Origin of the sequence: Candidatus Contendobacter odensis Run_B_J11, from assembly GCF_000531125.1 — a bacterium.
GTDB lineage: Bacteria > Pseudomonadota > Gammaproteobacteria > Competibacterales > Competibacteraceae > Contendibacter > Contendibacter odensensis.
The window spans coordinates 1-41626 of the sequence record NZ_CBTK010000246.1 but is presented as its reverse complement, the minus strand read 5'-3'; the positions used below and the strand labels follow the sequence as shown (position 1 = coordinate 41626).

Genomic DNA, 41626 nt, shown 5'->3' with positions numbered 1-41626 from the left:
ACGTGTGCTCTTCCGATCTCGCACGTTGCGACGACGGTTTCGCCGGGCGGCGGCGCCGCGCACCTCGGTGATCATCTACGGCGCTGGCGAAGCGGGCGCGCAACTGGTTAACGCACTGCGCTTCAGCACCGAGTTCGAACCGGTCGTGTTCGTGGATGACAACCCTCAACTGTGGGGCAGCGTGGTGCGGGGTCTCAAGGTTCGGGCGTCGTCCAAACTGCCGCGCCTGATCGCCAAACACCAAGCCAAAATGATTCTGCTGGCGCTGCCCTCGGCGCCGCACCGTCAGCGCCGGGATATCCTGGAAGCGCTGGCCGGATTGCCGGTGCGGGTGATGGATCTGCCCACCTTGGCGGAACTGACCAGCGGCGCCCGGCGCATTGACGAATTCCGCGAAATCGAGGTCGCGGACATTCTGGGCCGCGATTCGGTACAGCCTAACGAAACGCTGTTGCGGGCGCGGGTCAGCGCTAAAGTGGTGATGGTCACCGGCGCCGGCGGCTCGATTGGCGCAGAGCTATGCCGGCAAATTCTGGCGCTGCGGCCGCGCCGGCTGGTGCTGTTCGAGCGCTCCGAATATGCCTTGTACCTGATCGAGCAGGAACTGAGTGCGATGTTGGCGAATATGGGTCCGCCGCCAGTGGAGTTGATTCCGCTGCTGGGATCAGTGATGCATCAGCGGCGGTTGCAACGAGTGATGGAGTGCTTTGAGGTTCAGACTGTCTATCACGCCGCCGCTTACAAACATGTACCTATGGTCGAATGCAACCCCATCGAGGGGGTACAAAACAACGTATTTGGCACTTGGCGCACCGCTGAAGCCGCGATGGCAGCTCAGGTTGAGACCTTCGTGCTGATCTCCACCGACAAGGCGGTGCGGCCGACCAACGTCATGGGTGCTACCAAGCGGCTGGCGGAACTGATTCTGCAAGGATTGGCCGAGGCCGGTGGCGCGACCCGGCTGTGCATGGTGCGCTTTGGCAATGTGCTGGATTCATCGGGTTCGGTGGTGCCGCTGTTCCGCGAGCAAATTCGCCAGGGCGGGCCGGTAACGGTGACGCATCCCGAAGTGGAGCGTTATTTCATGACGATCCCGGAAGCAGCGCAGTTGGTGATTCAGGCCAGCGCCTTGGCGCAGGGCGGCGATGTGTTCCTGCTCGATATGGGCGAACCGGTGCGGATTCTCGACCTGGCGCGGCGGATGATCCGGCTGTCGGGCCTGGAGGTGCGGGATGCGGATCATCCCGATGGCGATATCGAAATCCAGTTTGCCGGTCTGCGCAGCGGCGAGAAATTGCGCGAGGAACTGCTGATCGGCGCCGACGCTGCCCCCACCGAGCACCCGATGATTCGCCGCGCCCGCGAACAATCTCTGGCATGGTCGCTGATCCACGACGGCTTGAAACGGCTCACCGCCGCCTCGCACGCCTTCGATTACCCGGCGGTGCGCGCGATTTTGCAGGAGACGGTAGTGGAATATCAGCCGGAAAACGGGATCGAGGACTGGGTGTGGCGGGCCGGCGGGCCGGCGGAATCTAAGGCGCTGCCGGATTAGTCTGCCGATGTCGCTGCTCCTGATCCGGCAGTCGGCCAGATGACTGCGGTTTTAACGCAGTTGCCGACGATTTCGACGATCTCGGTCGGATGCCCCGCCAGTGATAAGCGGGCGCCTGGCTCCGGGATGGCTTCCAACTGCTCCATCACCAGGCCGTTGAGAGTGCGTGGGCCATCGGTGGGCAGGGTCCAACCCAGCACCCGGTTCAGAGTGCGAATCGAAGCGCGGCCATCCACCACATAGCCGCCATCAGCGCGTGCGACCAGTGTGCAGTTGTCGCTGGCAGCCGGATCGGTGGTAAATTCGCCGACAATCTCTTCCAAAATATCCTCCAGCGTCACCATTCCCAGCACGTCGCCATATTCGTCCACCACCAGCCCGACTCGCCGCCGTTGTTGCTGAAAATTAAGCAGTTGCCGAGTTAGCGAGGTGCCTTCGGGGATGAAATATGGCTCACGCAACAGCCCTTCCAGATCGGCGCGGGTGAAATCCGGCTTGTGAATCATCAGGTGGAGTGCCTTGCGCAGGTGCAGCAGACCGACCACCTGATCGATGCTGTCGCGGTAGACCAACAGGCGGGTGTAGGGGCTGCGGGTCAGTTGAGCGACGATCTCCTCCCACGCATCCTCCAGATCAATTCCTTCCACTTCATTGCGCGGCACCATGATGTCGTTGACGGTGATTTCCTCCAGTTCGAGGATGCCCAGCAGCATGGCTTGGTGGCGTTTGGGAATCATCACCCCCGCTTCCAGTACCACTGTGCGCAGTTCCTCGGCGCTGAGCGATTGCTGGCTGGAGGTCTGGACCGTGACCCGGAACAGCCGCAACAGGCTATTGACCACCAGATTAGTCAACCACACCAGCGGATACAGCGCCTTGAGCATGGGCGCCAGCACGGCGGCGGCGGGATAAGCGATGCGTTCGGGATGCAATGCCGCCAGGGTCTTAGGGGCGACTTCGGCGAATACCAGCACGATTAGAGTGAGAACAACGGTGGATATCGCAATGCCGGCCTCGCCCAGAAAGCGGATGGCGATAACCGTCGCCAGCGAGGAGGCCAGAATGTTGAAGAAGGTATTACCGAGCAGGATTAAACCGATCAACCGGTCGGGTCGTGCCAACAACTGAGCGACCCGCTGTGCTGCTTTGTCGCCGGTCTTGGCGCGGTGGCGCAACCGGTAGCGGTTCATGGTCATCAGCCCGGTTTCGGAACCGGAAAAAAAAGCGGAACCGCCGATCAGCAGAACCAGGGCGATGCATAACACCCCTATGTGAATATCATCCAATTCGTGAAAACCTCGGTGGGGTCAATCAGTTGTTTTTACGGGGTGACGGCGCGCGCTGTCAAGATCAGGCGTGGATCGGGCTGCGCTGGCTGAGTGATCAATAGCGCCGCAGAATTAATTCCAGCACCAGCTTGCTGCCGAAATAGGCCAGTGCCAGAAAGGCAAAGCCGCTCAAGGTCCAGCGGATGGCGGTACGACCGCGCCAGCCGAAGCGCCAGCGCCCCCACAGCAGTACCCCGAACACGCTCCAGGCGATGAACGACAGTATCGCCTTGTGGGCCAGATGTTGGGCGAACAGGTCTTCCAGAAAAAACAGACCGCTGATCAGGGTAATGCTCAGCAGGATGAAACCGGCGCTGATCATCTGGAACAGCAGGCTCTCCATTGTGGTCAGCGGCGGGATGCCACGCAAAAAACCACCGGGCAAACGACGCCGCAAGCGGTGATCCTGAATGGCCAGCAGCACGGCCTGCGCTGCCGCCAGCGTCAGCAGCGAATAGGCCAGAATGGCGATGAAGATATGGAGTTCCAACGGCCAGCGCCCGGCATCAGCGACGATGCGTTCCGCAGGAAACCGCAGACCAAGAACCAGGGTCAGTGCAGCAACCGGCATGGCGATGATGCCGAGATTTTCGACCGGGCGAACTATCGCCGCCACCAGCAGCACCACCCCAATCAGCCAGCCGGTAAACGAGAGCGCGTTGAAGAAACCCAGATTCAGGCCGGCGGATTGAAACACGGTCTGAGCCAGAATCAGGGTGTGTAGCAGCGCTGCGCCCCAGCCCGGCAGCAGTGAGCCACTCTTGGATGGGGTCATATTGCGACCGGCGCGAGCCAATCGCAGCGCCAGCAGCCCGCCAGAGAGCAGGTAGAGCAGGGCAGCCAGACTGCCGATGATCGGGTTCATGGTGGATTCCGCACGGTAATTTTCTCTTGCAGCAATCATGGCATGGAATGCAAACGGCTTGAAGCGCACCGATTCCCCTATAATCCCGCCCATTCTGGCTGAATTGAGAGTGGAACCCGCATGTTTGAAAATCTCAGCGAGCGCTTGTTGCGCACCGTCAAAAATCTGCGCGGCCAGGGTCGCCTGACCGAAGACAACATCAAGGATGCCCTGCGTGAAGTGCGTATGGCGCTGCTGGAAGCGGATGTCGCGCTGCCGGTGACGCGAGATTTGATCGCCCGGGTGCGCGAGCGGGCGGTCGGTCAGGAGGTGCTGCTCAGCCTGACGCCCGGCCAGGTGCTGATCAAGATCGTTCACGAAGAACTGATCCGGGTAATGGGCGAGGCGAATGCGGAATTGAACCTGCGGGTTCAGCCGCCGGCGGTGGTACTCATGGCCGGTCTGCAAGGCTCTGGCAAGACTACCAGCGTCGCCAAACTGGCCCGCTGGTTGAAGGAGCGCCAGCACAAAAAAACGCTGGTGGTGAGCTGCGACGTGTACCGGCCCGCCGCGATTGAGCAGTTGCGCAAACTGGCCGACGAGGTGGGTGCCGAGTTTTTCCCCAGTACCCTCGATCAGGAACCGGAAACGATTGCTCGTCAGGCGCTGGACTATGCCCGTCGCCACGGAATAGATGTGCTGATCGTGGATACCGCCGGTCGTCTGCATGTGGACCAGGAGATGATGGCGGAAATCCAGCGCTTGCATAGCGTACTCGATCCGATTGAAACCTTGTTTGTGGTGGACAGCATGACCGGCCAGGACGCCGCCAACACCGCGCAGGCGTTCAACGCCGCCTTGCCGTTGACCGGCGTGGTGCTAACCAAAACCGACGGTGATGCCCGTGGCGGTGCGGCGCTGTCCATTCGCCAGATCACCGGCAAGCCGATCAAATTCCTCGGCGTCGGCGAGAAAACCGCCGCGCTGGAGCCATTCTTTCCCGACCGGGTAGCGTCCCGCATCCTCGGGATGGGTGATGTACTGGGACTGGTCGAGGAGATGGAGCATAAGGTTGACAAGGAAAAGGCGCTCAAACTGGCCCAAAAGGTTCAGAAGGGCAAGGGCTTCACCCTGGAGGATTTCCGCGAGCAGATGGAACAGATGATGAACATGGGCGGGATCGCCAGCCTGCTGGACAAGATGCCGGGTTTTAACGCGGCGGCGGGGGCACTCAAGGACCAGGCAGCGGACAAGGAGGTCAAGCGCCTGGTCGCTATCATCAATTCGATGACGCCGCAGGAGCGCCGGGTTCCCGACCTGATCAAAGGTTCGCGCAAACGGCGGATTGCCGCCGGTTCCGGCACCCAGATTCAGGATGTAAACCGCCTGCTCAAACAATTCGATCAGGCTCAGAAAATGATGAAGAAGATGAAAGGCGGCGGGATGATGAAGATGTTGCGCGGCTTGCAAGGCAAACTGCCGATGGGCGCGATGCCGTCGTTCAAACCAAAATCGTAGCCGGAAAACCACTGCCCATGAACCTTATGCAAAGTCTTGCCCGCGAACTCGCTGTTCAGGAACGCCAGATTGAAGCCGCCGTCGCCCTGCTGGATAGTGGCGCGACGGTGCCCTTCATCGCCCGCTACCGCAAGGAAGTCACTGACGGGCTGGATGACACCCAGTTGCGCCTGTTGGAAGAACGGCTGAGTTATCTGCGCGAACTGGAAGATCGGCGCGGCGTGATTCTCGCCAGCATCCGCGAACAAAATCAGCTCAGCGCCGAACTGGAAACCGCCCTGCTTGCCGCCGACACCAAGACCCGGCTGGAAGATTTGTACCTGCCCTACAAACCCAAGCGTCGCACCAAAGCGCAGATTGCCCGCGAAGCCGGCCTGGCTCCGCTCGCCCACGGTCTGCTGAACGATCCCGCGCAGACGCCCGAACAGGCCGCTACCGCTTTTGTGAATGCGGAGCGCGGTGTACCCGACGCGAAAGCGGCGCTGGACGGCGCACGGCAAATCCTGATGGAGGAATTCGCCGAAAACGCCGAACTGCTGGCGCAGTTGCGCGAATACCTCTGGGACAACGCGGTGTTGCACGCGCAAGGGGTGGAGGGCAAAGCCGAGGAGGGCGCCAAGTTCCGCGATTATTTCGATTACCGGGAAGCCTTTCGTCAAATCCCTTCTCATCGCGCTTTGGCGCTGTTTCGGGGTCGCAATGAGGGCGTGTTGCAACTGACGCTGGAACTCGGCGATCCGGCTGCACCCGGTCCCGACCCCGGCGAACGGCGGGTCGCCGCCCATTTCCAGATCCGCGACGAGGGCCGGCCCGCCGCCGCCTGGCTGCGAGAAACCGCCCGCTGGACCTGGAAGGTCAAGCTGTTGCCGCATCTGGATACCGAAATCAAACAGCGGTTGCGCGAAGCCGCCGAGGAAGAAGCGATCCGGGTGTTCGCCCACAATCTGCGCGATCTGCTGCTGGCTGCGCCGGCTGGCGCTCGTCCAACGCTGGGACTGGATCCCGGCCTGCGCACCGGGGTCAAGGTGGCGGTAGTGGACGCCACCGGCAAACTGGTCGAAACCGCGACCATTTATCCGCATGTCCCGCGTAATCAATGGGATGCAAGTTTACACACCTTGGCCGAATTGTGTCGGCGCCACAAAGTCGAGTTGATCAGCATCGGTAACGGCACCGCTTCGCGGGAAACCGACCGGCTGGCGACGGAATTGATGCAGCGTCATCCTGAACTGCGCTTGCACAAGCTGGTGGTGTCGGAAGCGGGCGCTTCGGTCTATTCCGCCTCCGAACTGGCAGCGCGGGAATTTCCCGAAGTGGATGTTTCGCTGCGCGGGGCGGTGTCCATCGCCCGCCGCCTGCAAGACCCGCTGGCGGAACTGGTCAAGATCGAACCCAAGGCGATTGGCGTCGGCCAGTATCAGCACGATGTCAGCCAGACCCGGCTGGCGCGGATGCTGGATGCGGTGGTCGAGGATTGCGTGAATGCGGTCGGAGTGGATGTGAATACCGCCTCGGTGCCGTTGCTGGCGCGGGTGGCCGGACTGAACGCGACCCTGGCCCGCAATATCGTTGAGTTTCGCGATGCCAATGGTTCCTTCCGGCGGCGTGAGCAATTATTGAAAGTGGCGCGGTTGGGCGACAAAACCTTCGAGCAGGCGGCGGGGTTTCTGCGGATCGCCAATGGTGACCATCCACTGGATCGTTCCGCCGTTCACCCGGAAGCCTATCCGCTGATCGAACGTATTCTGGCTGCCAGCGGACGCGGCCTGCATGAGGTGCTGGGCAACGCCGCGTTTCTGAAGACGCTCGAACCGGCCCGGTTTACTGATGACCGGTTCGGGTTGCCGACGGTGCGCGACATTCTGGCGGAACTGGAGAAGCCGGGCCGCGATCCCCGCCCGGAATTCAAGACCGCCGCGTTCAAGGACGGCGTGGAGAAGCTGGCGGATTTACAGACCGGGATGGTGCTGGAAGGGGTGATCACCAACGTCGCTAATTTTGGCGCGTTCGTGGACATCGGGGTGCATCAGGACGGTCTGGTACATATCTCAGCGCTGGCGGATCGCTTCGTGAAAGACCCGCGTGAAGTGGTGAAAGTCGGCCAGGTGGTGAAAGTCAAGGTGCTGGAAGTAGACCTGAAGCGGCAGCGGGTGGCGTTGACCATGAAGCTGAACGAAGCGGTGACCGGCGCGCCAACCCGGCCCGCCGACCCTGCGCAGCGTCCGGCCACTCGCCCGGAACAGCGGAATCGACCTAAAGAACCTCCCTTCCGCCGGGAGAATCAGGAAAAGTCAGCGCCTCAGCCCAGCGCCCTGGCTGAGGCTTTTGCCCGGGCGCAGCGGAAACCCTGACGACGCGGACGTAGCCGGCGCGAGGGGTCAAAACATCCGCCCCCGGTCTTCCTTCTCTTCGTCGTGGATGGTCAGCTCGGAATGGCTGGAAGAGGGGCGTCCGCTATTGGCCTCTGAGCTTTCCGACAGCCGGATTTGCAGGCCGACATTATTTTTGGAGTCAGCATTCTTGATCGCTTCATCTCGGGAAATCTTGCCTTCTTTGTACAGCTTGAACAGCGACTGATCGAAGGTCTGGGTGCCCGATTCGGTGGACTGTTCCATGGCATCCTTGACGTAATCAATTTTACCCTTCTGGATCAGATCAGCGATGTAAGGCGTATTCAGCAGCACTTCCACTGCCGGCACCAGCCCGCCGTTCAGCGCCCGGATCAGCCGTTGCGAGATGACGGCGCGCAGATTCATCGCCAAATCCATCAGCAATTGGGGCCGGGCGTCTTCCGGGAAAAAGTTGACGATGCGCTCCAGCGCACCGTTGGCGTTGTTGGCGTGCAGGGTGGATAGCACCAGATGGCCGGTTTCGGCAAAGGTCAGCACATATTTCATCACGTCGCGGGCGCGAACCTCGCCCACCAGGATGACATCCGGCGCCTCACGCATGGCGCTGCGCAGGGCGTTTTCGTAGTTGTGGGTGTCGATGCCGATCTCGCGCTGGGCGACCACCGATTTCTTGTGCTGATGGGTAAACTCAATCGGGTCTTCAACGGTGATGATGTGGCCGGGCGAACTGGAGTTGCGATGGTCAATCATCGCCGCCAGGGTGGTGGATTTACCGGAACCGGTGGCTCCTACCAGCATGATCAGGCCACGTTTTTCCATGACCACTTGCCGGAGCAAGGGTGGCAGGCCCAGTTCCTCCACCTGTGGAATGTCGCCCTTGATGTAGCGGATCACCATGGACACTTCGCCGCGCTGCTTGAACACATTGGAGCGGAACCGGCCCACGCCTTGCAGCGGGATGGCAAAGTTGAGTTCCCATTCGTGCTCGAATTCCTTGATTTGATCGTCTTTCATCACCGAGTAGGCAATCTCGCGCACCTGCCCCGGCCCAAGCACCTTGTTGCCAATCGGGCGCACCACGCCGCCGATTTTGATGTTCACCGGCGCACCAACGTGAAAAAACAGGTCGGAAGCGTTCTTGTCAACCATCAGTTTCAGATATGGGGTGATGTCCATGAAATCTTCTCTCTTAGGCCAGACGATTCAAACCGTTCAACGCTGCTACCCGGTAAGCCTCAGCCATGGTCGGATAATTGAATGTGGTGTTGACGAAATACTGGATGGTGTTGGCTTCGCCCTGCTGGGCCATGATCGCCTGGCCGATGTGAACGATCTCGGCGGCTTGGTCGCCGAAGCAGTGGATGCCAAGAATTTCCAGCGTATCGCGGTGAAACAGCAGTTTGAGGATGCCGACGGTGCGACCGGTAATCTGGGCGCGCGCCAAACTCTTGAAATAGGCGTGGCCGACTTCATACGGCACCCGCGCTTCAGTCAGTTCGCGTTCGCTGCGACCCACCGAACTGATCTCCGGTGAAGTGTAGATGCCGGTCGGGATGTAATCCACCAGATGATGATCGCAACTGCCGTGAATCAGATGGGTAGCGGCGAAGCGGCCCTGGTCGTAAGCGGCGCTGGCCAGGCTGGGATAACCGATGACATCGCCCACTGCGTAGATGTGGGGTAGCGCGGTGCGGTAGTTGCTGTCCACCTTGATCTGACCGCGACGGTCGGGGGTGATGCCCAGTGCCTCCAACCCCATGTTCGCGGTGTTGCCGGTGCGGCCATTGGCCCAAAGCAGCGCATCCGCCTTGATTTTCTTGCCGGACTTGAAATCCATCACCGCGCCGTCCGGCAACCCTTCCACCTGCTGGTATTCCTCGTTGTGGCGGATCATGACGCCTTGATCGCGCAGGTGATAGCTGAGGGCGTGGGCGATCTCGTCGTCGAGGAAGGAAAGCAGTTGCGAGCGGGTGTCCACCAGGTCCACTTTGCAGCCCATGTTGCGGAAGATGCTGGCGTATTCGCAGCCGATGACGCCCGCGCCGTAAATCAGGATGGATCGGGGCGTGGTGGACAGACTGAGAATGGTGTCGCTGTCAAAGATGCAGGGGTGGTTGAAGTCAATGTCCTGGGGCCGGAATGGATGCGAGCCGGAGGCGATGACGAAGGCGTCGGCGGTCAGCAACGTCGGTTCGGTCTGCTGACGGGAATGCACTTCGAGGGTGTTCGCATCGAGAAAGCGGGCTTGACCGTGATGCAGCGTGATCCGGTTGCGCTCGTAGAAATCCCGGCGCATGGCGGTCTGGCGGGCGATAACCGATTCGGCGGATCGCAGCAGTTCGGGATAGGACAGTTTCAGCGCGTGGCCGAGGGCGTTGCGAAAGATCGGGCTGGTGTTGAATTCCAGCACCCGGTTGATCGAGTGCCGCAGCGCCTTGGATGGAATGGTGCCCCAGTGGGTGCAGCCGCCGCCGACCAGGTGATATTTCTCGATCACCGCGACCGATTTTCCGTCTTTGGCGGCTTTCATCGCGGCCCCTTCTCCTCCAGGGCCGGTGCCGATCACGATCACATCGTATTTTTGGTCGTTCATTATGGGCGCGCTCGTCGGTGATGGTGGCGGAGGATGGTCGGGGGCGATCCGCTGATTTTTTAGATGATGCGCGGGTAGTTTAGCCCCTTTATGGCCGGGGCAAAATCGGGGTATGGCGCAGCGAAGTCGCACGGGATTTTCGGGAGGGTCAGCGGCGGGATGCTGCGGAGTTGGCGGTTCAGCCGGACGATTTCGCTGAACCGGTTTGCAGCGAATGGCGGTGTCAGGAAATTTTACAGTCCAATTTTTATTTGAAATAACAATAAGCTGCATTAATATAGAGCAGCATAGGGGATAATCAACGCTTTGGTACTTTCAAGAGTGTAAAATTTCCTGACAACTTGCTTGTGGCTTTAATAAACAGAGAAATCGAATTTTACATTAAAATTCAGTGTGTTGAATTTTTTTGATCAGCTCAACTTTTTATACTACTTCGATAAAGTTGCTTTTGCCTGTCTTGTGATGTCAGGAAATTTTACAACGCTTTGAGGGCAAACGGCTTAAGCCTCAATAATTAACTTAATAAATTATTTTATAAATCAATCAGATAAATTAAATATTAACAATAAGGCATGAAAATTGCTTTCTTTTAATCATCCGAAATTTTTGAGATTCTAACGATTGATCCTCATGGAGAACCGAGATAATGATGAAATCACAAACCCTGCGTACCCTGCTTGCGGGTGCGCTATTCGCGCTCTCACCACTGGCTTCGGCTACGTTGATCGCAAGCGACGATTTCAACTACACCGGAGCGCTAAATAATCAAAACGGTGGTACTGGCTGGGGGAGCAGCGTATGGAAGACTACCGGATCGGGTGGTGCTACCGTCGTAGACCCCGACCTCAGCGGCAACCGTGCGGCACAATTCACAGCAAACAGCGACAATGCTGCTTATCGCAAGCTCGGCGAGACTTTCAAAGGCGATAACCTTTACGTTGGGTTCTTTGTGCAAATCGCCGCTGGGAATTTAACGAGCAATGATTTTCTTGGTCTGTGGCTAGATAATGTTACAGCAGGTGCCCATACGACGGATCGGCCCAACATTGGAATTAAGGCTGATGGGAATGGAACGAATGACGTCTTCGTGCGGGCTAACGGAACGGGGGGTAGTTTTGTACCTAGCAGTAATCTCACTAATAGCACCACCTACCATATCGTGGGTCGCCTGTCCCGGACGGTCCCTGGCCTTGACAACAGCTATACGAAATTCGACGTTTGGCTAGATCCATCAGTCGGACAAGCTTCTGCGCCGGATGCATCATCAACAAGCACAACAGGAAATCCGGGGTTTAAGTCGATCAGCTATGTTGGGTTCCGCACTGCCAATTTTGATGCAGGCGATAGAGTACTGGTGGATCAGCTCAGAATTGCGGACTCATGGAATAGCGTGATGGGGATACCCGAACCAGCAGGGTTAGCGTTGATGGGCCTTGGCTTAGTGGCGCTTGGCCTGTCCCGTCGCCGTTGCATGTAGTTGCTGGAAAAATTAGATATGGGGCCGGCAATAGCCGGCCTTTTTTGTTTGCGTCTATTCTGCTGGCCGGCATATCTGAGGAACCATCAGCCGCATCGCACGGCCTCATGAAAGGCGAGATACCCGCTTTCACGGGCATCGAGTAAGCCGCTGAAAAAACTGGATTCCCGCTTTCGCGGGTATGACGAATTTGCGGGTTTAGCGAAAGTCCTGCAGGGATGTTCCTGTTGGGCGCGAAGCAGCGCCGCCCGCAGCGCGTCATCATCGAGATCACCATTGCCTTCGGCGATCACCGCAAAGTTCATCGGGGAAACGTGGTCCAGAAACCAGAAAAATGCCTCAGCGGAATCGAGCCGGCGGGGCAACACAGCGGGATTCAGATTCGGAGAGTGGGGTTCGCTCATGACGGTACGTCCAAAAAAGATGCAAGGTCAGGACTTTCGCTTTCCGTCATTCCCTCCTCGCGAACGCGGGGAACGCGGGAATCCAGTTTTTTCAGTGGCTTACTGGATACCCGCTTTCGCGGGTAAGACGAATTCACGAGTTAGGCGCAAGTCCTGAAGGTATAAGGTGCAATGCCTTATCGCTTGTGTCCTTTTGTCATCTTTCCTCACCGCCACCGCCACAACGAGGCCGCCAAGGCAATGCCGCCGCCGCTGGCGCAGAACAGCGCCAGCGATCCCGGTTGCGGACCTTTGCCCTGAGCCAGGGCGTCGTCCAGCGCCATCGGAATGCAGGCCGATCCGGTGTAGCCCCACTTGTCCATAATCCAGTGAGTCTTACTCAGCGGCTGTCCTATCGCCGCCATCGTCGCCTCGATGACCCGCAGGTTGACCTGGGTGAAGTAGTAATGATTGACATCGTCCGGTTGCAGGCGGACGCCAGTCGCGGCGCTGGCTTTGGCCAACAGTCGCTCGATCAGCGGCGGCCATTGCTCGGTATTGAACGTCGCCGGAAACTTGCGCACGAACTGCACCTGGGGTGGACCGTATTGCGTCAGATTGGCGGCGGTCGCCGGGCGATAAGTCCCGCCGGAATAGATGCCGAGCGCATCGTGATACTCGCCGGCGGCGGCGGTGACGGTCGCCAGCCAGCCCGGTTGTGAACCGGCCCCGACGATCACCGCCCCGGCGCCGTCGGCAAACAGAGTGACGGTTTTCTTGTCGTTCCAGTCCAGAAACCGGCTCATGCCATAGGCGCCGATCACCAGCATGAAGCGTTCCTCACGTTCGATGATGATCGTCTTGGCCGCCACGTCCAGAGCGGTCACCCAGCCGGCGCAGGCGCTGTTCAGGTCGAACACTCCAGCCCGGCGCGCGCCCAGCTTGGCCTGCACCACCGCCGCTGTCGCTGGACTGAGGTAATCCGGCGTATCGGTGGCGACGATGATTCGGTCGAGATCATTCGGCTCCAGACCGGCCCGCTCCAGCGCGATCCGCCCAGCGGCGACCGCCAAATCCGAGGTGACCTGCTCCTCGGCCATGAAATGGCGCTCGCGGATGCCGACGTTCTCAACCAACCAGTCGCCGACCGGCTCGCCCAGCAATTGATCGAAGTCGGCGTTGGTCATCACTCGCTCCGGGACATAACCGCCGGTACTGATGATCTGAGCATGGCGCATCGTAATTTTCCTTAGAATCGTCTTCCCGATTAGGTTAAACGAAATTATCCACCCAGTGCCGGTCAAGAAGTGGCCGACCCACCCCAATCAGGCGATCCCTACTGATGACCCCTGAACAATTCATCGCCACCTGGCGCAAGGTTACGCTGAAAGAACGCAGCGGTTCGCAATCACACTTCCTCGATCTGTGCGCCCTGCTGAAGGTGGAACCGCCGGCGGTCGCCGATCCGCGCGGTGAATGGTTCACCTTCGAGAAGGGGGCGAAGAAAACCGGCGGCGGCGATGGCTGGGCCGATGTGTGGAGACGCGGTTGCTTTGCCTGGGAGTACAAAGGCAAGCATAAGGACTTGGGCGCAGCGTTGCGCCAGTTGCAGCAGTATGCGCTGGCGCTGGATAACCCGCCGCTGCTGATCGTCTCCGATATGGAAACGATTGAAATTCACACCCACTTTACCAACACCGTCCATCAGGTCCACCGATTGACGCTGGATGATCTGGCGGACCGGCAGCGGCTGCAACTGTTGGAGTGGGCGTTTACCGATCCTGAACGGCTGAAGCCCGCCGTGACCCGGCAGAAGGTCACGGAAGACGCCGCGACGATCCTGGGCAGTTTGGCGCAGCGCCTGCGGCAACACGGCCACGACCCGCAAGCGGTGGCGCACTTTATGACCCGGCTGCTGTTTTGCCTGTTCGCCGAGGACATCGGGCTGTTGCCGCACCGGCTGTTTAGCGATCTGCTGGCGACCGCCCGCCCGGTTCCGTCCGAATTCCCCAGCCTGGCCGGCGACCTGTTCCGCGCCATGCATCAGGGCGGACGGTTCGGCCTGCAACGGATCGCCTGGTTCAATGGCGGACTGTTCGACGATGCCGCCTGTCTGCCGCTGGACCGCGCCGACCTCGACACGCTGCATTCAGCGGCAGCTCTGGATTGGTCGGAGATTGAACCGGCGATCTTCGGCACCCTGTTTGAACGCGGTCTGGACCCGAACAAGCGTAGCCAGTTGGGCGCGCATTACACCGACGCCGGTTCCATTAGCCGCTTGATCGAACCGGTGATCCGCGAACCGTTGCTGGCCGAATGGGCCACGGTGAAGGCGGAGATCGCCGCCCGACTGACCAAGACCCGCGCCAAAGCCCGCCAGCAGGCCGCCGATCAGTTGCATGGCTTTCTGGAACGACTCCACGCCTTCCGCGTCCTGGACCCCGCCTGCGGCTCCGGCAATTTCCTCTACGTCGCCCTGCGCACCCTCAAGGACATCGAACATCAAGTCATGCTGGAAGCAGAGGCGCTGGGCTTGCAACGCGGGTTTCCAGCGGTCGGCCCCGATGCGGTCTGGGGCATCGAGATCAACGATTACGCCGCCGAACTGGCCCGGCTGACGGTCTGGATTGGCGAGATTCAATGGATGCTGGGCCACGGCTACAGCCTGAACGACCAGCCGATTTTGAAACCGCTGGATCAGATTCTGTGCCGGGATGCCTTGCTGAACGAAGACGGCACGGAAGCCGACTGGCCGACGACGACGGTCATCGTCGGCAATCCGCCGTTTCTGGGCGACAAGAAACAGCTTATTGCTTTGGGTGACGAGTACACAGCGACCCTGCGCAAAATCTACGCCGGGCGGGTTCCGGGCGGCGCTGATCTGGTCTGCTACTGGTTCGAGAAAGCGCGGGCGCAGCTTGAAGCGGGACACGTCCAGCGAGCGGGACTGGTGGCGACCAATTCCATACGCGGCGGCGCGAATCGCAAGGTGCTGGAGCGGATTCTAAACACTCCCTCCCCCTTGACGGGGGAGGGTGGGGGTGGGGGTGAAAAGCTGGCGATCTTCAATGCCTGGAGCGATGAGGAATGGATTAACGAAGGCGCGGCGGTGCGGATGTCGTTGGTGTGCTTTGGCAAGCAGGATCATGGACAGCCGGTGATGCTGGATGGGCAATCAATGACAGCGATTCACACGGATTTGAAGGGACGGAAGGAAGGCAATAATGGCAGCTTGGATTTAACGCAAGCCAAGCTGTTGCTGGAAAACGCGGGCGTCTCCTTCATCGGCACCCAAAAAAATGGTCCCTTCGCCATCCCCGGCCACTTGGCGCGACAGTGGTTAAAGTTACCGAACCCTAACGGGCGACCCAATAGCGACGTGTTGCGCCCTTGGGCAAACGGAATGGACATTACCCGCCGCCATTCCGATATGTGGATCATTGACTTCGGTGTGGATATGCCAGAAGCACCAGCCGCGTTGTATGAAACGCCGTTTGGGTATGTCGTAAAGCATGTGAAGCCCATACGGAAAACCGTTCGGCGGGATGGGCACCGAAGATACTGGTGGCGCTATGGAGAAACCCGACCCGGATTACGACGCACGGTTGCACCACTTGACCGCTTCATTGCTACTTCGATGGTTTCAAAATACCGTTTCTTTGTCTGGCTACCCAAAATTCAGCTTCCTGAAAATCTGGTCGTGGTCATCGCCCGTTCCGACGACACCACCTTCGGCATTCTGCATTCCCGCTTCCATGAACTGTGGGCATTGCGTACTTGCACATGGCTTGGCAAAGGCAACGATCCCCGCTACACGCCCACCACCTGCTTTGAAACCTTCCCGTTTCCCGATAGTTTGCAGCCCAACATCCCGGCCAGCGCCTACGCCGATGATTCCCGCGCTCAAACGATTGCCGCCGCCGCCCAAAAACTCAATGAACTGCGCGAACACTGGCTGAATCCGCCGCAGTGGGTGGATCGCGTCCCCGAAGTCGTCCCCGGTTATCCCGACCGGCTGATTCCCAAACCGGAATATGCCGCTGAACTGAAGAAGCGTACCCTGACCAATCTGTACAACCAGCGTCCGGCGTGGCTGGCGAACGCTCACCGCGATCTTGATAACGCGGTCGCAGTGGCTTATGGCTGGCCGGTGGATTTGAGCGACAATGAAGTCTTGCGGCGGTTACTGGCTTTGAATCAAGCGCGGGCAACCTCGCAGAGTGTTGCTGATAGCCGTTTGGCTACAAGCCATAATGTGGATTAGTAGCGATAGTAGTGGCGGTAATAGTGACGGTGGCAGTGGTGGTAATAGCAGTACCCGTGGTGGCGATGGTAATGATGCCGGTAATAGGCATGGCGATGGTAATGATGCCGGTAGTTGTGGCGATAATAGCTATTACGATCCATGTATTGGGCTTGGGCCGGAATTATTACACTTAAACACAGCAGGAAACCTGCGCACAAAATTAACCACTTAGCTTTCATTGACCTATTCTCCTCGCTAAAATTGTTGACCTGTTTTGGTGAGAATCCTGTGAATACACCAGGTCAGATGAATGTCAGGTGAATACTACCCCAGAGAAGCGCGGCGGATGACTTTCTTGGTTAAGTACAGACCCAAGGCCATAGCATCTTGCGCTACCGTCGCTTGTATTACGGAATGCAGAAACTACCATTCGCCAGTGTAGATGTATGTGCGGTAGCATACACAATCAAAACTTTTGCTTTCCGTCATTCCCGTTCGCGGGTATGACGGAATTTACGGGTTTAGCGAAAGTCCAGGATAGGTTTTGAACCACAGGCGTAGCACGGGCTTCCAGCCCATGTTCAGTTCACGGGCTGGAAGCCCGTGCTACATCATTAAAATTATGGGGAATTGGTATAACACCTTAAAATCAAGAAACTGAAACAAAGTAGCAAAAGATTACCACCTTGCCTAATGCCCACGCCACCGTTGTTCCAGATAAAACGCCAATCCCAATGCGCCGCCACCGGTAATCAGCAGGCTCAGTAACAGCCCAAAATCCTCAGCCAGATGAGCGAAAAACAGCGTGTAAATCTGAATGATCAGGAAAGTCACGCCATAGCCCGTCAACATCCGCATGGAAAGCCGTGCCCCTAATCCGATCAAGGCCACGTTTAATCCCGCCCATAAGCCATTGAACAACACTAACTCAACCGCTCCAGCGCGATACCAGCCGTCACTGGCCTGATCAAAATTGCCGAACAGCGACAGTAACCACAGCGCCATTTCCGCGAAGAATAACCCGCTGGACAACCAGACCTTAAAGAAGCCGCGAAACGGCGCCAGCCATCCCTTCTCGCTCTGTTGATGAATGACCGCGATGGCAATCATCACTATCGCTGCTATCAGAAACCGCAACGGATAATTCATTCCGAACCAGTATGCCCCCCAGCCGGAGGCATAACCGGTAAAACCGCCAAACCAACTGAAAAATATCACAGCGCTCAATACCAGCAGCAAGACATTATGCAACATATAACTCAGGCCGATGAACAGCACCAGGTCAATGAGCAGCAACGCCGGCCAGTTACCCGATCCAGTAGAATAGATCATCCCCAAGGTGAAGGTCAGGCCAATCAGCAACAGTCCACCCAAGAGTTCCAGACTACGCTTGCTCCAAACCAGACCGGGATGGCTGCGGTTTAATCCTTGCGCACCGCCAAAGCTGGCAAGGATCGCCACACCCAGAAAAACCGCCAGTTTATTCAGGGTAAACTCAAACCAAGTCCGGCTCAGAATCACTAATCCTGCCATGACGCTGATTGCACCGAAAATCAGAAACCAGCGACCCAATGAACGCCAGTCCCAACCCTCGGTTGGATAACGCGGGGTCAATTGTCGATAAGTCACTTCATCCAGCACACCTTCGCGTAATAACTCATCCAGTTCGCGGCGAATGCGCCGGTTTCTACTCGGTGGATTCATCATAACTTCTCCGAGGTGAGGAACAGACTCCAGCGTTCACAGGCATAACCGAAAGCCATAGCCAGCGCTCCACCCATCAGGAAAAACGCTCCCAGTGAGATTTGATCCCAAAAATACTCAAAATAACGGGTGTAAAGATTGATCGAGAAAAATACGATACCAAAACCGGTAAAGCGGGCATCGTGCAAGCGGGCGCCCGCGATCATTTGACCCAGACCAGCGGCAGTGAAGACCAGCACCCAACCCAAGGACCTACCCGGTAGCGTCAGAAACCACAGCGACAGATTCAGGTACAGTAACCCAAAAATCAGAATCAGTGCCCCAAAACCGGCGCAGCGCCACAAGGATCCCTGTTCCAGAAACTGCTCGTGCCAGATACCCAGCATAATTGCCGCCAGTGCCACGACTGCCATGATGCGTGGTTCCTGAATATCAGCGAAATAAGCGCCATGACCACCATAAGCGTGCCACGCACCCAGACCGTGAAAGAAGAAAAGCAATGCCAGCAACAGCGGCCAGCGCAGGTAATAGCGATAAGCGGTGAGGGCTGCGAGTACGCTGGTCAACAACAGGATCATGGGAAGGGTAGGGCCTTCCATCCCACTACCGAGTGCCATATTCAGTAGTATAAATGCGCCAAATACGGCGGCTAGACTAGCGGTAATCAATACCGCGCCGGTAAAGGGATGAAGCTGATAGGGATGGGTTGCCAGCCGTACTCCGCAAATCCACAGCCCCACGCTGATACTGCTCAGTAGTATTGCCGCAATCAAAGCGGAGTCAGAAGCGATAGCAATGAAGGCGAGTACCGCTAACCCCAGTTGGAAGATAGCGAACAGCCCCAGCCATTTCAGCAGCGCGGCCAGAAATCGGCCACGATTTTCATAACGCACCAATAACAGATTGAGCAGCGTATGGTTAATCAAGCCCTGTTGATGCCAGTCGGTAGCTTCACGAGTTAGCAAATCGCGAGTGATGGCGCGCATGATAGGGGCACCTTGAAAGATGAGTGGAGAGTGCGGTATCCAGATTTTGGTATCAGTATGACGCTTATACCAATTCTGTATGGTTGCAGGATGGGTAAAGCGAGGCGTGCCCATCCTACCAAAAACTCAATATCTATTAAGAAATGGTATTAGGCTATCGTATCGAGAGGATAGCTTTACAATCAGGACGTTCGCTAAACCCGTAAATTCGTCATACCCGCGAAAGCGGGTATCCAGACTTTTCAGCGGCTTACTGGATTCCCGCCTACGCGGGAATGACGGAAAGCGAAAGTCCTGACAATAATAGATCGAGAATGTCTTTCCCGATCAGGAGACCCCCATGGAAATACAGCAACAACAGCAAGGCCACGTCATCGTTCTGGGACCGGTAGGCCGACTGGACAGCTTGAGCTGTCGCGAATTTGAAACCCGGCTGCTGGCGGCGCTGGACCAAAGCGAATCAGTGGTGGTGGATTGCACCGCACTGGATTACATCAGCAGTGCGGGCTTGCGTGCATTGCTGGTAGCGGCCAAGCGCAATCGGACCAGCGGTGGCCGGCTGGCGCTGGCGGTGCTGCGCGACTCGATCCGCGAAGTGTTCGACATCAGCGGATTTACCGCCATCTTCGCCATTCATCCCACGGTTGCGGCGGCGGTCGCATCCCTCGGCTAACGGGATGCTCCCATGTTACACAACGGTCAGATTTTCGGTTCCTATCGCATTGAGAGTCTGCTGGGACGTGGTGCGATGGGGGTGGTCTATCGCGGCGTTGGCCTCTGCGACGACCAGCCGGTTGCGATCAAAACCGTGCGCAGCGAGCTGCTGACCGGCTCGGAGCGCGATGCGATGCTGACCCGCTTCCGGCGCGAAGCCAACATTGGGATGCGTCTGCACCATCCTCGCATCGTCCGGGTGCGCGATTACGGCGAGTACGAGGATATCCTGTACCTGGTGATGGAATTTGTCACTGGACAGGAACTCGGCAAGCTGCTGGAAAATCAGCCGAAACTACCGTTGGCGATGAGTCTGGCGCTGATCCTGCAACTGCTGAATGCGTTAGCCTACGCCCACGATCAGGGAGTGATCCACCGGGACATCAAGCCGGCCAATATCCTGGTTCGCCCGGACTACACCCTCATTCTGACCGATTTTGGCATTGCCCATGTGGGTGGCTCGGAACTGACGCAGACCGGCGATCTACTGGGATCGCCGCTGTATATGGCCCCAGAGCAACTGCGGGGCGAACCGGTGGATGGTCGCGCCGACCTGTTTGCGGCGGGCGTCGTGCTGTATTACCTGCTCACCCAACGCAAGCCGTTTACCGCCGACACCCTGGCGGCACTGATGCACCGGGTTCTGTGCGAGGAACCGCCGCCGCCCTCAACCATCAACCGGGCATTACCGGCCACATTCGATGCGGTATTGCGCCGGGCGCTGGACAAAGACCGCAAAGCAAGATTCAGCAGTGCCCTCGACTTTGCGACAGCGCTGCGCCAGGCAAGAATTGATGCGGTCGAAAGCACCATCGTCATGCCGGCGGATCGGTTACCAAAACCCGCTTGGCCTATTGCCAAAGCGAGTCTGGAACGGGATGAATGGCGGCGGTTACAACAGGCGTGGGGGGGGGCAGCACTGACCCCACTGGCAGAAACGATCCTCCACGATGCGCCACTGCCGGGGCGCGTACTCCAGAATGCGCGGGGTGACTGGCTGGATCGGGTACGCCTGTTCGCGCAGTTATGGGAAGCTGGCCGCCGGTTGGGCCACGAACACGCGGCGGATATGACCCGCGCCGATCTGCTCCAGCAACTCACCGGCGCTTTTCTGGATTACGCCGGGACCTTGAATCAACTGCTGTTCAGCGAGGATAACCCGCAACTGTTGCGGATTTCCGCTGATTTCGCCCGGCTGGATCTGCTGCGGCTGGCGCTGGAAGAACTGGGAGCCGATACCGAGGCGCAGCGGGTTCAGCAGGCTCAAATTCTGTTCGCCAGTCAGGTAATGGGCAAGGTGAACAGCCTGATTCGGCAATTTATCGACCGCCGGGGGCCGCTGGCGCGGTTCGGGGTCGCCAGTCTGCTGGTTGAGGTCGAGGAACTGATCGTACTGGCGGATCGCCTGCTCGAAGGCAGTGAAACCGCCGTGGCGGAAGCGGCCACTCCGGGTGGCGCGGTGCTGGCCGAGTTCATGGACAATGCCCACCGCTTGAGCCGGATTCTGGGCCAGGAACTGTTGCAGCAGGTGCAGGCGGAGTTGCAGCGGGACGGTGCCGCAATGACCGGCAACGATCTTGAGCAGGCGTTGTTCGTGGGCCGATTGCGGCAATTGGGATTGCTGTACCGGTTCGCTACCCGGATGGAAGACCGTGAGCGCACCGAAGCGCTGCGAGTACTGGCGACCGAAATGCACCGATTTTTGAATCGCTTGACCGATCGGTTGCTAACCGGTGCGGCGAATACGGAGCCACCCGTGATCAACGATCAGCGCTGGGTGCGGTTGTCGGTCATCGCCGAATTGGCCGAACAGTTTGTTTGGCCGGAATTGCATCAGCGTATCCTGCTGGCGATTCGTAACCAGGTTCTGGCCGTTGGATCGCTCGATCCGATAGACAAATCGCCGGGGCTGGGGAATGATTCGCGGGTGCCGCTGCCCGATTCAAAGGGGTGAATCCGGCGCATCCCACTATGATCAACAATGTTAAGGATTAACCATGCGCATGCGATTTGTTATTCCGTTACTGTTGGCTTCGGGTTTGGTTTGGGCACAGGAAGCTGCGAAACCCGCCGGTCTGGAACCGATCCCCGATGGTTCCCCGGACGCAACGCGGGAACAGAACGTCCCGGCACCGGAAGTAACCATCCGCCGTCGTGGCGCTCAGGGCGTGATCGAGGAATATCGGGCCGGAGGAGTGCTGTACATGATCAAGGTCAATCCGGCCAAGGGTGTGTCCTATTATCTGGTGGATACCGACGGCGACGGTAATCTGGAGACGCGCTATAACGATTTGCAGAGTGGGATGTTGATACCGGCTTGGGTGCTGTTGCGCTGGTGATCGGGCTGGGGTGTCGTCTGAACGTGGTCGCCCTGCAAGCAACTGCCATCAAAAGTCGGGCTACAACAGTTGCGTGGCGCGGATTTTTTGAGCGGTGGTCAATTCTGCTGCGACCTGCTTCTGTGCTTGTCGGGCGTCTTCATCTCCCTGAATGGCCGCGCGGGAGAACCAGACATAAGCCATCACAGAGTCCCTTGAGATTCCCCCTTGGCCGGTAATGCACATCACTCCCAGGTTGAACTGGGCCAGCGCATAGCCTTGGTTAGCAGCTTTTTGATACCACGCCAGCGCCTCCTGGAAATCCTGCGACACGCCATGACCTTCAGCATAGAGCGCGCCCAAATTGACCTGAGCCGGGGCATAGCCTTGGTCGGCAGCCTTACGATACCACTGCAATGCTTCCTGATAATGACCGCTCTCCTCACTGGCTGCTCCCTTCTCAAAATCCTGTTCTGGATTCGGCCTGACTTGACTGACGGGATCGGCGGTGTTTCTACGGCTGACTTGACTGACGGGATCGGCGGTGTTTCTACGGCTGACTTCGTTCTGAGGACGGGAACCGCTGTGGGCTTTTGCACTTGCCATGTCCGCAGTACGGTGGCGGTAACGCCTTCTCGCCGAATAGACAACGATGCCCACGATGATGAGCAGTGCCCCACAAATTTTCCCAAAGAGGGTGTCGAGACCAGCGACTGCCAGTATTCCTGCAAGCACATAGAGATACGGAAGCAGTTCATAGATGGGCGTTGGGATCACGTTAATCTCCGAAAGTTACTAAACCAGGACTTTCGCTTGCCGTCATTCCCGCGTCAGCGGGAATCCAGCAACCTGCTGAAAAGATTGGATACCCGCTTTCGCGGGTATGACGAATTTGAGGGTTTAGCGAAAGTTACTAAACTATTACCCTAGTATAGGGATACGGAATAGGTCAATAAAATTAAGGTTTTTTTGCTTCAGCCCTTGACGCACACCACTTGCTTGAGGGTATGCACCACTTCAACCAGATCGGACTGGTTAGCCATCACCTCGTCAATCGGCTTGTACGCGCCCGGAATTTCGTCCAGCACACCGCTGTCCTTACGGCATTCCACGCCAACGGTTTGATCGATTAAATCCTGCTGATCAAACTTCTTCTTGGCCTGACCCCGGCTCATCCGTCGTCCCGCGCCATGCGAACAGGAGCAGAACGATTCTGGTTCGCCCTTGCCCCGCACGATGTAGGACTTGGCGCCCATGCTGCCGGGAATGATTCCCAGATCACCCACACCAGCGCGAATAGCGCCTTTGCGGGTGATGAATAAATCTTCTCCGAAATGCCGTTCCACTGTGACGTAATTATGATGGCAGTTAATAGCCTCCCGAGTCAGAGTAAACGGCGGCAATTGCCGCATCAGCGCATCCAGAATCAGCCGCATCATCTCGCGGCGATTAGTCATCGCGTAATCCTGCGCCCATTGCACCGCCGTCACATAGTCGTCGAAATGTGCTGCGCCTTCTTGCAAATAGGCCAAATCACGGTCAGGCAAATTGGCAAGATGCTGACCCATATCCTTACGCGCCAGTTCGATGAAATAGCGGCCAATAACGTTGCCGATGCCGCGACTGCCGGAATGCAGCATCACCCACACGTCCTGGTTCTCGTCCAGACACAGTTCGATGAAGTGATTGCCACCGCCGAGAGTGCCTAATTGCTGCGCCCAAGTGCGCTCGGAATTTTTCTGCATTTTTAGGATGCCTGGGTGTTTGTGAACGATGCGATCCAGACCGCCCGATAGTGCATGCACCGCCGAAGCCGGTACGCCGGGACCGTTCGGGTGCATGGCGAAACCCACTGGCACTGCCGCCTCGATAGCGGTGCGCAAGGGCCGCAGGTTATCCGGCAACTGGCTGGCGGTGAGGCTGAGACGGGTAGCGACCATCCCGCACCCAATATCTACCCCGACCGCCGCTGGAATAATCGCACCCTTGGTGGGAATAACTGCGCCCACCGTCGCGCCAATACCGACATGAACATCGGGCATTGCCGCCACATGGCTATGAATGAAGGGTAATTGCGCGATATTGACCAGTTGCTTCACGGCTGGTGAATCCACATCATCGGTGTAGATTTTGACTGGAACTTTGCCTTGGATAATGATTCGCTGAATCGGCATGATGGTGACTCACTGCAATAATTACGGGAAAAATTAAACGCTAAACTGTTTGAAATTTAAGTCAATTTCATTCAATTGTCAAAAAGCTACGTCGCTTGGAGTGTAATCCGGCATCGGTCTGATAAAGTTAAACAGACCGTCCAATGCTGACAAACTGCGGTGTGTCTATGGACATTGGCGCGCCGCTCATCGCAAAAAGCCAAAAATTCACAACTACGGAGGAACCCATGCAGCGTCGCGAGTTCATCAAACAGGCTGGATTAGGTCTGGCTGCCGTGGCGGGAACGACCGCTCTTCCCGTCATCGCCCAGTCACCCTCTCCGCAACCAACCCCCACCGCGTTGCCGACCCTCAAATGGCGAATGGCGTCGAGCTTCCCCAAGAGTCTGGACACCATTTACGGAGCCGGTGAGGTGCTGTCCAAGCGGATCGCGGAAATTACCGAGGGCAAATTTGAAATCCGCGTCTTCGCCGGCGGCGAGATTGTGCCGCCGTTTGGAGTGTTGGATGCGGTGCAACAGAACACGGTCGAGGTTTGCCATACCGCTTCGTACTACTTTCACGGCAAGAATAAAGCACTTTCGCTGGACTGCACCGTACCGTTTGGCCTCAATGCCCGGCAGATGAACGCTTGGGTTAACTACGGTGAAGGGCTGCCCTTGCTGCGTGAGCTTTTCGCCAAGTACAACGTGGTCAATTTCCCCGGCGGCAATACCGGCACTCAGATGGGCGGCTGGTTCCGCAAGGAAATCAAGTCACTGGATGAACTCAAGGGCCTGAAAATCCGCATCCCCGGCTTCGGCGCGGAGGTATTCTCAGCGCTGGGCGCGGTGCCGCAATCCTTGCCCGGCGGTGAAATTTACCCGGCGCTAGAACGCGGCGCGATTGACGCTGCCGAGTGGGTTGGCCCCTACGATGATGAAAAGCTGGGTTTCTACAAGGTTGCCAAGTTCTATTACTACCCCGGCTGGTGGGAGCCAGGTCCAGTGCTGTCGTTCTACGTCAACAAGGAACAGTGGGAAAAATTGCCTAAACCTTATCAGGCCGCATTTGAAGCGGCGGCGGCTGAAGCTAATAGCACCATGCTGGCGGCTTACGATGCCAAGAATCCGCTGGCCATCCAGCGGCTGGCACAGAATGGCACTCAGCTTCGCCGCTATCCCGACGACGTGCTGAAAGAGGCTTATGAGATTGCGCAGAAGATTTACGCCGCAGAATCGGCCAAGAATCCCGACTTCAAGAAGATCTACGATTCAATGCACGCCTTCCAGCAAACCTCCGATATTTGGTCTGGCTTGGCCGAGGGGACGCTGGCTAACTTCATGCAGGCGCAGTTGCGGGTGAAGAAATAGGAGCGGTTCCACACCTTGCCAAAACCCGGTGATTACCGGGTTTTTTTACGCCCAATTACTGGGCGGGTTTGGGCAACGGTTTGAACAGATCAGCGGCATCGTCCTGGCTGGAAGGCGGGTTATAACTGCCGGAGTCGTCCGGCTGTCCCAGCATTTGCACCTGCGCCGGTTGACCCGAATGAACAGGACGGTCAAGTCCAACCGTCACCAGCGCCGGAAACGCAATGATCAGCGCCACCATGATCACTTGAATCACCACAAACGGCACCGCGCCCCAATAAATGTCACTGGTTTTGATGGTGGGTGGCGCAACGCTACGCAGATAGAACAGCGCAAAGCCGAATGGCGGGTGCATGAACGAAGTCTGCATATTCACGCCCATCAGGATGCCGAACCACACCAGATCAATGCCGAGCTTTTCCGCGACCGGGGCCAACAGCGGCAGGATGATGAAGCTGATCTCGAAGAAATCGAGGAAGAACGCCAGCAGAAATACCAGCACGTTCACCACGATTAAAAAGCCCAGTTGACCACCGGGCAGATCGAGCAAGAGATGCTCTACCCACAAATCACCGTTGACCCCACGAAATACCAGGCTGAATACACTGGAGCCAATCAGGATAAACACCACGAAACTGGTGATCTTGGCGGTGGCTTCCATTGCCTGAGTCAACAATTTGCGATCCAGCTTGCGCTTGATCCCGGCCAGCAGCAGCGCGCCGACTGCGCCTAATGCGCCGCCTTCGGTGGGAGTGGCCCAACCGATAAAGATGCTGCCCAGCACCAGAAAAATCAGCGTCAACGGCGGCACCATGGTAACAGCCACCCGTTGCGCCAACGCCCAGCCGCGCAGGGTGCGAGCTTCCGGCGGCAAGGCCGGGGCAACATGGGGACGGAACCAGGTATTCAGAAAAACCCACAGCACATACAACCCGGTCAGGATCAAGCCGGGGATGAACGCGCCCATGTACATATCGCCGACCGAGCGCCCGAGGACATCGGCCATCACGATCAGCACCAGCGACGGCGGAATGATCTGCGCCAGAGTGCCGGAAGCCGCGATCACCCCGGCGGCCAATGCCTTGTCATAGCCATAGCGCAACATGATCGGCAATGAAATCAGCCCCATGGCAATGACAGACGCGGCAACTACCCCGGTCGTAGCCGCCAACAGTGCGCCAACGAAAATCACTGCATAGGCCAAGCCGCCGCGAATCCTGCCAAACAACTGGCCGATAGTGTCGAGCAGCGCTTCGGCCATGCCGCTGCGTTCCAGCACCAGCCCCATGAAGGTGAAGAATGGAATCGCCAGCAAAATCTCGTTCTTCATGATCCCGAACACCCGGTCGGGCAGGGCTTGCAGCAGATTCGGCGTGAGCAGGCCGAGTTCGATGCCGATCAGGCCGAAGGCGATGCCGACCGCCGCCAGTGAGAACGCCACTGGATAGCCGATCAGCAGGAACAGCACCAGCGCCGAAAACATGATCGGCGCCATATTGGCGATCAGGAACGCGGCCATGTCAGTGCCCGCCCTTGAAATCGGGCAGCGGTCGCTCACCGGTCAGCGCAGCGATGTGCTTGATGATTTCGGAGATGCCTTGCAGGCTGAGCAGAATAAACGCGGTCGGAATAGCAAACTTGAGCGGCCACCACGCCAACCCACCTGGATTCGGCGAGACTTCACGGGTCTGATAAGCGATCAAAAAGAAGTTCCAGGAATCAACCGCGATCAGCAGACAGACCGGCAGCAGAAACAGCAGCGTCCCGAAGAGGTCGATCCACACTCGCGCCCTCGGTGATAAGCGCGAAGAGAGAATATCAATGCGGACATGCCCGCCTAAGCGCAGGGTCCAGGCGGCACAAAACAGGAATATCAGCCCGAACATGAACCATTGCGCTTCCAGCAGGGCGTTCGATCCCCAGTCGAAGACATAGCGCAAGGTGGCGGCGAGCGCGCTGATCAAGGTGCAAAACAGGATCAGCCAGCTTATCCAGCGACCAAGAGCCGTATTGAGGGCGTCAATAGCCGCCGCGATGCGGAGCAGAAACTTCATGTCATCTCCAAAGAGGGGAATGGCGCGAGAAAAAGCGGGCTGGCGCAAAAAAAGCGCTTCGCCTTCAAACTCTGGTCAATCCAAATCTTATCCAGTGTAGCCGCCAACACGCCTGTAACGACCGTAGTCACGGCAACGGGAACTGAATAATAGTCGCCATCGATCCGCATTCCCCACTGCTAGAATGATCGTCCCGGCCGCTCCATCCGGCCCTTTTCCGACTCTCACGAGATGTGATTTATGCAATACAAGGACTTGCGCGATTTTATGGCCCAATTGGAGCGAATCGGCGAACTCAAGCGAGTTCGCGTCACCGTGGATCCAGTGCTGGAAATGACCGAAATTTGCGACCGAGTACTGCGGGCGGGCGGACCGGCGATCCTGTTTGAGAATCCCAAGGGTCATACCATCCCGGTACTCACCAATCTGTTCGGGACGCCGCGCCGGGTGGCGCTGGGGATGGGCGAGGACGAGGTGGCGGCGCTGCGTGAAGTCGGCAAGCTGCTCGCCTTTCTCAAGGAACCGGAACCACCTAAAGGCTGGCGTGATGCCTGGGACAAGCTGCCGATTTTCAAAAAAGTGCTGGACATGGCCCCAAAGAAGATCAGCCGGCCACCGTGTCAGGAACGGGTGATCGAAGAATCCGATGTGGATTTGGCCCGGTTGCCGGTGCAGCACTGCTGGCCAGAAGACGCCGGGCCGCTGATTACCTGGGGTCTGGTGGTGACGAAAGGCCCGCATAAGCTGCGGCAGAATCTCGGCATCTACCGCCAGCAAGTGATCGGTCGCAATAAGGTCATCATGCGTTGGCTGGCGCATCGCGGCGGGGCGCTGGATTTTCGCGAATGGCAACAGGCTCGGCCCGGCGAGCCGTTTCCGCTAGCAGTGGCGTTAGGCGCTGATCCAGCCACGATTCTGGCTGCGGTAACGCCGGTGCCGGACACGCTGTCGGAATACGCTTTCGCCGGCTTGCTGCGCGGTTCCCGTACTGAGTTGGCCCAATGTCTGGGTAATGAGTTGCAGGTGCCGGCCAGCGCTGAATTGGTGCTGGAAGGCCACATTGCCCCCGATGAAACCGCAATGGAAGGGCCGTTTGGTGATCACACCGGCTATTACAACGAAATGGATCAGTTTCCGGTATTTACCATTGATCGCATGACTCACCGCGAAAATCCGATTTATCACAGTACCTACACCGGTCGGCCACCGGATGAACCCGCCATTCTGGGCGTGGCGCTGAACGAAGTGTTTGTGCCGATTTTGCAGAAGCAGTTTCCCGAAATTACCGATTTCTATTTACCGCCGGAAGGCTGTTCTTATCGGCTGGCGATAGTCTCGATGCACAAGCAATATCCCGGTCACGCCAAGCGAATCATGCTGGGGGTATGGTCATTTCTGCGCCAGTTCATGTACACCAAGTTCGTGATCGTGGTGGACGATGACGTGAACGCCCGTGATTGGAAAGACGTGATCTGGGCGATGACGACGCGGATGGACCCGGTGCGGGATACCGTAATGATCGAGAATACACCGATTGATTATCTGGATTTCGCCTCGCCGGTGTCAGGATTGGGTTCCAAGATCGGCTTCGACGCTACCAACAAATGGCGGGGGGAGACCCGTCGTGAATGGGGCCGGCCGATTGCTATGAGTGCGGCGGTGAAACAGCGGGTGGATGCGTTGTGGAATGAGTTGGGATTGTGAATCCGGTGAACCGCGTGGAGGAATCCACTTCTAATCAGCCGGTGCGTATTTCAAACAGGAGATAACTCTGCCATGCCTTATCAGGTCACCATCCAGCCGAGTGGTCATCACTTCCAGGTCGCAGCGCATGAATCAGTGCTGGATGCCGCCTTGCGCGAAAAGGGTAGCGTATTACCTTACGGTTGCCGCAATGGTGCTTGCGGCTCCTGCATGGGCACGATTCTTTCCGGCGAAGTTGTTTATCCCAACGACAAGCCGCCTGGCATCAGCGAGCGTGAACAGGCCGAGGGCAAGGCATTGCTGTGTCAGGTTCAGCCGCGCTCGGACCTGGTGATCGAAGCTCGCGAGGTCAAGGCGGGGCAGAATCTTCCGGTCAAGACGCTGCCGTGCCGGGTGGAGCGGCGGGAGTTGTTGGCGCCGGATGTAATGCGGCTGTATTTGAAGCTCCCGAATATTGAGCGCCTGCAATTTCTGGCCGGGCAGTACCTAGATATTCTGCTGGCTGATGGCCGGCGGCGCAGCTTCTCGCTGGCGAATCCGCCCCACGCCGATGAATGGCTGGAATTGCACATTCGGCGGGTGCCCGGTGGTTTCTTCACCGACTATGTTTTCAACAAAATGAAGGATAAGGCGCTGCTGCGGTTTCAGGGACCGCTGGGAACCTTCTTTCTGCGCGAGGATTCACCGCGCCCGATCATTCTCATCGGTGGCGGTACCGGCTTTGCGCCGCTCAAGGGAATGCTGGAACACGCTTTCCATATTGGGCTGGATCGACCGCTGCACCTGTACTGGGGTGCGCGGGCGAAAGCAGATTTGTATCTGGACGAGTTGCCGCGCCGTTGGGCGGAACAACACCCGCAGTTCCGCTACACCCCGGTTCTGTCAGAACCGCGCCCGGAAGACGACTGGGAAGGCGGTACCGGCTGGGTGCATGAAGCGGTTACTCACGATTATCCCGATTTGAGCGGTCACGAGGTCTACATGAGCGGCCCGCCACTGATGATCGACGCCGCTAAAGTGGCTTTCGCCGACCGGGGGTTGCCGGTTGAACAATTGTTCTACGATTCTTTCGAGTTTGCGTCGCATTGAAACCGGTTCTGCTATTTGCTTAGCAGCAGGTCAGTGACAAGGATCGACATGAAAAAGATATTCATCCCTTTCTACAGCTTTCTCAATCGCAAACCGCGCATCAAGCGGCCAACAGTGATCATGACCCTCCTGGTGCGGGATGAAGCCGATATCATTGAACGGCATCTGCGCTATCATGCCAATAGGGATATAGACGGATTGATTGTCACCGATCACCAATCCGGTGATGGAACCCGCGACATTCTGGAGCAGTATAAGAAAGAAGGTGTCATCCTTGCGTTAATCGACGAGCCGGGAGTTGCTTTTGATCAGGTGGCTTGGGTTCACCGGATGATCGAACTGGCCCGCGACAGGTATCATGCTGACTACTGCATTAACAGCGATGCCGATGAATTCTGGTACACAGCCAGCGGTTCTTTGCGAAATGAATTGGCGCGCAGCCGGGCCGGCAAAATTCATTGCCCGTCCTACATGATGCTGCCCGCAGCGAACGGTGAGTTCTGGACCGCGACCGATTGCGTCAGGCAAGCCGTGCCGAAAAAATTCGGGTTCAAAGGCTACAATGTTCTTTTCACCAAGCCGACCAGCAAGGTGATTCACCGGACTCAAGGCTACCGGATAATCACTCCCGGCAATCACGGCGTGGAAATGAGTGATGAAACCAGAGAAAGATCAAAGACGATCCGGCTTTATCATTACAGCATCAGAAGCAAAGAACAGTTCATCCGCAAGATGCTACAGAGTGGCGCAGCGCTCGAAGCAAATAAGGGCAGCCCGGAGAAGGAAGGTTCGCACTGGCGCTATTTTTATCGCGGCCATAAAGCAGGCGCTATCGATCTCGATCAGGAGTTCCATCAGGTGATCGGTACAGATCAGATCACGGAATTGCGCCGCGCCGGCTGCGTCATAACCGACACTACCATGAAACAAGCCTTTTCAGAAAAATAAGGGTTGGTTGAGTCGCGGTGAGACGGAGAAGAATCTCTCCAAACCAGCGAGCAATCTTCTGATCGCCCGCCAGCCAGAGGATGAGCAGATTCAGGTGGCTATGGCCGGCCCCATCGGTCGCTGTAACTGCTGCGACACTTCGGCGGCAGGCAGCATCGCACCCTGTTTCTCCTGCGGCTTGCCGACCAGCAGCCGCAGTCCGGCATGGAAGCATTGGCCGGCGTGAGTCAGCTCATGCAGGGATTCCAGCAACTCGCCCAGTTCCTGATAAGCGTCCGGGGTCGGCATGATTTGGATGCTGCGTTCCAGATAGTCACGGGCCTTGGCATTCTGCTGGCAGCGCTTGGCCAGTCGGCCTAGCGTTAACAGCAAATGTGGATCGTCGCCATGCTGAACCAGCCAGCTCTCGGCGGCAGCCAATTGCGCCGTCGCGTTGCCCCGTCCCAACATCCCGTAACCGACCACCAGTTGCTGGCTCCAGCGCCGATTGATTGCTTCACGCAGCAAAGTCTCGGCATCGGCAGCGGCTTCGCAATCACACAGGGCGGTGGCGTATTCAACCAGATACGCTTCGTCTTCCTCGCGCAAAACCGCTGGTGTCTGTTTCCATAGCGTGCGCAAGGATTCCAGCGATCCACTGGCGGCGGCGCTTTGGAGCAGGGCGTGGTAAACCGCGCTCTGGATCTCCGCGAACCGTTCAGGGCCGAGCGCTTTCTGCTTGTGCAATTCGGGCAGCAGTTTTCGCAATAGCTCCCAGACGCCGAGTTGCTGGTACGCCTTGGCCAGATATTGCAATACGCCGGGGTGGCGGGGATGGAGCACATACAGCGATTCCAGAATGGGGCGCGCCTGCTCGGCCTGGCGGTCGTCCAGCAGAAATTCCGCACGAGCCAGTTGCACCGTGAGCGGATCGGCATCCAGCGAATCCTCAGCCTGGCGCAAATGCAGGTCGCGGCGCCACTTCATGTCGTTGAGAGGGTGAATGGCTCGTGCCGCGCTCAGATAATGCAGGGCGGGCGTTTCGCTGTGTTCCGCACCCTTGAGCAGGGTTTTCTCTGCGGTAATCCACTGTCCGGCAGCCATTTGCCGACTGCCCAGTTCAAACAGGCGCCGGGCTTTGTTGTGCAACCGCCGCCGATGGGCAGCCAAAGTCTGACCCGGCGTTTGCCACAGCCGAACGCTCAGCCGGAGCAGCGCATAAAACGCCAGAAACGACAGGATCAGCACTATGACGAAAAAGGCGAGACTGGTCTCAATGGACCACTCGCCGAAACTGATCATGGCATAGCCGGGATCCTGCCGAAGTGACAAGGCCACCCAGACCGAAGTAAACAGGGTAACGATAATGCCAACCAGCAATTTCATGGTTGTCCCTCCCCGTTAGCGGTCGGCTGGGGGGGCGCCGCCGGAGTTTTGATCAGCACCGGACGAATCGGTTGCCGATGAGCGAGCGCCTCGTGGAAGGACTGATTGAGGCCGGCCAAATCCGGGATATAGGGATTGAACTGCACCGTTTGCAGCGCTTTCAATTCACTCAGGAAAGTGGCAACCCGGGTGTCGTCGGTGTCGAAATAGGTTGTGATCCATTGGCGAACCAGTTCATTGGAGTCCTGATACGCTTGGGCATCGCCGCGCAGCAGCGCCATCCGCATACTTTCCATTTCCAGTTGCAGGTTCTGGCGCAAGAAAAAGTCCTCTTCCATCGCGATCAGCGGCGGAGCTTCACTGCGCACCCGGCGGATCACCACAATGCTCTTGAACTGGTTCCAGACCGCTTGGCTGGTGCGATCCCACCAGGAACGGTCGGTATCGGTACTGACAGTGGCGGTAGTGGCCGGTTTAACCACATTCTTGATATCCGGGGTTCCGGATTTAATCTGCAAGGGCAGGCTGGCAACCTCACCTTCCATCTGCACGATTTTGTGGGACAGAGCGGTAATGTCAGGCAGTTGGACGCCGCGTAAGCTGGCGATGGCTTCACCGATCATGACTTGCACTGGAGTCATGGCGCTTTCACCAACCGCTTTCAACCGCTGTTGGGCCGCATCCAGCGCCAGTCGGGCAGTCGCCAGGTTGCGTTCCAGCTTCAGTTTGGCATCGGCCAGCCGCAGCAGATAGTCCACTTCCGCCAGTGGGAAGGCGTTGATGTCACCGCCTTTAGCCGCCACGATCTTGACCGTTTCCAGATTCTCCGCCAGCCCGTTGTGACTCAACCACAAGTTTTGAATCTGATCACTTTGTTTTACCAAGCGGTTCTGCTGCTCCTGCAACTGCTGGTCGAGTTCCGCCTTCTGCTGCTGGACGTGGGTCTTATGCGCGTCATGGCTTTCCCGCAGCAGTTTCATCTCGCCCTTGATGATCTCGTTCTCGCCCTTGTACAGCTCCATGGTGTTCTTCAGCGGTTGCAGATCGCCCGTTAGCCCCAGAGTTTGCTCACGGATGTTCTGGCTTTCGGTGCGCAATTGATCGAGCGCGGTCTTCAGCGCTTGCAGTTCTTTAACTTGGGCTTGCAATCCCTGTAGATCAGTGTTGGGTTGAGCGATAGCCTGCTTGATTGCCTGATTCAGCCGACTGGTCTGGCTGGTCTGTTCCTGTTGCCAGAGATACCACAGATAGCCGCTGCCGCCGCCGGCGCCCAACGCAACCAGGAGCGCGAAACCGGCCAGTCCGCGACCGCTCTTAGGGGTTGGTGCAGCAATCACTCCGGCTTCGCTTATCGTTGCCAAAGGGGGGTTGGGGGAATTTTGGGGAGCAGCGCTGATAACCGGCGCGGCCTTGTCGCTATCGTCATTATCGGATTTCGGGTCTGTCATGTTGTGTACCGAACGGATGAAGAGAATGGAGTAGTCAGGTGGAGCAGTGCGGTGAGGATGGCGTCATCACTGGCTTCCTGGGCGATCAGAATACGGCGGCAACCCTGGGCGGCGGCGAGATGCTGGATGCGGCCACTGACCACAATCAGGGGGGTTTCACGCAGATAATCTTGCCCGGCTGCGCCTAGCATATCAAACAGATTCAACAGGCTCTCACCGCTGGCAACCACTACCGCGCCGATTTGGCCGCGCTGCCAGCGTTCCAGCAAGGCTGAGAGATCGGTTGTCGGCTGCTTACGGCGATAAACCTCGGCATGATCAACATGGGCACCGCGAGCGGACAAGGTTTCAGCCAGCAGTCCCCGACCGCCTTCGCCACGAACGATCACCATGGCTTGACTGTTGACGACCTCTGGTTGAAATCGTAGCAGCGCCAGCAGTGTTTCGCTGGTAAAGCCTTGGGCGGGCTGCACACTGGGGTTAATGCCATAGCGGGCCAGCGCCTGGGCGGTCGCTTTACCGATAGCGGTGATTTCCAGCCGGGGCGGAATGCCGCCGCGTTGTTGAATCAGCGGCATGGCCCGATCCACTGCGTTGGCGCTGGTGAAAATCGCCAGATCGTAGCGATCCAGCCGGTCCAGAACCGCCAGCGCCGGGGTCCAGTTCTGCGGTTCGCCAATAACCAGCGCTGGACAGCGAATGGCATAGCCGTCGTGCTGGGCGATCAATTGGCAGAGCGGGCCGGCCTGATGTTCGGGTCGCGTTACCAGCACGGTCAGGCCGTTCAGGGAAGGATTCATGGCGCAGGCCGTTCAGGACGCCGCAAAAACCCGTTGCAGAATGACATCAGCGCCACATCCAAGCAGTTCTTCGGCCAGGGCTGCGCCGAGGCTTACCGCTGCCGCAGCCGGGCCGCGAATTTCGCCCGCGACGATCCGGCTACCGTCCGGTTCGCCGACCAGCCCACGCAACCAGAGCTGATCGCCGTCCAGCAGCGCATGACCGGCAATGGGCACCTGACAGCCGCCTTGCAGCCGGGCATTGAAAGCCCGTTCCGCTGCGATCCGGATATGGGTGGCCGAGTCATCGAGCGCGGCGATAATCCCCTGAGTCCGCGCATCACCCAGCCGGCATTCAATCCCAATCGCGCCTTGCCCAATCGCGGGCAAACTGAATTCCGGTTCCAGCGTCAGCGTGATTCGTTCGGCCAGCCCCAGCCGTTTGAGGCCAGCGGCTGCCAGCAGAATGGCGTCGAATTCGCCTGAATCGAGCTTGGCCAGCCGACTGCCGACATTGCCGCGCAAACTGTGAATCTGCCAATGCGGATAACGGGCGGCCAATTGGCATTGACGGCGCAGGCTGGAGGTGCCAATCCGGGCGTCGGCAGGCAAAGCATCGGGGTGGGTCTCATGACGGGATACCCAGGCGTCGCGGGGGTCTTCGCGGGCCAATATCACTGGCAGGCCCAATCCGGCGGGAAAATCCACCGGCACATCCTTCATCGAATGCACCGCAAGATCGGCGCGATTCTCCAAAAGACTCTGCTCCAACTCCTTGACGAACAGACCTTTACCGCCAACTTTAGCCAACGGACTGTCGAGGATTTTATCACCGCGAGTGACCATGCCGATTAACTCGATCCGCAAGCCGGAGTACATTCGGCGCAGACGTTCGGCGACGTGTTCCGCTTGCCAGAGAGCGAGGGGACTTTTACGGGTAGCAATGCGCAGGGAGTCAGAGTGCATGGTTTTGATGAGCTAGGGTGTCTTTTTCAGCCTACAGAATAGTTGAATCGTTGATGAGCGACACCCAGACCGACTGCAGGACGGTAACGGATCCATCGCCCATGCGCGGATGGGCAACGGTTTAGCTCATCTGTCCCGATTCAGCAGGAGGGTTTGACCCGCCATCTTGGCGGTTGTGGAGGGTATGGGGGAAAGTCGGTGGGATGCTCTATGCTTGAACAGCTACACGGCGAGGCATTGTGGTAGAGTTTTGGTCCTGTAAATTTTCCTGTGATGGCGAGGGTTGGTAGCGTCAGGCGAGGGCGTTGACTGAATCCAACCCATTGATCTCAATAGGTGCTGTTCATTTTACCTGCCTGCCCCACAGTTCCGATCACAGGAAAATTTACAGGAGGATATTTATGATAGTGCGCTGTTGGAAAAAACCAATCAAACCTTGGATTTTATCCGCAAAGAACTTTAATTGGCTTACTGGATGTTAATGCACCCCGCTCCCCCGCTGTTCTCTCGCCGTAAATACTGGGCCGCCCGCTTTGGCGTTGCACCCTTCCTGCCGATGTCCCGCGCCGAAATGGAGGCGCTGGAATGGGACTCCTGCGACATCATCATCGTCACCGGCGATGCCTACGTTGATCATCCCAGCTTCGGCATGGCGATTATTGGCCGCCTGCTGGAAGCGCAAGGGTTCCGGGTCGGCATCATCGCTCAGCCGGATTGGACTTCGGCGGAACCGTTTCGGGCATTGGGCCAGCCCAACCTGTTTTTCGGGATCGCGGCGGGCAACATGGATTCGATGGTCAACCGCTACACCTCGGATCGGCGGTTGCGCCACAACGACGCCTACACCCCCAACGATGAAGGCGGCAAGCGGCCGGATCGGGCGGTGATCGTCTACAGCCAGCGCTGTCGTGAAGCGTATCCCGAAGCACCCATTATCATCGGTGGCATCGAAGCCAGCTTGCGCCGCATCGCCCATTACGACTATTGGTCGGACAAGGTGCGGCGTTCGATTCTGCTGGACGCCAAGGCCGATTTGCTGCTGTACGGCAACGCCGAACGCGCCATTGTCGAAGTCGCCCATCGCGTCGCTGCTGGTGAACCACCCAAAACGATGCACGATTTGCGCGGGGCGGCGTTCACGGTCAAGGGCTTGCCAGAAGGCTGGGTCGAGATGGATTCGACCGAACTGGATCAGCCCGGCCCGGTCGCTGCACATCCCGATCCGTATGCGGTGACGCCGGTGGAAAATACCCCGTGTTCAACGTCTGCGCCCGCTGAAACCGCTGCACCGCCGGTTCAGCCGATCCATTTCCAACGTCGCATCGTCCGCCACGACCGTGCCAAAATCGTGATCCGGCTGCCCGCCTACGATCAGGTGAAAAACGATCCGGTGCTGTACGCCCATGCCTCGCGGTTGCTGCATCTGGAAACCAATCCCGGCAACGCCCGTGCTTTAGTGCAACGCCACGGTGACCGCGAGGTGTGGCTGAATCCACCGCCGATTCCATTGACCACGCCGGAAATGGACGCGGTTTTCGATCTGCCGTATGCCCGCGTTCCACATCCGAGCTACGGCAATGCCCGGATTCCGGCTTATGAAATGATCCGGTTCTCGGTCAACATCATGCGCGGCTGCTTCGGCGGCTGCACCTTCTGCTCAATCACCGAACACGAAGGTCGGATCATTCAATCCCGTTCGGAAACATCAATCCTGCGCGAAATAGAAGAGATTCGGGATCGGACGCCCGGCTTTACCGGGGTTATTTCCGATTTGGGCGGGCCAACCGCCAATATGTACCGCATCGCCTGCAAATCCAGCGAGATTGAACAGAGTTGCCGCAAATTGTCCTGTGTTTACCCGGACATCTGCCCGAATCTGAATACTGATCATTCATCGCTCATTGGCCTGTATCGCAAAGCACGGGAGTTGCCTGGGATTAAAAAAGTGCTGATCGCTTCTGGGGTACGCTATGACCTGGCAGTGCGCGATCCGGCTTATGTGCGTGAACTGGTGACGCATCATGTCGGCGGTTATCTCAAAATCGCGCCCGAACACACCGAGTCCGGGCCACTCGCCAAAATGATGAAACCGGGCATGGGCGCGTATGATCAATTCAAGATGTTGTTCGAGAAGTATTCAAAAGAAGCGGGCAAGGAACAATATCTGATTCCCTATTTCATCGCCGCCCATCCAGGAACCACCGATGAGGACATGCTGAATCTGGCGCTGTGGCTGAAAAAGAACGGCTTTCGCGCCGATCAGGTGCAGGCGTTTCTGCCCAGTCCAATGGCGCTGGCAACCGCCATGTATCACTCTGGCCGCAATCCGCTCAAAGGCATTCATCGCGACCGGGGCGAACAGGTTATTTCGGCCAAGGGGTTAAAACAGCGCCGATTGCACAAAGCTTTTCTGCGCTATCACGATGCCGAGAACTGGCCATTATTGCGTGACGCGCTCAAACAAATGGGCCGCAGTGAGTTAATCGGCAACGGCAAACGCCATCTGATTCCGACTTGGCAACCGACCGGCACTGGACTCGGTGGCGGTGAAGGCACCCGCGCCGGCCGCAAGCACGGCCCGCAAACCGTGTTAACTCAGCACACCGGCCTGCCACCCCGCGCCGATGGTTCGCGAGTCGCTCGCAGCCCTGCGCCTAAACCGGTAACCTTGAACCAGCGACCAGCGCGGGCCTTTACTCAAGGCAGTCCTTGCGGTAGTGGCCGCCGCTCGCCTCGGCCATCGCGATAGCCGGATGACTTTTGCGGCAACCGGCGGATAAAATGCCGACTGTAAGGAAGATGGCAGCGGCTCAGGCCGGTATCACCGCCCGGTTCCCGCATGTAGCCCTTCCTTCTGGGTGTGTTCCAAAAAGAACACCAAACCTGTCGTTCCCTCCCAAGGGATCGGTTTAATACGCCAGCTCTTCGGCTTTGCAGACCCTGGTCTCCGCCGTCGCTTTGGGATTCCTTGGGATGGGACATTTTCGGAAGCGGACTGATGGAATATCTGATTCCAAGCCTTGTTTTAATTGTCCTTCTCACTCTTTTCTTCAAGTTCGCCATTCGGCGCATCACCATTCTTGAATATGAAAGAGGGTTGATGTACGTCAAGGGTCAATTCAGCAAAATATTAGCAGCCGGACAGTATTGGTATTCACCGCTCTTTGCCGTTATCCAAAAGCTCGACATCAGACCGCGTTTTGCGTCGATAACCGGGCAGGAAGTACTCAGCGCGGACGGAATAACGCTGAAAGTGAGCCTTGCCGCCAATTACGAGATTGCCGACCCTCTATTGGCGACGCATAAGACGCAGAGCTTTCAAGACGCGCTTTATCTGGAATTGCAACTGGCGTTGCGGGAAATCATGGGCGCTGCCGATATTGACGCCATTCTGAAAAGCAGAAATGAATTATCCGGCAAGTTGCTGGAAATCACCGCTCCCAAGGCCATGGATATTGGCCTGAAGTTAATCAGCGTCAACCTGAAGGACATTATGTTTCCGGGCAAGCTGAAAGAAGTTTTCGCGCAAGTGGTCAGCGCCCGCCAGGAAGGGTTAGCGATGCTGGAAAAGGCCAGAGGAGAAATGGCGGCCCTGCGCAGTCTCGCCAATGCGGCCAAAATGATTGAGTCCAATCCTGCGCTTTTGCAATTGCGGCTGGTACAGACTCTCGGCCAGTCATCAGGCAATACCCTCATGTTGGGTATGCCTGCATCATCCCCTGTCACCATAACTCAGAATACCGCTAGCGGGAGCAAATCGCTTGGAGCATCCCCAGAACAATCCTGATAGCCCGGCACCTATGGCCGATCCCGCATTATCGCCAGTGGATGCCCTGTTGGAAGTGATGGCTCGGCTGCGCGATCCCGATAACGGCTGTCCGTGGGATCGGGAACAGACCTATAGCACCATTGTTCCCCACACCATCGAGGAAGCCTACGAAGTCGCCGACGCGATTGCCCGTGAAGACTGGACGGAATTGCAGGCGGAACTGGGTGATCTGTTGTTTCAGGTGGTGTTCTACGCCCAGATTGCCCGCGAGGAAGGCCGCTTCGATTTCAACGATGTGGCGCATGGCATTGTCGAGAAGATGATCCGCCGTCATCCGCATGTGTTCGCTGATGAGCGTTATGCGACTGCCGCCGAACAGATCGCCGCCTGGGAGCGGATCAAAGCGGCTGAAAAACCTGGACAACCGACTGGCGTATTGGACGGAATCCCGCTGGCGCTGCCGGCGTTGACCCGGGCGGTCAAGTTGCAGAAGAAAGCGGCGCGGGTCGGCTTTGACTGGGGCGCGGTCGAGCCGGTGCTGGCCAAAATCGAAGAGGAAATCGCCGAAATCCGCCACGAAATCGCCAGCGCTGCGCCGCCGGAACGGCTAGCCGATGAACTGGGCGATGTACTGTTCGCCTGCGCTAATCTGGCTCGTCACCTCCAGATCGACCCGGAAGCGGCGGTACGCGGAACGAATGCCAAGTTTGAGCGGCGGTTTCGGCGGATTGAGGCGTGGCTGGCGGAAGAAGGTCGCACTCCCACAGAATCCACGCTGGCGGAAATGGATGCGCTGTGGGAGCGGGCGAAGGGCGATGAACGCTGACCAGGCGTTCAGTTTAGTGCTTTAGCGCTGAAGTCATCCACGCCCGCTTGAGTACCCACGCCATCAATACGAGGGCGCTGACCCGCACCAGAAACGCGAGCGCGGTATCTTGGTTCAGCAGACCCCACCGGGTCAGAATTTCGGTCCAATCGTGGAATTCCTCCGGGTCCAGACCCCCGACCAGCGGCAATTGATGAGCGCGGGCGTCCGCCATGTACCGTGCGATATTCAATAGATTCGCCCCCACCCAAACCAGACAGGCGTAATAACCATAAGGCTGCTGGTGGCGGTAGCATTCCCAGGCGCATGCGGCTGGAATCAGCAGTTGCATCAACGTGCCGCCGTACACCATGAGACGCGAGGACAGAATCCCAAAGATAGGGTGACCGGCCTCATGGAACACCAGGTTGGCGCTGTCGAGAATCGGGATCCAACCCCAGAGCAGGTGACCCATCAACAGCAGCACGATAGCGGTGGTCAGTAGCAAGGGCTGGAGTCTGGGCATGTGGAGTGGGCATTCTGTGAGCGATGGTGCGATTTTCAGCGGAGAATAATAACGTCATCGCGGACGTCAAACGTCAGCAATGACCGTTCGGTTTCGCTCAGCACCACCAGTAAACCGGCGCGCTGGCGATGCAACCAGGCCAGTTGTTCCTGATGATTGGTGAATTCGTCGGTGTCGGCGAAGCCATGCAGTCTCTCAGTCAGCGCGTCGGTTGCCTCTTCAAGTTCATCCAAATTATCCAGCAGCGCCCGCTGCTGGGTCTGCAATTCGTGAAATGTCGCCATCGTTTTCTCCCGATAAACCCGATCAGAGCGGAATAATTTACGGCATCGGCAAGCTCCGATAGCCGCTCATGATTCCCACCACCATCAACCCCGCCACCGCTGCGTACAGCAAGCGGGGTATCCATTCCGCCAAGGTATCCCATTGCAGTTCGAGCTGGGTATCCCACTGGCGTAATTGATGGCGGATCACCTGGTCCAGTCGCCCCGCCGTCTCGCCACTGGCGAATAACGCTACTGTACCGGCATCGTCCACCACGCCATACCGCCCCAGGGTTTCGGCCACCGCCGACCGGCCCGATAGCGCCTTGTATCAAGGCCGGTAGAGGCGCAACGAACGCCGCCAACG

Annotated in this window: 35 protein-coding genes; 15 read left to right on the top strand and 20 right to left on the bottom strand. The window is 57.9% G+C overall.

The window, feature by feature from the left end:
- A partial coding sequence (locus BN874_RS13635; protein ID WP_154724940.1) for a polysaccharide biosynthesis protein occupies positions 1-1555 on the top strand: 1555 nt, incomplete at its 5' end.
- Here the strand turns inward: BN874_RS13635 and BN874_RS13630 are convergent.
- Both BN874_RS13630 and BN874_RS13625 read right to left on the bottom strand, forming a co-directional pair.
- Positions 1552-2841 carry an HlyC/CorC family transporter gene (locus tag BN874_RS13630; RefSeq protein ID WP_051497845.1) on the bottom strand — a complete coding sequence of 430 codons (1290 nt, stop codon included), beginning with the start codon at positions 2839-2841 and terminating at the stop codon, positions 1552-1554. The genes BN874_RS13635 and BN874_RS13630 overlap by 4 nt on opposite strands.
- A gap of 97 nt (positions 2842-2938) precedes the next feature.
- The gene (locus BN874_RS13625) at positions 2939-3748 is read right to left on the bottom strand and encodes a cytochrome C assembly family protein (protein ID WP_034434410.1); all 810 of its coding nucleotides are present in this window, start codon (positions 3746-3748) and stop codon (positions 2939-2941) included.
- Positions 3749-3868: 120 nt separating this feature from the next.
- On the opposite strand from BN874_RS13625, the gene ffh reads away from it, so the two are divergent.
- Positions 3869-5245: a signal recognition particle protein gene (gene ffh, locus BN874_RS13620; protein ID WP_034434408.1), complete on the top strand. Its 1377-nt coding sequence runs from the start codon at positions 3869-3871 to the stop codon at positions 5243-5245.
- Between the two features lie 17 nt (positions 5246-5262).
- Positions 5263-7596, top strand: a complete 2334-nt coding sequence (locus tag BN874_RS13615; RefSeq protein WP_034434406.1) for a Tex family protein — start codon at positions 5263-5265, stop codon at positions 7594-7596.
- A gap of 27 nt (positions 7597-7623) precedes the next feature.
- On the opposite strand, the gene BN874_RS13610 is transcribed toward BN874_RS13615, so the two are convergent.
- A complete protein-coding gene (locus BN874_RS13610) occupies positions 7624-8772 on the bottom strand; it encodes a PilT/PilU family type 4a pilus ATPase (protein WP_034434404.1) in 1149 nt (382 codons plus the stop codon).
- Positions 8773-8785: 13 nt separating this feature from the next.
- A complete protein-coding gene (gene sthA, locus BN874_RS13605; RefSeq protein WP_420886135.1) occupies positions 8786-10192 on the bottom strand; it encodes a Si-specific NAD(P)(+) transhydrogenase in 1407 nt (468 codons plus the stop codon).
- 643 nt (positions 10193-10835) lie between these two features.
- Between sthA and BN874_RS13600 the strand changes: the two genes are divergently transcribed.
- Positions 10836-11666, top strand: coding sequence for a PEP-CTERM sorting domain-containing protein (locus BN874_RS13600; RefSeq protein ID WP_034434400.1), 831 nt, complete (start codon positions 10836-10838; stop codon positions 11664-11666).
- Between the two features lie 86 nt (positions 11667-11752).
- Here the strand turns inward: BN874_RS13600 and BN874_RS13595 are convergent, their stop codons facing one another.
- The gene (locus BN874_RS13595; protein WP_034434398.1) at positions 11753-12070 is read right to left on the bottom strand and encodes a hypothetical protein; all 318 of its coding nucleotides are present in this window, start codon (positions 12068-12070) and stop codon (positions 11753-11755) included.
- Between the two features lie 206 nt (positions 12071-12276).
- Complete coding sequence (locus BN874_RS13590) at positions 12277-13287, bottom strand: 3-oxoacyl-ACP synthase III family protein (RefSeq protein WP_034434396.1); 1011 nt, start codon at positions 13285-13287, stop codon at positions 12277-12279.
- Positions 13288-13391: 104 nt separating this feature from the next.
- Here BN874_RS13590 and BN874_RS13585 point away from each other — a divergent pair, with 104 nt between their 5' ends.
- Positions 13392-16313, top strand: coding sequence for a class I SAM-dependent DNA methyltransferase (locus BN874_RS13585; protein WP_034434394.1), 2922 nt, complete (start codon positions 13392-13394; stop codon positions 16311-16313).
- Here BN874_RS13585 and BN874_RS24635 read toward each other — a convergent pair.
- From BN874_RS24635 to BN874_RS13575, 3 genes are all read right to left on the bottom strand, one after another.
- A complete protein-coding gene (locus BN874_RS24635) occupies positions 16310-16534 on the bottom strand; it encodes a hypothetical protein (RefSeq protein WP_154724939.1) in 225 nt (74 codons plus the stop codon). The two genes, BN874_RS13585 and BN874_RS24635, sit on opposite strands and share 4 nt — an antisense overlap.
- A gap of 451 nt (positions 16535-16985) precedes the next feature.
- Complete coding sequence (locus BN874_RS13580) at positions 16986-18002, bottom strand: hypothetical protein (RefSeq protein ID WP_230314441.1); 1017 nt, start codon at positions 18000-18002, stop codon at positions 16986-16988.
- On the bottom strand, positions 17999-18985 hold the full coding sequence (locus BN874_RS13575; protein ID WP_034434390.1) for a hypothetical protein: 987 nt from the start codon (positions 18983-18985) through the stop codon (positions 17999-18001). The genes BN874_RS13580 and BN874_RS13575 overlap by 4 nt, the downstream gene beginning before the upstream one ends.
- A gap of 340 nt (positions 18986-19325) precedes the next feature.
- On the opposite strand from BN874_RS13575, the gene BN874_RS13570 reads away from it, so the two are divergent.
- Genes BN874_RS13570 through BN874_RS13560 form a run of 3 tightly spaced genes read left to right on the top strand, consistent with a single transcriptional unit; the run spans position 19326 to position 22038 of the window.
- Positions 19326-19658, top strand: a complete 333-nt coding sequence (locus tag BN874_RS13570; RefSeq protein WP_034434388.1) for an STAS domain-containing protein — start codon at positions 19326-19328, stop codon at positions 19656-19658.
- A gap of 12 nt (positions 19659-19670) precedes the next feature.
- A complete protein-coding gene (locus BN874_RS22705) occupies positions 19671-21653 on the top strand; it encodes a serine/threonine-protein kinase (RefSeq protein ID WP_051497844.1) in 1983 nt (660 codons plus the stop codon).
- A gap of 49 nt (positions 21654-21702) precedes the next feature.
- Positions 21703-22038, top strand: a complete 336-nt coding sequence (locus tag BN874_RS13560) for a DUF2782 domain-containing protein (RefSeq protein WP_230314440.1) — start codon at positions 21703-21705, stop codon at positions 22036-22038.
- Between the two features lie 60 nt (positions 22039-22098).
- Here the strand turns inward: BN874_RS13560 and BN874_RS22700 are convergent, their stop codons facing one another.
- On the bottom strand, positions 22099-22794 hold the full coding sequence (locus tag BN874_RS22700) for a tetratricopeptide repeat protein (protein ID WP_051497843.1): 696 nt from the start codon (positions 22792-22794) through the stop codon (positions 22099-22101).
- A gap of 197 nt (positions 22795-22991) precedes the next feature.
- A complete protein-coding gene (locus tag BN874_RS13550; protein ID WP_034434385.1) occupies positions 22992-24191 on the bottom strand; it encodes an RtcB family protein in 1200 nt (399 codons plus the stop codon).
- Between the two features lie 227 nt (positions 24192-24418).
- On the opposite strand from BN874_RS13550, the gene BN874_RS13545 reads away from it, so the two are divergent.
- The gene (locus tag BN874_RS13545) at positions 24419-25543 is read left to right on the top strand and encodes a TRAP transporter substrate-binding protein (protein ID WP_034434384.1); all 1125 of its coding nucleotides are present in this window, start codon (positions 24419-24421) and stop codon (positions 25541-25543) included.
- 55 nt (positions 25544-25598) lie between these two features.
- Here the strand turns inward: BN874_RS13545 and BN874_RS13540 are convergent, their stop codons facing one another.
- Together BN874_RS13540 and BN874_RS13535 are read right to left on the bottom strand one after the other, a co-directional pair.
- Entirely contained in the window at positions 25599-27062 is a 1464-nt protein-coding gene (locus tag BN874_RS13540) for a TRAP transporter large permease (protein WP_034434377.1), read from the bottom strand.
- A 1-nt stretch (position 27063) separates the two neighbouring features.
- On the bottom strand, positions 27064-27597 hold the full coding sequence (locus BN874_RS13535; protein WP_034434376.1) for a TRAP transporter small permease subunit: 534 nt from the start codon (positions 27595-27597) through the stop codon (positions 27064-27066).
- A gap of 240 nt (positions 27598-27837) precedes the next feature.
- On the opposite strand from BN874_RS13535, the gene ubiD reads away from it, so the two are divergent.
- The 3 genes from ubiD to BN874_RS13520 all read left to right on the top strand — a co-directional run bounded on the left by ubiD (position 27838) and on the right by BN874_RS13520 (position 31338).
- Positions 27838-29301 (top strand): 4-hydroxy-3-polyprenylbenzoate decarboxylase, encoded by a 1464-nt coding sequence (gene ubiD / locus BN874_RS13530; RefSeq protein ID WP_034434374.1) that lies wholly within the window; start codon positions 27838-27840, stop codon positions 29299-29301.
- 72 nt (positions 29302-29373) lie between these two features.
- Positions 29374-30390 carry a CDP-6-deoxy-delta-3,4-glucoseen reductase gene (locus BN874_RS13525; protein WP_034434373.1) on the top strand — a complete coding sequence of 339 codons (1017 nt, stop codon included), beginning with the start codon at positions 29374-29376 and terminating at the stop codon, positions 30388-30390.
- 48 nt (positions 30391-30438) lie between these two features.
- Positions 30439-31338, top strand: coding sequence for a glycosyltransferase family 2 protein (locus tag BN874_RS13520; RefSeq protein WP_051497842.1), 900 nt, complete (start codon positions 30439-30441; stop codon positions 31336-31338).
- A 90-nt stretch (positions 31339-31428) separates the two neighbouring features.
- Here BN874_RS13520 and BN874_RS22695 read toward each other — a convergent pair whose 3' ends face one another.
- The 4 genes from BN874_RS22695 to hemC are packed head-to-tail and all read right to left on the bottom strand — an operon-like array spanning position 31429 to position 35896.
- Entirely contained in the window at positions 31429-32703 is a 1275-nt protein-coding gene (locus BN874_RS22695) for a heme biosynthesis HemY N-terminal domain-containing protein (RefSeq protein WP_051497841.1), read from the bottom strand.
- The gene (locus tag BN874_RS13510) at positions 32700-34151 is read right to left on the bottom strand and encodes a uroporphyrinogen-III C-methyltransferase (protein WP_034434371.1); all 1452 of its coding nucleotides are present in this window, start codon (positions 34149-34151) and stop codon (positions 32700-32702) included. Before BN874_RS13510 ends, BN874_RS22695 begins: the two co-directional genes overlap by 4 nt.
- Positions 34148-34951 (bottom strand): uroporphyrinogen-III synthase, encoded by an 804-nt coding sequence (locus BN874_RS13505; RefSeq protein ID WP_034434370.1) that lies wholly within the window; start codon positions 34949-34951, stop codon positions 34148-34150. Before BN874_RS13505 ends, BN874_RS13510 begins: the two co-directional genes overlap by 4 nt.
- A gap of 12 nt (positions 34952-34963) precedes the next feature.
- On the bottom strand, positions 34964-35896 hold the full coding sequence (gene hemC / locus BN874_RS13500) for a hydroxymethylbilane synthase (RefSeq protein ID WP_034434368.1): 933 nt from the start codon (positions 35894-35896) through the stop codon (positions 34964-34966).
- A 481-nt stretch (positions 35897-36377) separates the two neighbouring features.
- Here hemC and BN874_RS13495 point away from each other — a divergent pair, with 481 nt between their 5' ends.
- The 3 genes from BN874_RS13495 (at position 36378) to mazG (ending at position 40491) form a co-directional block, all read left to right on the top strand.
- A complete protein-coding gene (locus BN874_RS13495; protein ID WP_154724938.1) occupies positions 36378-38645 on the top strand; it encodes a YgiQ family radical SAM protein in 2268 nt (755 codons plus the stop codon).
- A gap of 249 nt (positions 38646-38894) precedes the next feature.
- Positions 38895-39683: a slipin family protein gene (locus BN874_RS13490; protein ID WP_034434367.1), complete on the top strand. Its 789-nt coding sequence runs from the start codon at positions 38895-38897 to the stop codon at positions 39681-39683.
- A 13-nt stretch (positions 39684-39696) separates the two neighbouring features.
- Positions 39697-40491, top strand: coding sequence for a nucleoside triphosphate pyrophosphohydrolase (gene mazG, locus BN874_RS13485; protein ID WP_034434366.1), 795 nt, complete (start codon positions 39697-39699; stop codon positions 40489-40491).
- Positions 40492-40504: 13 nt separating this feature from the next.
- Here mazG and BN874_RS13480 read toward each other — a convergent pair whose 3' ends face one another.
- Genes BN874_RS13480 through BN874_RS13470 form a run of 3 tightly spaced genes read right to left on the bottom strand, consistent with a single transcriptional unit; the run spans position 40505 to position 41563 of the window.
- The gene (locus BN874_RS13480) at positions 40505-40996 is read right to left on the bottom strand and encodes a hypothetical protein (protein WP_051497840.1); all 492 of its coding nucleotides are present in this window, start codon (positions 40994-40996) and stop codon (positions 40505-40507) included.
- A gap of 35 nt (positions 40997-41031) precedes the next feature.
- Positions 41032-41280 carry a hypothetical protein gene (locus tag BN874_RS13475; RefSeq protein ID WP_034434364.1) on the bottom strand — a complete coding sequence of 83 codons (249 nt, stop codon included), beginning with the start codon at positions 41278-41280 and terminating at the stop codon, positions 41032-41034.
- A gap of 37 nt (positions 41281-41317) precedes the next feature.
- The gene (locus BN874_RS13470) at positions 41318-41563 is read right to left on the bottom strand and encodes a type II secretion system F family protein (protein ID WP_034434363.1); all 246 of its coding nucleotides are present in this window, start codon (positions 41561-41563) and stop codon (positions 41318-41320) included.
- Positions 41564-41626: the final 63 nt, after the last annotated feature.

Coding starts and splice junctions, on each gene's coding strand:
- BN874_RS13570 (WP_034434388.1), top strand. CDS start 19,326: ATGGAAATACAGCAACAACAGCAAGGCCACGTCATCGTTCTGGGACCG.
- BN874_RS13585 (WP_034434394.1), top strand. CDS start 13,392: ATGACCCCTGAACAATTCATCGCCACCTGGCGCAAGGTTACGCTGAAA.
- BN874_RS13600 (WP_034434400.1), top strand. CDS start 10,836: ATGATGAAATCACAAACCCTGCGTACCCTGCTTGCGGGTGCGCTATTC.
- BN874_RS13560 (WP_230314440.1), top strand. CDS start 21,703: ATGCGATTTGTTATTCCGTTACTGTTGGCTTCGGGTTTGGTTTGGGCA.
- BN874_RS13505 (WP_034434370.1), bottom strand. CDS start 34,951: ATGAATCCTTCCCTGAACGGCCTGACCGTGCTGGTAACGCGACCCGAA.
- BN874_RS13590 (WP_034434396.1), bottom strand. CDS start 13,287: ATGCGCCATGCTCAGATCATCAGTACCGGCGGTTATGTCCCGGAGCGA.
- mazG (WP_034434366.1), top strand. CDS start 39,697: ATGGCCGATCCCGCATTATCGCCAGTGGATGCCCTGTTGGAAGTGATG.
- BN874_RS22705 (WP_051497844.1), top strand. CDS start 19,671: ATGTTACACAACGGTCAGATTTTCGGTTCCTATCGCATTGAGAGTCTG.
- BN874_RS13575 (WP_034434390.1), bottom strand. CDS start 18,985: ATGCGCGCCATCACTCGCGATTTGCTAACTCGTGAAGCTACCGACTGG.
- BN874_RS13525 (WP_034434373.1), top strand. CDS start 29,374: ATGCCTTATCAGGTCACCATCCAGCCGAGTGGTCATCACTTCCAGGTC.
- BN874_RS13550 (WP_034434385.1), bottom strand. CDS start 24,191: ATGCCGATTCAGCGAATCATTATCCAAGGCAAAGTTCCAGTCAAAATC.
- BN874_RS13495 (WP_154724938.1), top strand. CDS start 36,378: ATGCACCCCGCTCCCCCGCTGTTCTCTCGCCGTAAATACTGGGCCGCC.
- ffh (WP_034434408.1), top strand. CDS start 3,869: ATGTTTGAAAATCTCAGCGAGCGCTTGTTGCGCACCGTCAAAAATCTG.
- BN874_RS22695 (WP_051497841.1), bottom strand. CDS start 32,703: ATGAAATTGCTGGTTGGCATTATCGTTACCCTGTTTACTTCGGTCTGG.
- hemC (WP_034434368.1), bottom strand. CDS start 35,896: ATGCACTCTGACTCCCTGCGCATTGCTACCCGTAAAAGTCCCCTCGCT.
- BN874_RS13580 (WP_230314441.1), bottom strand. CDS start 18,002: ATGATGAATCCACCGAGTAGAAACCGGCGCATTCGCCGCGAACTGGAT.
- BN874_RS13490 (WP_034434367.1), top strand. CDS start 38,895: ATGGAATATCTGATTCCAAGCCTTGTTTTAATTGTCCTTCTCACTCTT.
- BN874_RS24635 (WP_154724939.1), bottom strand. CDS start 16,534: ATGAAAGCTAAGTGGTTAATTTTGTGCGCAGGTTTCCTGCTGTGTTTA.
- BN874_RS13540 (WP_034434377.1), bottom strand. CDS start 27,062: ATGGCCGCGTTCCTGATCGCCAATATGGCGCCGATCATGTTTTCGGCG.
- BN874_RS13615 (WP_034434406.1), top strand. CDS start 5,263: ATGAACCTTATGCAAAGTCTTGCCCGCGAACTCGCTGTTCAGGAACGC.
- BN874_RS13625 (WP_034434410.1), bottom strand. CDS start 3,748: ATGAACCCGATCATCGGCAGTCTGGCTGCCCTGCTCTACCTGCTCTCT.
- BN874_RS13520 (WP_051497842.1), top strand. CDS start 30,439: ATGAAAAAGATATTCATCCCTTTCTACAGCTTTCTCAATCGCAAACCG.
- BN874_RS13595 (WP_034434398.1), bottom strand. CDS start 12,070: ATGAGCGAACCCCACTCTCCGAATCTGAATCCCGCTGTGTTGCCCCGC.
- BN874_RS13545 (WP_034434384.1), top strand. CDS start 24,419: ATGCAGCGTCGCGAGTTCATCAAACAGGCTGGATTAGGTCTGGCTGCC.
- BN874_RS13510 (WP_034434371.1), bottom strand. CDS start 34,151: ATGACAGACCCGAAATCCGATAATGACGATAGCGACAAGGCCGCGCCG.
- BN874_RS13610 (WP_034434404.1), bottom strand. CDS start 8,772: ATGGACATCACCCCATATCTGAAACTGATGGTTGACAAGAACGCTTCC.
- BN874_RS13480 (WP_051497840.1), bottom strand. CDS start 40,996: ATGCCCAGACTCCAGCCCTTGCTACTGACCACCGCTATCGTGCTGCTG.
- BN874_RS13535 (WP_034434376.1), bottom strand. CDS start 27,597: ATGAAGTTTCTGCTCCGCATCGCGGCGGCTATTGACGCCCTCAATACG.
- BN874_RS13475 (WP_034434364.1), bottom strand. CDS start 41,280: ATGGCGACATTTCACGAATTGCAGACCCAGCAGCGGGCGCTGCTGGAT.
- ubiD (WP_034434374.1), top strand. CDS start 27,838: ATGCAATACAAGGACTTGCGCGATTTTATGGCCCAATTGGAGCGAATC.